Genomic DNA, 55,959 nt, shown 5'->3' with positions numbered 1-55,959 from the left:
CGCCGGGCAGGGCGATCCACTTCACCTCCAGCAGGTCCTCCAGCGAGAAGTGCAGGCCGACGCCGAACATCAGCAGCATCACGCCGATCTCGGACAGCTGGTTGGCGATTTCCTGGTCGGCGACGAAGCCGGGGGTGAACGGGCCGACGGCGACGCCGGCCAGCAGGTAGCCGACCAGCGGCGAGAGCCGCAGCTTGTTGGCGATGGCGCCCAGCACGAAGGCCAGGCCGAGGCCGACCGCGACGATGTCGATCAGGCTGGTGTCGTGGTGCATCGGGGAGAGGGGGGCCTGTGTGAGGACGGCGGTGCGCCGCCGTCCCGAGTTTCGCTGATGGGGGCGTGTCGCGTAAATAAACGTGGATCGTCGTCGGGCCATTGCAAGCGGGAAAACCCGCCACAGGGCGATCCGCGGAATGACCCGCGCAGGCTACGGCGACTGGCCGGTCCGCAGATTGTTGCAGGGCGAAGGCGGCCCGGCCGCCCCGGAACAGGCGGCGTAGTCCGCGCGGAGCGGCTCAGGTCTCCGCGCGCAGTTCGCGGGCGAGCAGGTCGACCAGCTCCGCCGCCGGCAATGGGCGCGCCAGCGGGGCGCCTTGCCCCGCCCAATGGGCCGCGAACTCCGGATGGCCCTGCCGGCTCGCGATCGCGGCGAGTTGCCGGGCCAGGTCATAGGCGACCGGATAGGCCGGCGGCGGCGGACTGCCCGGCGCCTCCCCGTGCGCGACGTAGCGGTTGGGGATGCCGCGCGCCGGGCGGCCCGACAGCACGGGGGTGAGGCGGGTGCGGCCGCCGCGTGCGTCCAGCAACGCTTCGCGGTGCGCCGGGCTGGCCGCCGATTCCGGGCAAGGCACGAAGGCCGTGCCCAGCTGGGCGGCGACCGCGCCCAGGTCGAGGGCGGCACGGATGCCGTGCCCGTCCATGATGCCGCCGGCGGCGATCACCGGCAGCCGCGTGTTCGCGCACAGGCGCCTGACCAGGACCGACATCGGCAGGCTTTCGTCGTGCCGCTGCGGGTCGAACAGGCCGCGGTGGCCGCCGGCCTCGATGCCCTGCGCGACGATCCCGTCGACGCCGGCCGCTTCGATCGCCAGGGCTTCGTCGACATGGGTCGCGGTCGCCAGGGTGGCGATGCCGGCATCGCGCAGCGCGGCGATCCATTCGCGCGGCGGCAGGCCGAAGTGGAAGCTCACGACTGCCGGCCGGGTCTCCAGCAGCAGCCGCAGCATCGCCTCGTCGGCGATGAAGCTGGGGTAGATCTCGCGCAGCTCCGCGGGCGGGCTCGCCCCGAACCCGGCGAACAGCGGCGCCATGTGCCGGATCCAGACGGCCTCGATCGCCGCATCGCGGCGCGCCGGCGCATGGCAGAAGACGTTGACCTGGAACGGCCGCGCGGTCAGCGCGCGGGTCGCCTCGATCGCCTCACGGGCCTGCGCCAGCGTGCCGGACCCGATCGCGATGGAGCCCAGGCCTCCGGCGTTGGAAACCGCAGCGGCCAGCGCCGGCGTCGAGACGCCGGCCATCGGGGCCTGGATGATCGGAAGCGGGATGTCGAGTCTGTCGAGCACGGACGGGGCCCGATGCGCGGAGGCAGGCGCAGTGTAGTCGGCCTCCGTATCCCGGGGCGTAACCGGCTCCGGAACCCTTCGAAGGGAACCCGCCGGTGCCCCATGCAACGCACCGGCGTCCGGCAACGCCTGCCCGGCATGCGCCGGGCAGGCGTTGGACGGCGCTTACCAGCTGTAGGCGACGCGACCGTACACGTAGCGGCCGTTGAAGCCGAACGGCGAGTACAGGCTGTACGGCATCAGGCCGGAGGTCGAGTTCACGAAGAGGGTCTCCTCCGGGTACTCGTCCAGCACATTGTCCGCGCCGACGGTGAAGGTCCAGCCTTCCAGCGGGCGGAAGCTCACCGCCGTGTCCAGGGTCCACTTGGCGGAGTAGGTCTGGTCCTGCGCCGGGTTGCTGGCGTGGCGGCTGGTGAACTCGCCGTAGCGGGTGGCGTTGGCCGACAGCTCCCAGCTGCCGATCCGCCACTGCCCGCCCAGGGCGAATTTGTCGCGCGGCGTGCCTTCCTCGATGCGGCCGCGCTCGTCGCGGCCGACGCGCTCCAGGTTGGCGCCCAGCGTGTCCAGCACCGCCGGGTTCGGCGCGATCCGGGTGACCTCGGTCTTGTTGTAGTTGTAGGAGGCGGTCAGGTCGAGGCTGGAGGCATCCAGCGGGATCGACCAGGTGCCGACCACGTCCACGCCGCGGGTGCGGGTGTCGATGGCGTTGTTGAAGTAGCGCGCCGCGGTCACCCCAGTGATGCCCAGGCTGGCCAGCAGGTCCTGCGCGGCCTGGTTGCCGGTCAGATTGAGGTTGGACGACAGCACGATGCGGTCGTCGATCTCGATCTGGTAGGCGTCGATGGTGACGTACAGGCGCTCGGCCGGCTGCAGCACCAGGCCGAGGCTGTAGGACAGCGAGGTCTCGGCCTTCAGCGGCTCGGCGCCCAGCGCCTGCGCGGCGGCGCCGGTGGCCGGGAAGGTGCCGGTCTCGGTGACCACGCTGTTGTTGATGTTGGTGGTCACCGCCTGGTAGTTCTGCTGGGCCAGCGCCGGGGCGCGGAAGCCGCTGGACACGGTGCCGCGCAGCGCCACCGCGTCGCTGAAGGCGTAGCGCGCCGACAGCTTGCCCGAGGTCTCGCTGCCGAAGTCGGAGTAGTCCTCGTAGCGGCCGGCGATGCCCGCGGAGAAACGCTCGGTCACGTCCGCTTCCAGGCCCGCGTAGACGGCGTAGCTGTGGCGGTCGTAACTGCCGGAGTTGCGTGGGGTGAAGCCGGCGAAGCCCTGCGCGCCGCTGCCGAAGTACGAGTTCGGCTCGCCGGCCGACTGCTGCCATTCCTCGTTGCGGTACTCGGCGCCGAAGGAGAACGTGGCCGGATAGGCGAAGCCGATCTCCAGCGCCCTGGAGAAGTCGGCGTTGACCACGTCCTGCCGGTAGCGGAGGTTGCCGGTGTAGAAGCGGTGCGGGCTGCCCACGCCCAGCGCGTAATTGATGGTGTTCTGGGTGTAGAAGTCCAGGTCGTTCTCGCCGGCGTTGTAGCTGACGTCCCAGTTCCAGCCCGAGGCGGTATTGCCCTTGGCGCCGAGGACCACGCTGCGGTCGTTGGAGACCTGGTTGATCTCCGGCACGTAGCCGTCCGGATAGACCTGGGCGAGCAGGGCGCCCTGGTTGCTGTGGTTGCGCGAGCGGTAGAAGGCGAAGGAGACGATGTCGCGCTTGCTGGCGATGGCGGTGGCGTACAGCTCGCTGTTCTCGCCGATGTTGAACGAGGCATTGGCCGAGACCGCGTACTGCTCGACCTCCGGGTCGCCCATCTTGAAGGCCCGCTCGCCGACGCCCGGGAAGTTGCCGGTGTGCGGCGCGGTGCCCTGGTAGGTGCCGGACCGGTTGGTCGGGTCCTGCTGGCCCACCTGCGCGGCCAGGTGCACGGTGCCGCCGTCGTGGGCCAGGCTCAGGCCGGCGTCGCCGGCCAGCTGCCACTGCGTGCCGTCGCCTTCGGAGTACTCGCCGCCGGTCAGGCTGAGGCTGCCGCCTGCGCCGGCGCCCTTGAGCACGATGTTGACCACGCCGGCGATGGCGTCGGAGCCGTACTGGGCCGAAGCGCCGTCGCGCAGCACTTCCACGCGCTCGATCGCCGCCACCGGGATGGCGTTGAGGTCCACCGCCGAGGAGCCGCGGCCGATGGTGCCGTTGACGTTGACGAGGGCCGAGACGTGGCGGCGCTTGCCGTTGACCAGGATCAGCACCTGGTCCGGCGACAGGCCGCGCAGCTGGGCCGGGCGCACGCCGCTGGTGCCGTCGGCCATGGCCGGCCGCGGGAAGTTCAGCGAGGGCAGGGCGCGGGCCAGCGCGGTGGCCAGCTCGGTCGTGCCGGTGGCCCGGAGGGCCTCGGGGGTGATGATGTCGATCGGCGATTGCGACTCGGCGACGGTACGGTCGGTCACGCGGGTGCCGGTGACGATCACGGTATCCAGGGTGCTCGCCTGCGCCGGTGCGTCCTGGCCCCAGGCCGGGGCGGACAGGGTGGCGGCAATGGCGAGGGCAAGTGGTGAGAGGGTGCGGAAGGACATGCTGACGTGCTCCGGTTTGCGGTTGCAGGAAAACGCCGGCGGGGAGGGAGCTCCGGCGATGACGATCGTATCGGCCAGGACGCTGGACCTATGGATCGATGGCCGCTTCCTGTCGGACCCAATTCTCAGCGACCCGCGGTCTGGTTATAAGAACCGTTGATTCTAAGGAAATGAACGTTTCCCGGGACCACGGCACTTCCCGGACCCATCTGGCGGGGCACGGCGCGATGGTCGTCCCGGCCATGGAAGGGCGGGTCGGGCGGGCCGCATCGCCGGTGCATGGCGGCGTGCCCCGGCCCGCCAGGCCTTGCGGGACGGGCCGCAAGGCCATGCATGGCCTCCGGGCGGGCCGGCCGCTTCCGGTAGAATCCGCGGATGATCTCCTTCCGTAATTTCGCCCTGCGCCGGGGCGAACGCCTCCTTTTGTCCGAAGTCGACCTGGCCCTGCATGCGGGCTACCGGGTGGGCGTGGTTGGCCGCAATGGCACCGGCAAGTCCAGCCTGTTCGCCGCCATCAAGGGCGAGCTGGAGGCCGACCGCGGCGACGTCGACCTGCCCGGCAAGGTGCGGATCGCCTCGGTCGCCCAGGAAACCCCCTCCCTGCCGGACCCGGCGCTGGACTTCGTGCTCGGCGGCGACGCGGTGATCGCCGCGGTGCTGCGCGAGGAGGCCGAGGCCAATGCCCGCGAGGACTGGGAAGCGGTCGCCGCCGCCCACCAGAAGCTTGCCGAGCTCAACGGCTACGACGCCGAGGCCCGCGCCGGGCGCCTGCTGCACGGCCTGGGCTTCCCCGCCGAGACCCACCGCCGGCCGGTGTCCTCGTTCTCCGGCGGCTGGCGCGTGCGCCTGAACCTGGCGCGGGCGCTGATGATGCCGTCGGACCTGCTGCTGCTGGACGAACCGACCAACCACCTGGACCTGGACGCGGTCTACTGGCTGGAGCAGTGGCTGCTGAAGTATCCCGGCACCCTGCTGCTGATCTCGCACGACCGCGAGTTCCTGGACAACGTCGCCACCCACACCCTGCACCTGCACGGCGGCGGCGCGAAGCTGTACGTGGGCGGCTACACCGACTTCGAGCGGCAGCGCGCCGAGCACCTGCGCCAGCAGCAGATCGCCTTCGAGAAGGAACAGGCCGAGCGCGCCCACCTGCAGAGCTTCATCGACCGCTTCAAGGCCAAGGCCTCCAAGGCCCGCCAGGCGCAGTCGCGGATGAAGCGCCTGGCCAAGCTCAGCGGCACCGAGGCGGTGCGCGCCGAGCGCGAGTTCCGGATCGAGTTCGCGCCGCCGGCGAAGCTGCCGCATTCGCTGATCCGCCTGAACCACGTCGAGGCCGGCTACGGCAGCGAAGCGGTGATTCTCCACGAGGTCGGCTTCGGCCTGGAGGCGGGCGACCGCATCGGCCTGCTCGGCCCCAACGGCGCCGGCAAGACCACCCTGGTGCGCACCCTGGTCGGCGACCTGCCGGTGGTGGCCGGCGAGCGCGCCGTGCACCCGGACCTGCGCATCGGCTACTTCGCCCAGCACACGGTCGAATCGCTGCACGAGGGCCAGTCGCCGATCGACCATTTCCGCGAGCTGTCGCCGGATTCGCCGACCCAGGCCTTCCGCGACTTCCTCGGCAAGTGGAACTTCCCCGGCGACCGCGCCTTCGAGACCGTCGACGGCTTCTCCGGCGGCGAGCGCGCGCGCCTGGCGCTGGCGCTGATCGCCTGGCAGCAGCCGAACGTGCTGCTGCTCGACGAACCGACCAACCACCTCGACCTGGAGATGCGCGAGGCGCTGGCCGAGGCGCTGGCCGACTTCGACGGCGCGATCGTGATGGTCTCGCACGACCGCCACCTGATCGGCCTGGTCTGCGACACCTTCTGGCGCGTGGCCGACGGCGTGGTCGAACCGTTCGCCGGCGACCTGGACGAATACGCGGCCTGGCTGCGCACGCGTCCGCAGGCGCAGGGCACCAAGGCGCGCATGGCCGAAACCGCGGCGCCGGCGCCGGTGAAGACGCAGCCGGTGGCGCAGGTCGTGCAGAAGAGGCCGCCGAACCCGCACAAGCTCGCCGCCGCCGAAGCGAAGGTGGGCGAACTGGAAGCGGCGCTGGCGGAACTGGACCGGCAGCTGGCCGATCCGGCCAACCACGCCGATGCGGCGCGCATGGCCACCCTGGGCCGCGACCGCGAAGCGCTGGCCGCGCGCCTCGAACAGGCGGAAGCCAGCTGGCTGGAGCTGATGGAAGGCTGAGCCTGGGCGCTGGCCAGCGTCTTCAAGCCCCTCTCCCACCGGCAGAGGGTTCCAAGAACGAAGCCGCGACCCGGACGTGCCGAAAGACGCGGTAGCGCGGGGGTATGGCGCAAGCAGGCCATGGCCGCGCTACCCGACGCTGCGCGCGCTCTCGGCCTCGCCCCGCGCCTGCAGCCAGCGGCGGAAGCGCCGCGCCGGCTCGCGTTCCGCGCGCGAGCGCAGCCGCGTCAGCCAGTAGCGTCCCAGCGACACGGTGACCGGGAACGGCTGCAGCAGCCGGCCTTCGGCCAGCTCCTGCTCGAACATCGGCAACGGCAGCAGCGCCACGCCGGCGCCGGCCGCCGCCGCGGCGGCGAGGGTCAGCGAGGAATCGCACACCGGCCCGCGCGCTTCCACGCCCGCCACCCCGGCGGCCTGCAGCCAGCGCGGCCACTCGTCCACGCGGTAGGAACGCAGCAGCGTCACCCGTGCGAGGTCGCGCGGTTCCTGCAGGCGCCGGGCCAGCGCCGGCGCGCACAGCGGCGCGAACGGCGCCTCGAGGACCGGCGTGCACGCCTGGCCCTGCCAGTCGCCGTCGCCGAAGCGGATCGCCAGGTCCAGGCCTTCGCCGGCCAGGTCGATGCGGTTGTTGTGGGTCTGCAGGCGCAGCTCGATGTCCGGGTGCGCGGCCTCGAAGTCCGGCAGCCGCGGCAAGAGCCAGCCGGCGGCGAAGGTGCCGACCACGCCCACGGTGAGGACCTCGCGCCCCTCGCCGCCGACGAAGCGCGCCATGCCCAGCGCGATCCGGTCGAAGGCCTCGTTGAGCACCGGATACAACGCCGCGCCTTCCTCGGTCAGCGCCACCCCGCGTGGCAGGCGATGGAACAGGCGCACGCCCAGCCGCTCCTCGAGGCTGCGGATCTGGTGGCTCAGCGCGGCCTGGCTGACGTACAGCTCCAGCGCCGCGCGGGTGAAGTTCTGGTGCCGCGCCGCGGCCTCGAAGGCGCGCAGTGCATTGAGTGGCAGCGGTGGGCGGGACATGGCCAGGCGTGAGCGGGACTGATGGCCGAATGCTAACCGCTGGCCTGGATCCCCGCCGCGGCGCCCCGAGCCACTCATCAAGCTCATGGCTCTTCCTGAAAACTTGCGCTGGTGGGCGGGCGCCGCCGCTCGAATACTCGGGGCTCCCATCCACGAGGACCGCCCATGCTCGCCCGTCGCCGCTTCCTGCAACTCGGTGCCACCTCGGCCGCTTCCGCGCTGGCCCTGCCGCTGCTGGCGCCCGCGACGCCGGCTGGCGCGGCCCCGGCCGCGGGCCGCGCCGACGGCATCGCCACCGCCGCCGATTTCGCCGCGCTGGAAGCCGCCAGTGGCGGGCGCCTCGGGGTAAGCCTGCTGGACACCGCGACCGGCCAGGCGCGCGGCCATCGCCAGGACGAGCGCTTCCCGATGTGCAGCACCTTCAAGGCGCTGCTGTCGGCGGCGGTGCTGGCCGGCGCCGACCGCGGCCAGTGGTCGCTGGACCGGCGCCTGCCGGTGGGCGAGGGCGACCTGGTCCCGCATTCGCCGGTGACCCGCCGCCACGTCGGCAAGGACCTCACCGTGCGCGACCTGTGCCGCGCCACCATGACCACCAGCGACAACGCCGCGGCGAACCTGCTGTCTGGCCTCATCGGCGGCCCCGCGGCGCTGACCGCCTTCCTGCGCGCGCACGGCGATGCGGTCACCCGCAACGACCGCCTGGAGCCGGTGATGAACGGCTTCGCCCCGGACGACCCGCGCGACACCACCAGCCCCGGGGCCATGGCCGCCAGCATGGCCCGCTTCGCCGTGGGCGATGTCCTCGCCCCGGCCTCGCGCCAGCAGCTGGCCGACTGGCTGATCGACAACGGCACCGGCGACGCCTGCCTGCGCGCCGGCCTGGGCCCGCGCTGGCGGGTCGGCGACAAGACCGGCAGCAACGGCGTGGATACCCGCAACGACGTGGCGGTGCTGTGGCCGCTGGATGGCGGCAGGCCGTGGGTGCTGGCCGCCTACCTGCAGGGCGCGACCGTGGACAGCGATGCCCGCGACGCGGTGCTGGCCCGGGCCGCGCGCCTGGCCGAGGCGATGATCGGCCGGGGGCCTTGAAATCGGCCGCGGCGCCCCCAGTACGGCGGGTACCGGCGTCCGCCGCCGGCCTCAAGATTTCCCGGATTCCTGTCCCGCCATGCCGATCTATGCCTTCCAGTGCGCCGAGTGCGGCCACAGTTTCGACCGTCTGCAGAAGCTCTCCGATGCCGATCCCGAGACCTGTCCGTCCTGCGAGACCAAGGGCAGCGTCCGCCGCCAGGTGACCGCGCCTTCGTTCCGCCTGGCCGGCGGCGGCTGGTACGAGACCGACTTCAAGGGCGCCGGCGACAAGAAGCGCAACCTGGCCGACGGCGGCAACAGCGGATCTTCGGGCACCGATTCGGGCAGCGCCAAGTCCGAGGCCAAGCCCGCCGCGGCGGCCGCTTCCAGCGACTGACCCGGTCGCGCCGGGTTTGCCCGGCCTGTCCCGCACCGGCTAGGGTGCGGGCATGAACCTCCCAGCGTTCTCCTTCTCCCTGCTGCTCGCCGCCTGCGCGGCGGGCAGCGTCGCGGCGTGCGCATCGGCCGTGGTGCCGCCTTCGCCTGCCGTGGCCGATGCGCCGGCGGCGCCGGCCGACCGCTTTCTCGCCGCGATCGCCGCGCACTGCGGCCAGGCCTTCGCGGGCCGGGTGGTGGCCAACCTGCCGGCGACATCCGCCCCCGACCCCTTCGAGAACCAGGCGCTGGTCATGCACGTGCGTGGTTGCGAGGCGCCGCAGCGCGAGCTGCGCATCCCGTTCCATGTCGGCGAGGACCGCTCGCGGACCTGGGTGCTGGCCCGCACCGCCAGCGGCCTGCGGCTGAAGCACGACCACCGCCATGCCGATGGCAGCCCCGACGCGGTGACGATGTACGGCGGCGATACCGTCGATGCCGGCACCGCTTCGCGGCAGGAATTCCCGGTGGATGCGGAATCGGTGGAGATGTTCGGGCGCGAGGGCCTGAAGGCCTCGCTGCGCAACACCTGGGCGATGGAAATCGACCCGGGACGGCGGTTCGTCTACGAACTGTCGCGGCCGGACGGGCGCCTGTTCCGGGTCGAGTTCGACCTCACCGTCCCGGTGGAGGCGCCGCCTCCGCCGTGGGGCGACGGGCCGGAAGCCTGAGGCCCGGGTGCGGCCCCCGCGAGGGGGGGGCGCAGCCGGTGCGGTTCCAGCGCGGGCTCAGCGCGCGCCGAAGCGGGCGCGGCAGCCGCGGTCGACCCAGATCGAGTTGCCGTCCCAGCCCCAGTTGGAGCCTTCCTGGCAGCGCGTGCTGGAGATGTTCTCGACCACCACCGGGCGGCCCTGGCGGCGGTCCCAGGCGCAGGTGCGGCGGCGGTTGCTCTCACTGCTGCAGGTGACCGTGTAGCCGGAGTTGGAACCGCCCCAGCCGCCGCCACCCTGGGCGAACTCGCCCCGGCAGCCGTCGCTGACCCAGATCGAGGACCCGCGCTGGCCCCAGTTGCGGCCCTCGACGCAGCGGGTGTCCGACAGCTGCCGCACCAGCACCGCGCGGCCGCGGAAGTTCGTGCCGCAGACGGTCTCGCGCTTGTTCCTGCTCTCACAGCGGAGGGTCTGGCCACTGCCGGCGTTGCCGCCGCCCCAGCCGCCGCGGCCTTCGGCGAAGCGCCCGCGGCAGCCCTGGTCGACCCACATGACCCCGCCGCCGCCGCCGAAGTTGACGCCCTCCACGCAGCGGGTGCCGGAGATGTTCTCGATCAGCACCGGGCGGCCGTTGAACGGGGTGCGGCATTCGCGGCGGCGACGGTCGTTGCTGGAGCAGGTCAGCGTCTGCCCGGTCCAGCTGGAGCCGTTCCAGCCGCCCCAGCCGGCGCCCGGGCGGCCGCCGTGGTTGCCGCGCAGGGAGGTGGCGATGTCTTGCTTGATCCGGCTGAAGCCCCAGCCGGCATTGATCTGGTCGAGGTAGAACTCGAGCTGGTCGTCGGGGATCTGGTGGCCGCGGGACTGGTCGGCATACTCGCGCTCGATCACCCGGACCCGGTCCACCACGGACAGCTGGCGCAGGTTCTCCGGCGCGTAGGCGCGGGCCGCGGCCTGGGCGGCGGCCGGGGCCGGCACGGTGGCGGCCGCTCCGGCCAGGCCCAGGGCCAGCAATGCGGCGGACAGGGAACGGAACATGACCTTCTCCTTGGACTGCGCCATCGACCGCGGCGGATGATGCGGGTGTAGTCCGGAACGGCTTAATGCTGGCCGAGCGTGGTGCCGGCCGCCGTGGACCCGGCCGGGGGGCGGGGCGCGGCCCCGGTTTGCCCAGGCCGCGCCCGGGCCCCAAAATATCGCGTTCTCCGGCGCCCCGGCGCCCGGCATCCCCTGCGGAGTTTCCATGCGTACCCATTACTGCGGCCTGGTCGACGAGACCCTGATCGGCCAGACCCTCACCCTCGCCGGCTGGACCGACGTGGCCCGTAACCTCGGCGGCGTCTGCTTCATCGACCTGCGCGACCACGAAGGCATCGTCCAGGTCACGGTCGAACCGTCCAACGCCGAAGTCTTCGCCGTGGCCGCCTCGCTCGGCTACGAGGACGTGATCCAGGTCGAGGGCGTGGTCCGCGCGCGCGAGGCGGTCAACTCGAAGATCCGCTCCGGCAAGGTGGAGGTGATCGCCACGAGGATCACCATCCTCAACAAGGCCGCGCCGCTGCCGTTCCACGCGCACGAGAACCCGTCCGAGGAAACCCGCCTGCGCTACCGCTACCTGGACCTGCGCCGTCCGGAGATGCAGCGCATGCAGCGCACCCGCATCAGGCTGGTGCAGGCCCTGCGCCGGTACCTGGACGAGGCCGGTTTCCAGGACATCGAGACCCCGATCCTGACCAAGGCCACCCCGGAAGGCGCGCGCGACTTCCTGGTCCCGGCGCGCATGCACCCGGGCGAGTTCTACGCGCTGCCGCAGAGCCCGCAGCTGTTCAAGCAGATCCTGATGATCGCCGGCTTCGACCGCTACTACCAGATCGCGCGCTGCTTCCGCGACGAGGCCCTGCGCGCCGACCGCCAGCTGGAGTTCACCCAGCTGGACATGGAGTTCGCCTTCGTCCGCGAGCGCGACGTGCAGGACTTCGTCGAGGGCATGATCCGCGCCGTGTTCAAGGAGGTGCGCGGCGTCGATCTGGCCGATCCGTTCCCGCGCATGACCTGGGCCGAGGCGATGCGCCGCTACGGCTCGGACAAGCCGGACCTGCGCATCGACCTCGAACTGGTGGACGTGGCCGAGCTGGTCAAGGACAGCCAGTTCGCGGTGTTCAGCAGCGCCGCCAACGACCCGGACGGCCGCGTCGCCGCGCTGCGCATCCCCGGCGGCGCCACGCTGTCGCGCAAGCAGATCGACGAGTACGCCGCCCACGCCGCCAGGTTCGGCGCCAAGGGCCTGGCCTACATCAAGATCGACGAGGCTGGCGCGATCTCCTCGCCGATCCAGAAGTTCTTCGCCGAGGACGCCTTCGCCGCGCTGCTCAAGCACGTCGGCGCCGGCAACGGCGACATCGTGTTCTTCGGCGCCGGTGGCTACAACAAGGTTTCCGACTTCATGGGCGCGCTGCGCCTGAAGGCCGGCAAGGACTTCGGCCTGGTCGCCGACGGCTGGCGTCCGCTGTGGGTCACCGACTTCCCGATGTTCGAGTGGGACGAGGAGGAGCAGCGCTACGTGGCCCTGCACCATCCCTTCACCGCGCCGGCGGTGGACGACATCGCCGAGCTGCGCGCGAACGCGAAGACCGCGGTGTCGCGCGGTTACGACATGGTCCTCAACGGCAACGAGATCGGCGGCGGTTCGATCCGCATCCACCGGCCGGAGATGCAGAGCGCGGTGTTCGAGCTGCTGGGCATCGGTGCCGAGGAGGCCGAGGCCAAGTTCGGCTTCCTGCTCGACGCGCTGAAGTACGGCGCCCCGCCGCACGGCGGCATCGCCTTCGGCATCGACCGCATCGCCGCGCTGATGGCCGGCACCGAGTCGATCCGCGACGTGATCCCGTTCCCGAAGACCACCACCGCGCAGTGCCTGATGACCGGCGCGCCCTCGCCGATCCCGGCCGAGCAGCTGGCGGAAGTGCATGTGAAGGTGCGGGAAGAGTCGCTGAAGTAAGCGGTCCGGGCGCTCGCCGCGGTGGCGGCGAGCACCCGCGCTGCCGCCCTCGCGGGTCGCCGGCCCGCCTGTCGCCTTCCCGCGAATTTGCGCGGCGGTCGCCGCGTCCCCTTGCCTCAAGGGGTGCTACCCCACGGAGAGTTGTTCGATGACCGAGTTCGCTTTTTCGCTTGAGTGGGAACGCCTGGGCAACGAGGGTGCCGATCCGGCACTGGTGACCGAGCGCGCCCGCGTGTTCGGCGGCTGGCTGGTCCGCGTCGGCACCTCGCCTGCGTCGATGGCCCTCACCTTCGTTCCCGACGACCAGGGCCGCTGGGACGGCGAGGATTTTGGCGAGGACGACTACGAGTACGACGAGGAAGACGAAGACGAGGACGAGGACGAGGACGAGGACGAGGACCTCGACGGGGAAGACGAAGAGGACGGGGACTGAGGATGCGCATCCGGCGGGCCACCGTCGATGACGCCGCGACGCTGTCGTCGCTGGCGGCGCGCACCTTCACCGAGACCTTCGGCCACCTCTATCCGCCGGAGGACCTCGACTTCTTCCTGCGCGATGCCTATGCGGTGGAAAAGCAGGCGACGATCCTCGCCCATCCGGACTATGCGGTGTGGCTGCTGGAGGACGACGGCGTCGCCGTCGGCCACGCCGCCGCCGGCCCCTGTGGCCTGCCGCACCCGGACGTCGCCCCGGGCGACGGCGAACTGAAACGGCTCTACGTGCTCGCTTCGCACCAGGGCGGCGGCTGGGGCGGCCACCTGTTCGACGAAGCCGAGCGCTGGCTGCTGCGCGACGGCGCGCGCACGCTATGGATCGGCGTGTGGTCGGAGAACTTCGGCGCGCAGCGTTTCTATGCACGACGCGGCTTCGAACGCGTCGGTACCTACGAATTCCCCGTCGGCCGCGTCCGCGACCTCGAGTTCATCCTGCGCCGCCCGGCGGGCTGAGGTGCCTGCGTAGACGCTGGCGCTTCCTGCGGTAGCGATGGCCACGCAGATCGGCGCGGTGAATCCAAGCCAAAGCCAAAGCCAAAGCCTTGAGCTTGCGGGCTCCGGACGGGGCCGCCGCCCCAAGGGGGTATGGCGCATCGCGCGGTTCCGCGTCCGCGCCGGGAATGAGCGTGGGCGCTGGCACTGTCTGGCGCGTCGCCCCGCGCCTGCTGCCTCACCGCTCGCACAGCGCACGCGAGCGCAGGCCATCCATGGCCTGCTTGCGCCATACCCCCCTTGGGACGACGTCCTTCGACACGTCCGGGCCGGAGCTTCTATCGACGCGCGCAAAGCTCACCCCGTCTCACGACGGAACGGGTTGGGAGAGGGCCTGCAGCCCCTGTAGAGTCGGGCTTGCCCGACTCCCACGCCGGATGTGCCTGCCCGCGTGAAAGAGCAGCGGGGCAAGCCCCGCTCTACAACAGCGTGCCGTTGCCCGGCCAGGGAGCGATGGCCGCTCTCCCACCGGGAGAGGGATGCAAAGAACGAAGCCACGGCCTCAAAGCGCCGAAAGACGCGGTAGCGCGGGGTAGCTAGAAGCGTGTTGCTGGGTGATGCGGTTGGAAAGCTGGCGCGTGGCGACGCGCCGGACATCACCAGCGCCCTGATGCATTCCCGGCGCGGACGCGGCACCGCGCGATGCGCCATACGCCTGCGTTGCCGCGGCTCCCGCCGAAGCCCACATTCTCGAACGCTCTTGCTCTTGCTCTTGCTCTTGCTCTTGCTCTTGCTCTTGCTGTTGCCGTCGCCGTCGCCGTCGCCGTCGCCGTCGCAGCCAAAGCCACAGCCACAGCCACAGCCACAGCCAAAGCCACAGCCAAAGCCAAAGCCAAAGCCAAAGCCAAAGCCAAAGCCAAAGCCAAAGCCGGCTCCGCTTGCCGCGCCATTCCAGCCTCCGCCAACTGACCGAGGCTCCCGGCAGGCGCGTTGCCTGACCGCACACACGGAAACGGCCGCGAAGCCGCGGCCGTTTCCGCTACCTGCACCCGCCACGTTCACTCGCGCAGGAAGTCCAGCAGGTCCTGGTTGAGACGGTCCTTGTGCGTGTCGGTGATGCCGTGCGGTGCGCCCGGGTACAGGATCACCCGTGCGTGCTTCGCATACTTCGGCACCGCCTTGGCGGAAATCTCCACCGGCACGATCTGGTCGTCGTCGCCGTGGATCACCAGCGTCGGCACGTCGAACTTCGCCAGGTCGGCGCGGAAGTCGCTGGCCGAGAACGCCGCGATCGAGTCGTAGGTGTTCTTGTGGCCGGCCTGCATGCCGGCGCTCCAGAACGACTGGACCAGGCCCTGGCTGGTCTTCGCGCCCGGGCGGTTGAAGCCGAAGAACGGGCCGGAGGCGATGTCCAGGTACTGCTGCGAGCGGTTGGCCTCGGCCGCCGCGCGGAAGCCGTCGAACACTTCCAGCGGAATGCCGTCCGGGTTGTCGGGCGTCTTCAGCATGAACGGCGTCACCGCGCTGACCAGCACCGCCTTCTTCACCCGCGAGGTGCCATGGCGGCCGATGTAGCGCGCCACCTCGCCGCCGCCGGTGGAGAAGCCCACCAGGGTGACGTCCTTCAGGTCCAGCGCGTCGATCACCGCGGCCAGGTCGTCGGCGTAGTGGTCCATGTCGTTGCCGTCCCACGGCTGGCTGGAGCGGCCGTGGCCGCGGCGGTCGTGGGCGATGACGCGGTAGCCGTGGTCGGCCAGGAACAGCATCTGCGCCTCCCAGCTGTCGGAGTTCAGCGGCCAGCCGTGGCTGAAGGTGACGACCGGGCCGTCCTTCGGGCCCCAGTCCTTGAAGTACAGGCGCACGCCGTCGGCGGTGACGACGTGGCTGCCCTCGACGGTGGCCCGGGGCGCGGGCACCGTGGCGGGGGTGGCGGCCTGCGCCGGGAGCGCGGCCTGGGCGGCGACGGCCAGCAGGCCGGCGGCGATCGGGCGGGTAATGGCATTCATGGTCGTTCTCCTCGTGGTGTTGGATGGTTGCCGTCGCGGCAGGCGTAATCTGCGGCCCTGGCTGCTAGGCTCCAGCACGGAAAGTCCGGAAAAGTTGACTGGGAGTACGAGATGGCCGATCGACTCGCCGTCCTGCTGGAGCGCTTCCCGGTCAGTGCGCAGGTCTTCCACGCCGGCGCGCTGTGCGGGATCAACTCCCTCGAAGCCTTCGACGGCATGGGCCAGCTGCACCTGGTCCGGCGTGGGCCGCTGGAAGTCGGCCACGCCGGCAGCACCGTGCAGGTCACCGAGCCCAGCCTGCTGCTGTACCCGCGGCCGATGGCGCACCGCTTCTCCAGCGACCCGCAGCGCGGCGCCGACATGGCGTGCGCCAACCTGCGCTTCGAAGGCGGCACCGGCAATCCGCTGGTCGCGGCGCTGCCGTCCTTCGTGTGCCTGCCGCTGCAGTCGCTGCACGGCGCCGGACCGGTGCTGGAGCTGCTGTTCGAGGAAGCCTTCGAACAGCGCTGCGGGCGCCAGGCGATGGTCGACCGCCTGTTCGAGGTGGTGATGATCCAGGTGCTGCGCCAGCTGATGGAGCGCGGCGAACTGGGCAGCGGCATGCTCGCCGGGCTGGGCCATCCGCGCCTGCGCCACGCGATCGTCGCCATGCACGGCGCGCCGGCGAAGGACTGGAGCCTGGAGGACCTGGCCGCGGCGGCCGGAATGTCGCGCAGCGTGTTCGCGACGACCTTCCGCAACGTGCTCGGCATCACCCCGGGCCAGTACCTGCAGGGCTGGCGGGTGGCGCTGGCGCAACAGGCGCTGCGCCGCGGCCGGCCGCTGAAGGTGGTGGCCAGCGAGGTCGGCTACGGCAGCGAGGCGGCGCTGTCGCGCGTGTTCAAGGCACACAGCGGGCTGTCGCCGCGCGACTGGAAGCGGCAGGCGGTGGCGGCGTGAGCGAGGGCGAGGCCGAGCCTGCCGGCTCATGGCGCAGGGAGGGGCAGGCCGGAGCCTGCGACCGCGTGCTGCTGGTGCACGGCCTGTGGAACTCGGCCTGGTGGCTGGCGCCGCTGGCCTGGCGCCTGCGCCGGCACGGCTTCCGCGTGCGGATCTTCGGGTATCCCAGCATCGTCGGCGGCCCGGAACCGGCCATCGAGGCGCTGGTCGCGCGGCTGCGGGGTGGCGCGCCGGTGCACCTGGTCGGGCACAGCCTGGGCGGGCTGCTGGTGCTGGAAGCGCTGCGCCGCGCGCCGGACCTGCCGGTGGCGCGCGCGGTATGCCTGGGCTCGCCGCTGCGCGGCAGCGGAACCGCGCGCTTCCTCGCCGGGCGCCCGCGCCTGGCCTGGGCGCTGGGGCGCAGCGGCACGCTGCTGTGCCAGGGCTGCGCGCCGTGGAACGGGCCGGTGTCCGTCGGGATGGTGGCCGGTGACGTGGCGCGCGGGATCGGCCGCTTCCTGTCGGCGGTGGACGAGGCCTCCGACGGCACCGTGGCGCTGGCCGAGACCCGCCTGCCCGGGCTGGCCGCGTACTGCCAGGTGCATGCCAGCCATACCGGACTGGTGTTCTCCGCCGCGGCGGCGCGCCAGGTCGCCAGCTTCCTGCGCACCGGCGCCTTCGTCGCGGACGCGGAAGGCTGACGCCGGCTTGGCCGGCGCGGGCGCCCGTTATAATCGCCGCTTCGCAAACGCTATACGGAAGCCCCCATGGGTCGTGGTCCCTCGATCGAAGCCCGCAAGAACGCCAGCGACGCCCGCCGCGGCAAGATCTTCACCAAGCTGATCCGCGAGATCAGCGTCGCTGCCCGCTCCGGCGGCGGCGATCCGGCCAACAACCCGCGCCTGCGCGCGGCGGTGGACAAGGCGCTGGACTCGAACATGTCCAAGGACGTGATCGAGCGCGCGATCAAGAAGGCCACCGGCGAGCTGGAAGGGGTCGAGTACGAGGAAGTGCGCTACGAGGGCTACGCCCCCGGCGGCGTGGCGGTGATCGTCGACTGCCTGACCGACAACCGCGTGCGCACCGTGGCCGACGTGCGCCACGCCTTCTCCAAGTGCGGCGGCAACATGGGCACCGAAGGCTCGGTGGCCTTCATGTTCAAGCGCCTGGGCGTGCTCAGCTACGAGGGCGCCGACGAGGAGAAGGTGACCGAGGCGGCGATCGAGGCCGGCGCCGACGACGTGGTCGTGTACCCGGAGGACGGCGCGATCGACGTGATCACCGCGCCGGAGAACTTCGAGGCGGTGAAGCAGGCGATGGAAGCCGCCGGTCTGGCCCCGGGCTACGCCGAGGTAACCTTCCGCGCCGACAACGACGTGGCCGTGTCCGGCGAGACCGCGCAGCAGGTGCAGAAGCTGCTGCACATGCTCGAGGACCTGGACGACGTGCAGAACGTCTACTCCAACGCCGATCTGGGCGACGCCGGCTGACGATGTGCCCGCACGGGGGCGAAGCGGTGGCGGCAGCGGCCCGGATCGCATCCCCGGAGGCAGTCCGGTGAACGCCATGCCCGTGGCCGCCGCGGCGCGCGTGCGCATCCTCGGCATCGACCCGGGGTCGCAGCGCACCGGCATCGGCATCATCGACGTGGAGCCGGGCGGGCGCGTGCGCCACGTCCACCACCAGCCGCTGCTGCTGCTGGGCGAGGGCGACTTCGCGGCGCGGCTGAAGCGGCTGCTGCATGGTCTGTCGGCGCTGATCGAGGAATACCGGCCGCAGGAAGTGGCGATCGAGCAGGTGTTCGTTGGCCGCAGCGCCGACTCGGCGCTCAAGCTCGGCCAGGCCCGCGGCGCGGCGATCAGCGCGGTGGTGCTGCGCGACCTGCCGGTCAGCGAGTATGCCGCGCGCGAGGTGAAGCTGGCGGTGGTCGGCACCGGCGCGGCGGACAAGGCGCAGATCCAGCACATGGTCGCGGCCATGCTGGGCCTGAGCGGGAAGATCCAGGCCGACGCCGCCGACGCCCTGGCCATCGCCCTGACCCACGCCCACGTGCGCGCCACCGCGCAGCTGCTGGGCGTGAGTACCAGGCTGGCGTGGAGGAAGTAGATCCGTGATCAGTGATTCGGGATTCCCCAGTCCCGCTCCGAAGGAGCCTCAAATGATTGGTCGCCTGCGCGGCATCCTCGCCCTCAAGCAGCCGCCCTGGCTGGTGATCGACGTCAATGGCGTCGGCTACGAGCTGGAGGCGCCGATGAGCACCTTCTACGACCTGCCCGAACTGGGGCGCGAGGTCTCGCTGTTCACCCACTACGCGCAGAAGGAGGACAGCGTGTCGCTGTACGGCTTCCTGCGCGAGTCGGAGCGGCGCCTGTTCCGCGACGTGCAGAAGGTCAGCGGCATCGGCGCGAAGATCGCCCTGGCGGTGCTGTCCGGGGTGAGCGTGGACGAGTTCGCGCGACTGGTGCAGGCCGGCGACGTCACCGCGCTGACCCGCATCCCCGGCATCGGCAAGAAGACCGCCGAGCGCATCGTGGTGGAGCTGCGCGACCGCGCCGCCGACCTCGCCGGCGCCGGCCCGGCCGGCCTGCCGGCCGCGGCCGGCGACCCGATGGCCGATGCGGTCACCGCGCTGGTGCAGCTGGGCTACAAGCCGGCCGAGGCCGCGCGCATGGCCCGCGACGCGGCCGCCGCGGGCGACGAGGCCTCCACCATCATCCGCAAGGCGCTGCAGTCGGCCCTGCGCTGACGCCGTGCGCCGATGCGATCGCAACCGAGCTAACCTAGGGCCGCCATGACCGCAGCGCACACCCCCACGCCTGGCCACGGACAGCACGGCGCCGCATCGCACGGCGTCGGCGCCAGCCACCTGGCACTGGTCGTCGGCGCCATCGGCGTCGTCTTCGGCGACATCGGCACCAGCCCGCTGTACACGCTCAAGGAAGCGTTCTCGCCGCACTACGGCCTGGACAGCGACCACGACACGGTGCTGGGCGTGCTGTCGCTCGCGTTCTGGGCGCTGATGGTGGTCGTCACGCTCAAGTACGTGACCATCATCATGCGCGCCGACAACGAGGGCGAGGGCGGCATCATGGCGCTGATGGCGCTGGCCCAGCGCACGCTGAGGAACGGCTCGCGCTCGGCGTATGTCGTGGGCATCCTCGGCATCTTCGGCGCCTCGCTGTTCTTCGGCGACGGCGTGATCACCCCGGCGATTTCGGTGCTGGGCGCGATCGAGGGCCTGGAGGTCGCCGCGCCCGGGCTGCACCACTTCATCGTGCCGTTGACGATCGCGGTGCTGGTGGTGCTGTTCTTCGCCCAGCGCTTCGGCACCGAGAAGGTCGGCAAGGTGTTCGGCCCGATCACCATGCTGTGGTTCGTGGCCATCGGCGCGGTCGGTGCCTGGAACATCATCGAGGCGCCGGAGGTGCTGAAGGCGTTCAACCCCTGGTGGGGTGCGCGGTTCTTCATGGAGCACGGCTGGCACGGGGTGTTCATCCTCGGCGCGGTGGTGCTGGCGGTCACCGGCGGCGAGGCGCTCTACGCGGACATGGGCCACTTCGGCGCCCGCCCGATCCGGCATGGCTGGTATTTCTTCGTCCTGCCCTGCCTGCTGCTCAACTACCTGGGGCAGGGCGCGCTGGTGCTGGAGCACCCGGAGCTGGTCAAGAACCCGTTCTACGAGTCGGTGCCGTCGTGGGCGCTGTACCCGATGATCGTGCTGGCCACGCTGGCGGCGGTGATCGCCTCGCAGGCGGTGATCACCGGCGCCTACTCGATCTCCCGGCAGGCCATGCAGCTGGGCTACATCCCACGGATGCGGATCAAGCACACCTCGCACGACGCCATCGGCCAGATCTACGTGCCGGGCATCAACTGGATGCTGATGGTGATGGTGATCGGCCTGGTGCTGGCGTTCCGCAGTTCCAGCAACCTGGCCGTGGCCTACGGCATCTCGGTCTCGGCGACGATGCTGATCGACACCCTGCTGCTGGCACTGGTGGCGCGCGCGCTGTGGCCGCGCTGGCGCAACTGGGTGCTGCCGTTGTGCGTGGTGTTCTTCGTGATCGACGTGGGCTTCGTCGTCGCCAACGGCGCCAAGATCCTGCAGGGCGCGTGGTTCCCGGTGGTGCTGGGCATCGTCCTGTTCACCCTGATGCGCACCTGGCGGCGCGGCCGCGAGCTGCTGCACGAGGAGATCCGCAAGGACGGCATCCGCGTCGACACCTTCCTGCCCGGGCTGATGCTGGCGCCGCCGGTGCGGGTGCCGGGTACGGCGGTGTTCCTGACCGCCGACGGCAGCGTGGTACCGCACGCGCTGCTGCACAATCTCAAGCACAACAAGGTGCTGCACGAGCGCAACGTGTTCCTCACGGTGGAGACGCTGCCGGTGCCGCACGCGCCGCCGGAGCGGCAGCTGAAGGTGGAGCAGATCGGCGACGACTTCTACCGGATGGTGGTGCGCTTCGGCTTCATGGAAACGCCGGACGTGCCGCTGGCGCTGATGCGCGCCAGCGACGCCACCGGCATGGGCTTCGACCCGATGGACACGACCTTCTTCGCCAGCCGCGAGACCATCGTCGCCAGCGCCCGCCGCGGCATGCCGATCTGGCGCGACAAGCTGTTCGCCTTCATGCACCGCAACGCGGCGCCGGCGACCGGGTTCTTCCGCATCCCGGGCAACCGCCTGGTCGAACTGGGCTCGCAGGTCGAGATCTGACCGGCCCGGCCGGGTCCGTGGTCGCCGGGGCGGGCGCAACGCCGCCGCAGCGTCCATAATCGCGGCATGAGCGAAGACCGCATCATCACCGCCGGCGCCACCCGCGAGGACGAGGCCATCGAGGCCTCGATCCGGCCCAGGCGCCTGGACGAATACCTCGGCCAGCAGCCGGTCCGCGAGCAGCTGGACATCTACATCCAGGCCGCCCGCGCCCGCGGCGAGGCGCTGGACCACGTGCTGATCTTCGGCCCGCCGGGCCTGGGCAAGACCACGCTGAGCCACGTGATCGCCAACGAGCTGGGGGTGAACCTGCGGGTCACTTCCGGCCCGGTGATCGAGAAGGCCGGCGACCTGGCCGCGTTGCTGACCAACCTGCAGCCGCACGACGTGCTGTTCATCGACGAGATCCACCGCATGTCGCCGGTGGTCGAGGAGGTGCTCTATCCGGCGATGGAGGACTTCCAGATCGACATCATGATCGGCGAGGGCCCGGCGGCACGTTCGATCAAGCTGGACCTGCCGCCGTTCACCCTGATCGGTGCCACCACCCGCGCCGGCCTGCTGACCGCGCCGCTGCGCGACCGCTTCGGCATCGTCCAGCGCCTGGAGTTCTACACGCCGGAGGAGCTGACGAGGATCGTGCGGCGTTCGGCGAAGATCCTGGGGATCGAGTGCGAGGCCGAGGGGGCGGGCGAGATCGCGCGGCGTTCGCGCGGCACACCGCGCATCGCCAACCGCCTGCTGCGACGGGTGCGCGACTACGCCCAGGTGAAGGCGGGCGGGCGCATCGACGCGGCGGTGGCGCAGGCGGCAATGGGCATGCTGAAGGTCGATCCGGAGGGGTTCGACGACCTCGACCGCCGCCTGCTGCGCACCATCGTCGAGCACTTCGATGGGGGGCCGGTGGGGGTGGAGTCGTTGGCGGCGTCGCTGTCGGAGGAGCGCGGCACGCTGGAAGACGTGATCGAGCCGTTCCTGATCCAGCAGGGCTTCCTGGTCCGCACGGCGCGGGGGCGCATGGCCACCTCGAAGGCCTACCGCCACCTCGGCCTGAAGCCGCCGGCCGCGCCGCGGGAGACGGGCGAGCTGTTCTGAGCCGGCGGCCGGCTGGGCGTTGACGCAGGGCCGAGCGGGGGGGGCATGCCAGCGACGGCCACCGCAGCCGCAGCCGCACGGCACCGCAACGGCAACGGCAACGGCGTCGGAGTGGGGCGGCTTCGGACGGAGCCGCGGCAGCACGGGGTATGCCGCATCGCGCGGTTCCGCGTCCGCGCAGGGACTGAACGTGGGCGCTGGCGCCGTCTGGCGCGTCGCCACGCGCCAGCTTTCCATCCGCATCACTCGGCAAGACGCTTCTGGCTACCCCGCGCTACCGCGTCTTCGGGCGCTTCGAGGCCGTGGCTTCGTTCTTTGCTCCCGGCTCCCGGCGGGACAGGTTCATCGGTCCCCGGCCGGGCGACGGCACGCTGTTGTAGAGCGGGGCTTGCCCCGCTGCTTTCAATGGGCGCCTCGGACATCAGGCGTGGGAGTCGGGCAAGCCCGACTCTACAAGGGGCTCCGCGGCACCACCGATCCAACCAATGCGACAACCCGCCGCGTAGCCCGGATAAGCGAAGCGCATCCGGGGAACAGGATGCGACGTGCCTTCGGGCATGGGCAGGGACGTCTCCCCGGATGCGGCCTGCGGCCTTATCCGGGCTACGAATACTGGAGCCCTCTCCTTCGGGAGAGGGCATGCGTCAGCTGTGCTGGAGGCGCTGGATGGCCATGCGGGCGCAGGTGGCGACGGCCGCTTCGAGGCTGGACGGGTCGGCCAGGCCGCGGCCGGCGAGGTCCAGGGCGGTGCCGTGGTCGACGGCCACGCGGGGATAGGGCAGGCCGAGGGTCAGGTTCACCGCGCGCTCGAAGCCGCTGTACTTGAGCACCGGCAGGCCCTGGTCGTGGTACATCGCCAGCACCGCGTCGAACCCCGCCAGCTTCTGCGGCAGGAACGCGGTGTCCGCCGGCAGCGGGCCGGGCAGGCGCATGCCTTCGGCGCGCAGCTGCTCCAGCACCGGGATGATGAGGTCGATCTCCTCGCGGCCGAGGTGGCCCTGTTCGCCCGCGTGCGGGTTGAGGCCGAGCACGGCGATCACCGGTTCGGCGATGCCGAAGTCCCGGCGCAGGGCTTCGTGGGTGATGCGCAGCACCCGCCGCAGCAGGACCGCGTCGATCGCGTCGGGCACTTCGCGCAGCGGCAGGTGGGTGGTCGCCAGCGCGACCCGGACCAGGTCGTTGGCCAGCATCATCACCACGTCGCGGCCGGCGTGGCCGGCCAGCAGTTCGGTGGTGCCGGTGTAGGCGATGCCGCCTTCGTTGATGGTCGACTTCTGCACCGGGCCGGTGACCATGCCGGCGAAGCGGCCACGCACGCAGCCTTCGGCCGCATCGAGCAGGGCGCCGACCACCGCGCCGGCGTTGCGCGGGTCGGGATGGCCGAACCCGACCGCGTTGGTGTTGGGGAACATGCGCAACGGCATGTCGCCCGGCTCGCGGGCGACGTCGTCCTCGTGCAGCAGGTTCAGCGGCAGGCCCAGCGCTTCGGCGGCGGCCCGCATCGTCGCCGGGTCGGCGAGGGTGACCAGCGTGCAGTCGCTGCGTGGCCGCTGGGCCAGGCGCACGCAGAGCTCTGGGCCGACCCCGGCCGGTTCGCCTGGAACCAGCGCGAGCCGGGGCAGGGCCATCTCAGCCGCCGGACGGGGGCGCGGCCGGCTCGGAAGCCGCCGGGGCCGCGCCTTCGACGGCGCGGTCGCCGGTGCGGAACACCACGTAGGCTTCGCCGCGCAGTTCCTGCAGGTAGCGGTTGTATTCCTCTTCCAGCTTGCGCCGGCCGATGGTGTCGCGGACCTGGGCGCGGCGGTTCTCGTTGGTCACGTCGGTCTGGCGCTGGGCCACGCGCTGGATCACGTGCCAGCCGGCGTCGGTGCGGAACGGCTGCGACACCTCGCCGTCCCCGATCGCGGTGACCTGGCGACCGAAGTCCGGACCGTAGGCGTCGGCCGGGAACCAGCCCAGGTCGCCGCCCTGGCCGCGGGTGTTGTTGTCCTCGGAGGATTCGCGCGCCACTTCCTGGAAGTCGGCGCCGCCGGCGATGCGCGCGCGGAGGGTGTCGATCTTGGCGCGCGCGGCCGCGTCGTCTTGGCGGTCGTTGACCCGCACCAGGATGTGGCGGACGTGGTACTCGGTGACCGTCTGGGCCGGGCCGGCGTCGGCCGCGTCGCGCACGTCGACCAGCTGCAGCAGCTGGAAGCCGCTGGGGCCGCGGATCGGGCCGAGGATCTGGCCGGGGGTCATCTGGGTGATGGCGCGGGAGAACACGCTCGGGATCTCGTCCAGCGTGCGCCAGCCCAGGTCGCCGCCTTCCAGCGCGTTGGGGCTGTCGGAGTAGCGCACGGCCGCGGCCGGGAAGGTCAGTTCGCCGCGGTCGATGACGCTGCGGATGCCCTCGATCTTGCGCTGGCCGGTGGCGATCTGGTCGGCGGTGGCGCCTTCCGGCAGCGCGACCAGGATGTGGGCCAGGCGGTACTGGGTGCCGCCGGCGGCCTGCTGCGCCAGGGCCGAGTCGACTTCGGCCTCGCTGACGTTGATACGGCTCTGGGCGAAGCTCTGGCGCAGGCGCTGGACCATGATCTCGTCGGCCAGCGAGCGGCGGAAATCCTCGAACGACATCCCGTCCTCGGCCAGGCGCAGGCGCAGCGCATCGACGGTCATGCCGTTCTGCTGGGCGATGGCGGCCACGGCCTGGTTGATCTCCTGGTCGCCCAGGCGGATGCCCTGGCTGCGGGCGCGGTCGACCTGCAGGCGGGTCAGGACCAGGCGCTCCAGCACCTGGCGCTCGAGCACCGCGCGCGGCGGCAGCTGGTCCTCGCGGCCGGCATACTGGGCGGTGATGTTGCGGAGCGCCAGGTCCAGCTCGCTCTGCAGGATGACGCCCTCGTCGACCACCGCGGCGATCCGCTCGATCGGCTGCAGCTGCTGCGCCGGGACGGCGGAAGTGAAGGAGCACAGGGCGGCGGCGGCCAGGGAGAGCGCGAGAAGGCGAGGGCTCATGGACTCACGGAATGAGGTTCGGATCGTAGTCGTCCGGATCGGGCGTGGTGTTGCTGGGCGGGACCAGGTACAGGTCGTCGCGGTGGTAGCCGAGAATAGCACGGCGCAGGGTACGCTCCGTGTCCTGGCCGGCCGAACCTAGGCCCTTCAGGACGAATTCCACCTGAATGGAATTGTCCAGTTCGCCCTCGCGGTTGCGCACGTAGCGCCGGGCCAGGGCCCGCACCGCGAAGCAGCAGCTGTCCCACTGCACGCCGGCGATGGCCTCCAGCAGCTTGTCGTCCTGCAGCGAATGGTAGTAGCGGCCGACCACGCTCCAGGTGGAGTTGATCGGGTACAGGAAGGAGAAATCGGCCTGCTCGAGCAGGTCGCGGCGGTAGCGGTAGCCGATGTTGACCACGCCGTCGTCCGGCCACAGGTAGCGGGCGCGGATGCTGGCCAGGTCCTCGCGGCGGAACTTCGGGTCCCACTGGTAGGAGGCGCCCAGGTTCCAGCGGTCGTTGATCATGTAGTTGGCGTCGGCCACCCAGGCCGACTTGCCCTTCTCCACCGGTGTCTCGCCCGGGGCGAGCACGCGCGAGTCCTCGAAGTAGCGGATCTGGCCGATGCTGGCCGACAGTTTCTCGCGGCCGTCGGCCTGGCGGATCAGGCGCGTGCTCAGGGCGACGGTCAGCTGGTTGGCGTCGGTCTGGCGGTCGGCGCCGGAATAGCGGTTGTCGCGGAACAGCTGGCCCCAGCTGAAGGTGAACGGGCGGGTGTCGAACAGCGGCAGCCCGCTCTGCTCGCGGTACGGCGTGTTGAGGTAGAAGATCCGCGGTTCCAGCGTGTGCAGGTAGTTCTCGCCGCCGATGCGGGTGTCGCGGTCGAAGTACACGCCCGCGTCCAGCGAGGCGATCGGCAGGCTGCGGGTCGGCGAGGTGTCGCCGCCGTGCTGGTCGGCCAGCTCGCGTTCCAGCTGGTAGCCGGTGAAGCGCCAGGCCAGGGTCGGGGTCACGTACCAGGCCGGGCCGGCCAGCCGCGCCGAGACATAGGGCTTGAGGTCGAGGCGGCTGCCGCCGGCGCGCTCGCTGTGGTGGAAGTTGACCGCCTCGGCCCACACGCCGGCGTCCAGCCACTGGCCTAGCGGCCGCTCCCAGTTGGCGTACACGCGCGGAAGGCGGCTGTACGGCAGGTTGTTGTCGCTGAGGGTGTAGTCGGTGAGCTGGAAGTGCTCGACCATCGCCCCGGCGGTCCAGTGCTGGCCCACGCCGAACACGCCGGCGGTGCTCTGCAGGTAGGACGCGGAGATGCCGGCCAGACGGTTGGAGAAGTCCTCCACGTAGCGTTCGTCGCTGACCCAGCCGATGTTGGCGCGGGCCTGCCAGTGCCGGTTGAGGTTGTGGTAGCCCTTGAACGTGAAGCGGCCGCGGTCGCGGTCGCGCAGGTCGTCGTCGGGCATGTACGCGGCGGTGATCGTGCCGCGGCCACCGCCGTAGAGGTAGCGGAACTCGCTGTCCAGCAGCAGGCCGCGCTTGCTCATCCAGCGCGGCAGCAGGGTCATGTCGTAGTTCGGCGCCAGGTTGAGGTAGATCGGCTGGCGGTAGTCGAAGCCGTTGCGCCCGGACATGCTCACCGACGGGTAGAGCAGGCCGGTCTGGCGGCGGTCGTCCACCGGGAACTTGAACCACGGCACGTACAGCACCGGGAACTTGCCCATGCGCAGCACCGCGTTGCGGGCCACGCCGAAGCCGTCGTCGCTGTCCACGTCGATCTGCTGCGCGCGCAGCTCCCACATCCGCTGGTCGGGATCGCAGGTGCTGTAGGTGGAGTGGTGCATCTTTCCGAGCGGGCCGGTCAGCTCGATCGAGTCGGCGCCGCCATTGCCGCGGCGGTCCACCAGCTGGTAGCGGATGTTGGTGATGGTGTGGGTGTCGGTGTTCTGGTTGCCCTCGGCGCGGTCGGCGACGATGCGGATGCCGGTGTCCTGGTAGCGGACGTTACCCTCGGCCACGTAGGTGCCCGCCTCGGTGTCCATCTCGATGCGGTCGGTGCCGAGGAACTGGTCGCCGCGGACCAGCGCCACGTTGCCCTGGATCAGCGGGGTCACGCGGGTGCCGCTCTGCTCGTCGCCCTCGATGATCGTCGGCTGCTGTTCCCGCGCCGGGTCGCCGGGCTGCGCCGGCGGCGGCGCGCCCTCGAACGGGGGAATGATGTCGCCGGCCGGGCACAGGGCCCAGCTCAGGGGTTTGTCGTCCGCGGCGAAGGCAACGCCCGGCAGGCAGGCGGCGATGCTCAACGACAGCGGCAGCAGGCGCAGGGGGGATCGCAAGGCGGGGACATCCGGCCGAAAACCGCCGTAGCTTGCCGGATGCGGGTGCATGCGGGCAATGAAAGGCGTCGCGGCACGCAGGCGGGGTTCATCCCCGGTAGGGCCTGGACGGGGGCCTCAGGCGAGCAGGGCGCCGACGTGGGCGGTGGCGCATTCGGCCAGTGCTTCGATGTTGTAGCCGCCTTCCAGGGTCGACACCAGGCGGCCGTCGCAGTGGCGCCGTGCGATGCCCAGAAGCTCGGCCGTGAGCCAGGCGAAGTCGTCGGCGTCGAGCATCAGGTCGGCCAGCGGATCGGCCAGGTGGGCGTCGAACCCGGCCGAGACCAGCACCAGCTGCGGGCGGAACGCGTCCAGCCCCGGCAGCAGGGTGTCGGCCCAGGTGTTGCGGAAGCGGAAGCCGTCGCTGCCCGGCGGCAGCAGCACGTTGTGCATGTTGCCCACCCCGCGTTCGTAGACGCTGCCGGTGTGCGGGTACAGGCCCGCCTGGTGGGTGCTGAAGTAGGCCACCGCCGGGTCGCGCTGGAAGATGGCCTGGGTGCCGTTGCCGTGGTGCACGTCGAAATCGACGATGGCCACCCGCTCCAGGCCGTGGCGGTCGCGGGCATGGGCCGCGGCCACCGCCACGTTGTTGAACAGGCAGAAGCCCATCGCCGCGTCGGCGGTGGCGTGGTGGCCGGGCGGGCGCACGGCGCAGAAGGCGGTGCGCTCGCGGCCGTCCATGACCGCGTCGACCGCGGCGATCCCGGCGCCGGCGGCGTACAGCGCGGCGCGCCCGGAGCCGGGGCCGACCACGGTGTCCGGGTCCAGCCGGTGCAGGCCTTCGGCCAGCGGCGCCAGCACCTGGTCCACCAGCGCCTCGCTATGCACGCGCAGCAGGTCGCCACGCAGGGCCATCGGCGCCTCGCGCCACTGCAGGGCGGGCCAGGCACGGCCGAGGGCGTCGAGCACCGCGCGCAGGCGGGCCGGCCGTTCGGGATGGTCCGGACCGGTGTCGTGTTCGAGGCAGGCCGGGTGGGTGTAGACGAGCATTGGCCCACCGTAACCCGGCGGCGAGGCAGGGCGCCATCCGCTTTTGGTGGGAGGAAAAACCGCGGGAATCGGGGCTTCCCCGGGACACGGGCCGCGGCCCGGAGGCTCAGGTGTGGCGGCGCGCGTGCTGCCAGAGCACCTCGCCCTGGCCATCGGCACGGGCCAGCACCCGGGCCAGCACGAACAGCAGGTCCGACAGGCGGTTGAGGTAGCGCACCGCCTCGGCGCGCACGGTTTCCACGCGCGACAGGGCCACGGTGGCGCGTTCGGCGCGGCGGACGATGGTGCGGGCCAGGTGGCAGCGCGCCGCAGCCTCGCCGCCGGCCGGGAGGATGAAGTCCTTCAACGGCGGCAGGTCGGCGTTCCAGCGGTCGAGGTGGCGCTCCAGCGCGTCCACGTCCTCACCGTGGATGGCGGCGTGGCCGGGGATGCACAGCTCGCCGCCGAGGTCGAACAGCTGGTGCTGGACCGCGGTCAGCAGCTCGCGGACGGCGTCGGGCACGCCCGGCGCCGCCAGCACCACGCCGATGGCCGAGTTGGCCTCGTCGACGGCGCCGTAGGCCTCGACCCGCAGCGAATCCTTGCCGGTGCGGCTGCCATCGCCCAGCCCGGTGCTGCCGTCGTCACCGGTGCGGGTGTAGATCTTCGAGAGGCGGTTGCCCATGCGGACGCAACCGGCCGCGGATCAGCGCTGCGCGGCGCGGACGCCGCGCACCAGCGGGGCGATGCGCTCGGCGGCGACCTGCAGCACGGCGGCTATGGCGGTGTAGGCGGCGGCGGTGCCCATGTAGCCCGGCAGCCAGTCGTTGAAGTTTTTCCACCAGCCGGCCACCGTCGGTTCGGCGACCACGCCGCTGTACCAGTAGAAGGTGCCCTGGGCCACGAACTGGCAGGCGACCACGGCGACCACGAAGGCGACGAGCAGGCGGCCGGCCTGGGCCAGGCTGGCGCCGGTGTAGCGGCTGCGCAGCCAGCTGCCGCCGGCCCACAGCAGGCCGTAGGCGGGGATCAGGCCCCAGTAGGCGGCCGAGACGCAGTAGTGGTCCCAGAACGAGGCGGCATGGCGCGAGATCACCATCCAGTCGATGCCCATCGCCAGCGCCATCATCAGTGGGAACACCCAGCGGCCCCAGCCGCGCAGCAGGAAGCCGCCGACGAAGAACGCCGCCCAGGACGCGTCCGGCGGCGAGAAGTGGTCGAACACGTGCGCGCGCGAGGCGGCCATCAGCAGGGCCAGGACGAACAGGATGAAGAGGCGGGACGTATTGGCGGTCATGGCGCGCGGTTCGTGAAGGCTCGGCCGGCATTCTAGCCGAGCCGGCCGGCCACGGCGCGAAGCGGGCGTGGATGCGCCGCCGCGTATCATGTGCGGATGATCCGAACCCATGACGTGCTCATCGTCGGCGGCGGCCTGGTCGGCGCCAGCCTGGCGATCGCCCTCGACGGCCTGCCGCTGGACGTGGCGATGGTCGAGGCCACCCCGCCGGGCGACCTGCCGGCGGTGTTCGACCAGCGCAACCTGAGCCTGGCCGCCGCCTCGGTGAACGCGCTCGGTGCGCTGGGCGTGATGGCCGAACTGCGCGCGCCGGCCGGCCCGATCCGTCGCATACACGTCAGCCGCGCCGGCGATTTCGGCAGCGCGCGCCTGGAGGCCTCCGACTACGGGCGCGAGGCCTTCGGCCAGGTGGTGGTGGCGCGGGATTTCGGCGAAGCGCTGGAGGCGCGCCTGGCGCAGCTGCCGCGCCTGACCCGCTACCGTCCGGCGCGTTTCGTCGCGCTGGACGGCGACGACGGCCAGGCGCGCGGCGTCCGCCTGGCCACCGGCGACGGCGAGCTGCAGCTGCGCGCGCGCCTGGTGGTGGCCGCCGACGGCACCCGCAGCGGCCTGCGCGAGGCGCTGGGCATCGGCACCCGCACCCACGATTACGGCCAGACCCTGTTCGTCGCCCGCGTGCGCGGCGAGCGCGCGCCCGACGGCACCGCGTTCGAGCGCTTCACCGACAGCGGCCCGACCGCGCTGCTGCCGCGCGGCGACCGCGCCTGGGGCGTGGTCCACGGCGTGCCCAGCGCGCAGGTCGCGGAAGTGGCGGCGCTGGACGAGGCCGGCTGGCTGGCACGCATCCAGCAGGTGTTCGGCTGGCGCGCCGGCCGCTTCGTCGCTTCCGGCGAACGCAGCGCCTATCCGATCGCCTCGGTGATCGCCGGCGACCTGGTCGCGCCGCGCGCGGTGCTGCTGGGCAATGCCGCCCAGACCATCCATCCGATCGGCGCGCAGGGCTTCAACCTCGGTCTGCGCGACGCGCTGACCCTGGCCGAGCTGCTGCGCGCCCATGCCGGCGATCCTGGCGATGCAGCGTTGCTGCAGCGCCACGCCGAGCGCCGCAGCGAGGACCGCGAACGCACCTTGGCGTTCTCCCACGGGCTGGCACGGATCACCGGCAACGCGTCGCCGTTGCTGCGTCCGCTGCGCAGCCTCGGCCTGCTGGCCGCCGACCGCGCCGGCTGGCTGCAGGCCTGGCTGGTGGGCGGGGCGATGGGCTTCCGCGGTGACGTGCCGGAGCTGTGCCGATGAGCCGCGCGCGCCTGGATGTCGTGGTCGCCGGCGGTGGCGTGGTCGGCGCGGCCTGCGCGCTGGCCCTGGCCCGCGCCGGCCTGGAAGTGGCCCTGGTCGAACCGCGCCCGGCGGCACGCTGGTCGGCGGCGCAGCCGGACCTGCGCGTGTACGCGCTGGCGCCGGACAACGCCGCGCTGCTGGAACGGCTGGGGGTGTGGCCGCAGGTGCTGGCCGCGCGCGCGCAGCCGTACCGGCGCATGCGCGTGTGGGACGCGGCCGGCGGCGGCGAGCTGGCCTTCGACGCCTCGGCGATGGCCCGCGACGAGCTGGGCTGGATCGTCGAGAACGACCTGCTGGTCGACCGCCTGTGGGCGGCGCTGGCCTCCGCCGGCGTGCAGCTGCACTGCCCGGCGCGGGTCGAGGCGATGGAGCAGGACGGCGCCGGCGTGCGCCTCACCCTGGACGACGGCCGCCGCCTGGAAGCGCGGATCGCCGTGGCCGCCGACGGCGGCGCCTCGAAGCTGCGCGCGCTGGCCGGGCTGGACGTCGATGCGCACGACTACGGCCAGCGCGGCGTGGTCTGCTTCATCGAGACCGGGCGCCCGCACGAGGACACCGCCTGGCAGCGTTTCCTGCCGACCGGGCCGCTGGCGCTGCTGCCGTTCACCGGCGGCCGCAGTTCCATCGTCTGGACCCTGCCCGATGCCGAAGCGGCGCGGGTGCTGGCGCTGGACGAGGACGCCTTCGCGATCGAGCTCACCGACGCTTCGGCTGCGCGGCTGGGCAAGGCACGCGCCGTGTCGGCGCGCGCCGCGTTCCCGCTTCGCCGCCAGCTGGTACGGCAACAGCTCGCCGGGCGCGTGCTGGTGCTGGGCGACGCCGCGCATGTGGTGCATCCGCTGGCGGGGCAGGGCGTGAACCTGGGACTGCGCGATGTGGCCGCGCTGGCCGCGGAGATCGCCGACGCGCAGGCACGCCGCGCCGACTGGACTGCCGGACACCGCTTGCAACGCTGGGCGCGCCGCCGGCGCAGCGACAACACCGTCTCGGCCTACGCCTTCGAAGGTATCAACCACCTGTTCTCCAACGCCGATCCGCTGGCGACGCTGGCGCGCGGCCCGCTGCTGGGCCTGGCCGGGCGCCTGCCGCCGCTGCAGCGCGCCCTGTGGCGGCACGCCGCAGGCGTCTGACGCCGCCCCGCACCCTGTCCCGCAGGCGGCGTGCCCCGTAGAGCGTGGCTTGCCCCGCTGCTTTTCTCGGGGCCTGGGCCATCGGGCGTGGGAGTCGGGCAAGCCCGACTCTACGGGGGCGGGGAATCCAGCGCTCCATCCGCGCGCTGGCTGCGGCGCGCTCTTGTAGAGCGGAGCTCGCCCCGCTGCTTTTCACAAGGTCTAGGACATCGGGCGTGGGAGTCGGGCAAGCNCGACTCTACGGGTGCGGGGAATCCAGCGCTCCATCCGCGCGCTGGCTGCGGCGCGCTCTTGTNGAGCGGAGCTCGCCCCGCTGCTTTTCACAAGGTCTAGGACATCGGGCGTGGGAGTCGGGCAAGCCCGACTCTACGGGCGCGGGGAATCCAGCGCTCCATCCGCGCGCTGGCTGCGGCACGCTCTTGTGGAGCGGGGCCTGCCCCGCTGCTTTTCACAGGGCGTGGGACATCGGGCGTGGGAGTCGGGCAAGCCCGACTCTACGGGGGTGCCGCTTCCTTCGCTGACTACAGGATCCAGCCGGCCAGTTCGTCGCGGTCCAGGCGTCCGTCGCGGTTCGCGTCGAGCTGGTCGAACGACCGCAGCAGGTAGCGGTCGACCGCGCCGGCCTCGCCGCGTTCGACGAAGCCGTCGCCATCGGCGTCGAGCTGCCCGAATTCGTAGCGGTCGCCGCCGACCAGGCTGTCCGGTTCCAGCGAGCGCACGATGATCTTCTGGCCGCCCTCGCGCTCGAGCACCACCATGCCGGTCTGGCGCTGCAGCGGCTGGTCCGACGGCGTCGCCGGCGGAGGCGGCATTGGCAGCGGCGTGGCCGGGGCGGCGGCTTGCGCGGTGCAGGCCACCGCCAGCAGGGGGGCGGCGAGGGCGGAGCGGAACGGATTGGCGCGGCGCGTGTCCATGGCGCAGACGCTAGGCAGCGGCGGGTGAAGCAGGCTTGAACCGCCGCGCGGCTACAGCACGATGCGGCGGCCGCCATCGCGGGCCGAGGCGTAGACCGCATCGACCACGCGCATGTCGCGCACGCCTTCCTCGCCGGGCACCAGCGGCGCGGTGCCGCGCAGGATCGCCAGCGCGTCGTCGTCCATCTGCCTGGCCTGCTGGTGCGGCACCGCGTCGGCGAAGGCTTGGCCGTCGCTGGTGCGGCCCTCGAGCCCGTCGTAGGTCTGGAACGGCGAAAGCTCGTACCAGCCGCGTTCGCAGTCGGCGCGCAGGGTGTTCATGTTGCGGCCGAAGCTGGTCGCGCATTCGGCGACCAGCCCGCCGGGGAATTCGAGGGTGAAGAACATCGTCTCGTCCACACCCTCGAACAGCTGCGGGCGGTGGATCTCCTGGCGCGCGGCCACCGCCACCGGCTCCTGGCCGGTGGTGTAGCGGGCGGCGTTGAGCGAATACACGCCCATGTCGTACATCGCCCCACCGCCGTGCTGCGGCAGCAGGCGCCACGGCTTGTTGGCCGGATCGACATCGTCGTAGGCGTGGAAGCCCGCCTCGGCGCGGACCTTGAGGATGCGCCCGTACGGTTGTTCGCGCGCCATCGCCATCAGCCGGCGCGTGTTCGGTTCGTGCTGCAGGCGGTAGCCGATGGTCAGCTTCACGCCCGCCTTGCGGCAGGCGTCGACCATGTCCTGCGCCTCGGCCGCGTTCATCGCCATCGGCTTCTCGCACCACACGTGCTTGCCCGCGGCCGCCGCGCGCAGGGTCAGCGGCTTGTGCAGGTCGTTGGGCGTGGCGATGTAGACCGCCTGGATATCCGGGTTGTCGGCGATGCGGTCGAAGTCGTCGTAGCTGTAGACGTTCGCGTCGGCGATGCCATGCCTGCGCTGCCACTCGGGGATCTTGTCCGGCGAGCCGGTGACGATGCCGGCGAGGTGGCAATGCTTCGTCTGCTGCAGGCCCGGGGCGAGCAGGTGCGTGGCGTAATAGCCCAGGCCCACCAGGGCCACGCCGATGGAGGCCCCAGCCCGTTTCGCGGTCGTACCCGCCTCCTTCCGCGGGCCTGCCGCGAAGGCCGGCAGGGAAGTGCCGATGCCTGCGGCGGCCATGGTGGCCAGCAGCTGGCGACGGGTCATCACGGGTGCCTGCATGGTGTCCCTCCTGCGTCGTGGGCCGGGGCGGCGGCTCGCCCAACCATAGGACGCATGGCCGTGCGCCGCCACTGCCGGCTGCGCATGCCATGCATGCCGGCTGCGAATAGCGTGATGTGGCCACGGGCTTCCCGCCGGCAACCGCCACCACACGCCACCGTATGACGACGCCATAACCGCGGCCGCTTACCATCCGGCCTCCAGTCCCGGCCCGTGCGACGGCGCCGGCGGATACTGCGGCACCGGAGGAGGCAAGGCCCCATGCAGCAACTGGAACTCAAGGACCCGGCGGGCTTCGCCGCGGAATTCATGCGGCAGACGCAGCTGCAGGGCTTCGGCTCGCTCAGCAAGCGCGACCTGGAACTGCTGGTGTACGTGCTGCTCGAGCGCGACGGCGCGATCGACCGCAACGCCAGCAACCACGCTGCCGCCCAGCAGCTGCGGGTGACCCCGGCGAAGCTGCGCGCGCTGCGCCGCGATGGCTACGCGCGCTGGCGCCAGCTGGTCACCGAACCGGTCGACGCGGCCCTGCGGCGCGTGCTCTCGCATGTACTGGACGAGGCCAACCTGCGTTCCGGCAGCCGCCACGTCAGCGAGCGCAGCCGCAAGGCCGGCTTCCTGGCGGTACGGGTCGAACACCCCGACGACCGCCAGCTGTTCGAGCAGGCGATCCTCGACGGCGGCGGCCTGCCGGTCTACGAGCGCAACCGCGAGGTGCTGGCGGTGCGCTTCGACACCCTGGTAGCGCTGGCCGAGAAGGCCGGCTTCCTGCAGCAGGACGCCGACGCGATGGTGAAGGAACTGCGCAAGCTCGCCCCCGGCTCCGAGGAACTGGCTGACCTGCTGCGCAAGGATGTCACCAGGCTGCGCTGGGAGGATGCGCGCAACGCCCTCAACAGCCTGGGCGCCAAGGCGGTCTCCAGCAGCGCCGAAAGCGCGGTGAAGGGACTGCTGAAGCTGGTGTTTCCGTTCCTCTGACGCGACCGGACGGTGGATGTCGCCTGTCAAGCGATGCCTCTGCGGCACATCGGTAGTCGGTCGGAGCAGTTTCGGACGGAGCGCGGCAGCACGGGGCGCCGGGAATGAACGAGGGCGCTGGCGACGTTCGACGCGTCGCCACGCGCCAGCTGTCTCACCGCTCGTACTGCGTTCGCGACCGCGGCACATCCATGTGCCGCTTGCGGCATACGCCCGCGCTACCGCGTCTTCGGGCGCGTTCCGGTCGTGGCTTCGTTCGTTCCTCCTCCACACTCCCGGCGTGAGAGGGGCTGTGCGGTTGCTTCTTGTAGAGCGGGGCTTGCCCCGCTGCTCTTTCACGTGGGCAGGGACATCGGGCGTGGGAGTCGGGCAAGCCCGACTCTACGGGGCTGCAGGCGCTCTCCCAACCCGTCCCGTCGGGACACGGGGGTGAGCTTTACGCGACGTCGATAGAAGCCATGGTCTCAAGGCGCCGAAGGACGTCGTCCCAAGGGGGTATGGCGCAAGCAGGCCATGGATGGCCTGCGTTCGCGCGTTGGAGCCATGGAAAGCGGAACCGCGCGATGCGCCATACCCCCTTGGGGCGGCGGCCCCGTCCGCAGCCCGCGCACGCCAACGCTGTTGCGGTTGCCGTTGCCGTTGCTGTTGCCGTTGCCCTTGCTGTTGCTTTTGCTTCTGGCCGTAACCGTCAGTTACGACCCAGGCGTCGCGAACACCGTGATCTCCTCACGGTCGTGGTAGAGCTGCCGCGCGCGCACCGTCAGCGGGTTGCCGGCCTGCGCCTGGAACAGGTCCAGGCACAGCCGCGTTTCCTGCCAGCGCTTCTTCATCGGCAGCTTCAGGTTGAACACCGCGTGCCGGCACCAGCCCTCGCGGAACCACTGCGCCATGCGCGCGGCGACCTTGCTGGGCTGCTCGACCATGTCGCAGACCATCCAGTCCAGCGATCGCGACGGATGCCAGTGGAAGCCGTCCGCGCGCAGGTGCTCGACCAGGCCGGTGTCGAGCACGTGGCGGCGCAGCGGCCCGTTGTCGATCGAGGTTACCCGCAGGTGGTGGCGGGTCAGCACCCAGGTCCAGCCGCCGGGGGCGGCACCGAGGTCGGCGGCGGTCATGCCCGCGCGCAGCAGGCGCTCGCGCTCGCCCGCGTCGAGCAGGACCAGGAACGCCTCCTCCAGCTTCAGCGCCGAACGCGAGGGCGCGTCCGGATGCAGCTTCAGGCGCGGGATGCCCAGCGGCCACGGCGAACTGTCGCGCGGGTCGGCCAGGGCCAGCAAGGCGTGGTTGCCGGCGAGGAAACACACGTGCAGGCGCGGCAGGCGGGGATCTTCCTTCGCCGGAAGCAGGCCGGCCTTGCGCAGCGCCGGACGCAGCGCGTTGCCGAAACTGCGCGCCAGCCCGGACAGCGGCTTGCCCGCGTCCGAATCCGGATGCTCGACCCACACATCGCCCAGCCGCAGGCCAGCCGGCAGCGCGGCCAGCAGCGGTCCCAGGCGGTCCTTCGGATCGAGGTCGCGCAGCTCGGCCAGCAGGCGCAGCTTCTGCCGGGCGAAGACCAGGTCGCGGAACGGCAGGGCCCGCGCCAGCGCCTGCGCGTCGCCGTCCTCGCCGGTGACGAACAGCACGTAGCCGTCGTCGCGGGTGGCGCGCGCGTAACCGGGGATGCCGGCCGCGGCGGCGCGTTCGCCCAGTTCGGCGGCCAGTTCCGGTTCGAATCCCTGCCGGCAGTAGCCCAGCAATCCGTGCACGTGCATCGCGCCTGGCCTCAGTAGCGTTCGCCGCCGCCTTCGCCGTAGGCGCGCAGCACGGCGCGGGCGTCGGTGCGCAGGATGTCGCGGACCACGGCGATGCCACGGCGCTCGAGTTCGCCGGTCCAGTCGGCCGGCAGCGGGCCTTCGTCGAACTCGGTCAGTTCCATCACGTCCTCGGCGCGGGCGCCGATCAGCAGGCGGTCGATGCCCGCCCAGATGGTGGCGCCGTAGCACTGGCAGCACGGCTGCGAGGAGGTGGCCAGGGTCACCGGCGAGACGACGTCGTTCAGGCGCGGGGTCTGCAGGCGCTGCTGCGCCAGCATGTAGGCCATGTTCTCCGCGTGCGCCAGCGAGGTGCTGTGAGGCACCACGCGGTTGACGCCGGCGGCGATCACCCGGTCGTCCGGCCCGAACACCACCGCGCCGAACGGCCCGCCGCTGCGCGCCTCGACGTTGCGCCGCGACAGTTCGATCGCCAGCGCGACCTTGTCCTCGTCGGAGGCGTAGGTCGCGGCCGGATCGAAGGCGTCGTGGATCCAGGCGGGAAGGGTGAGGTGGACCTGGGCGTAAAGCATGCGTAACCGGGGGGAGCGGGGGGAAGATGTGCAGTGTACGTGCTGCGCGATGGGCCGGCCGTGGCCGGTCGTGCCGGTGCACCGGCGGGCATGCCGGATCCGGTCAGCCGGCGTGTTCCGGCGGTACGTGGCGGGCGTGCAGCGAAGCGCACCACAGCACGCCGCCAATGAGGCAGGCGATCGCCAGCAGCTCCAGCAGGCTGGGCAGGCGCAGCTCCCAGAGGAAGCCGTAGAGCAGGGCGAACACCGTCTCGAACACGATCATCTGCCCGGCCAGGCTCAGCGGCAGCAGGCGACTGGCCCGGTTCCAGAAGGCGTTGCCGATCACCGAGGCGAACAGCGCCAGCGCCGCCGACACGCCCCAGAAGCGCAGCCAGTCGCCCGCGTCGTGCCCGCCGCCCACCGCGAACGCGGGGACGACCAGCAGCAGGGCCAGGCCGCCGGTGGCCACGCCGGTCAGCAGCGACCAGTCGCGGCCGGAAATGTCCGGGCGTTGCGCCAGCCAGCGCGCATTGACCACCGAATAGGCCGACCACGACAGCAGCGCGCCGGCGGCGCAGAGCAGGCCGAGCGCGCGCCCCGCCTGGCCGCTGGCCATGCCGCGGCCGGCGTGCATGGCGTCGATCGCCACCAGCACCATGCCCAGCACCGACAGCACGCAGGGTCCGGCCAGCGCGCGCAGCGAAGGCCCGCGGCGGTTGCGCGCGAACCCGCTGGCCACGGTCACCACCACCGGCACCAGGCCGACGATCAGCGCCGTGGCCGCGCCGCCGGCGGAGTGGATCGCGCGCGCCAGCAGGACGAAGTAGACGAGGTTGCCGAGCAGGCTCAGGCGGACCAGCGCCCACCATTCGGTCGCGCCCACGTGGGACGTGGCCGCGCGCCAGCGCGGCAGCAGCACGGCCAGGGCGAGCAGGCCGTAGGCGAGGTAGCGGGACACGGCCTGCTGCAGCGGGGTGAACGCGGCCAGCAGCTGCGGGGCCAGGAAGACCAGGCCCCACAGCGCGCCGGCGGCCACGCCGCTCCACACGCCGCGGGCCAGGTGCGCTTCGCGGCGGGGGGTGTCCGCGGGCGTCGATGAAGGCATGCGGTGGTGCTGGCCGGCGCGAGGCCGGCCAGGCTCCTCGGGCTCAGCCGGCCCAGGTGTCGCGCAGGGTCACGCTGCGGTTGAACACAGGCGCTTCGGCGGTGTGGTCGTAACGGTCGGCGACGAAGTAGCCGGTGCGCTCGAACTGGAACGACTGCTCCGGCGCGGCCTGCGCCGCGGCCGGCTCGACCCAGCCGCGCACGATCTTCTTCGACTCCGGGTTGAGATGGTCGCGGTAGGTCTTGCCCTCGGACTCGTCGTCGGGCTTCTCCACCGAGAACAGGCGGTCGTACAGGCGGATCTCCGCGGCCACCGCGTGCTTCGCGCTGACCCAGTGGATGGTGCCCTTGACCTTGCGGTTGGCGCCATCCATGCCCGGGCGCGATTCCGGGTCGAGCCAGCCGCGCAGTTCGACCACGTTGCCCGCGCCGTCCTTCACCACCTCGTCGATGCGCACGATGCCGGCGCCGCGCAGGCGGGCCTCGCCGCCCGGGACCAGGCGCTTCCAGCCCTTCGGCGGCACTTCGGCGAAGTCCTCGCGCTCGATCCACAGTTCGCGCGAGAACGGCACCTGGCGCTCGCCCTGGCTCTCGTCCTTCGGGTGGTTGGGGAAGGTCAGCGATTCCTCGTGGCCTTCCGGCAGGTTGGCCAGCACCAGCTTCAGCGGGTCGATCACCGCCATGCGCCGCGGCGCGCTGGCATCCAGGTCCTCGCGCAGGCAGCCTTCCAGCACCGAGAAGTCGATCACCGAGTTCTGCTTGGAGATGCCGACGCGGTCCACCAGCAGGCGCAGCGAGGCCGGGGTGTAGCCACGGCGGCGCAGGCCCTGCAGGGTGTACATGCGCGGGTCGTCCCAGCCGTCGACCAGGCCCTCGCTGACCAGCTGGGTCAGCTTGCGCTTGCTCATCACCGTGTAGTTGATGTTCAGGCGCGAGAACTCGATCTGGCGCGGCTTGCCGGCTTCCTTCGGCAGGCCCTTGGCGAGCAGCGGCTCGAGCAGTTCGGGGTTGCCGGCCAGGTCGACGTTGTCCACGCACCAGTCGTACAGTGGGCGGTGGTCCTCGAACTCCAGTGTGCACAGCGAATGGGTGATGCCCTCGATGGCGTCGCCCAGGGCGTGGGCGAAGTCGTACATCGGGTAGATGCACCAGCCGTCGCCGGCGATAGGGTGCGGGATGTGCTTGATCCGGTACAGGGCCGGGTCGCGCAGGTTGATGTTGCCGCTGGCCATGTCGATCTTCGCGCGCAGGGTGCGCGCGCCGTCCGGGAACTCGCCGGCGCGCATGCGCCGGAACAGGTCCAGGTTCTCCTCGACGCTGCGCTCGCGGTACGGCGAGTTGCGGCCCGGCTCGGTGAGGGTGCCGCGATAGGCGCGCACTTCCTCGGCCGACAGGTCGCAGACGAAGGCCTTGCCGTCGCGGATCAGCTTCTCGGCCGCCAGGTAATAGACCTCGAAGTAGTCCGAGGCGTGGCGCAGGCTGGCCCATTCGAAGCCCAGCCAGCGCACGTCGTCCTGGATCGCGCGCACGAACTCGGGGTCTTCCTTGGCCGGGTTGGTGTCATCGAAGCGCAGGTTGCAGCGCCCGCCGAACTCGGCCGCGACGCCGAAGTCCAGGCAGATCGCCTTGGCGTGGCCGATGTGCAGGTAGCCGTTGGGCTCGGGCGGGAAGCGGGTGCGGATCGCGGTGTGCTTGCCGCTGGCCAGGTCCTCGCGGACGATCTGGCGGATGAAGTCGCGCTTCTCGGGGGCGGCGTCGGCGGGCGTGGGCGTGTCGGCAGGCAGGGACATGGGGCGCGGGGGCTGCGAAGGCAAACCGCAAGTTTAGCCGAGCGCCGCCCCCGCCGGGCCGCAGCGCCTGCGCCGTTCAGGGCGCCAATCCCGGCCGGGCGTATGCTCGGGACAGGCCCATTCCCCCTCGAGCCCGCATGCAGGTCGCCTACCGCGCCAACAACCTGATCGACGCCCACCTGGCCAGGCACGTGCTGGAGGACGCCGGGATACCCGCGTTCGTATTCGGCGAGAACCTGCTCGGCGGGGCCGGCGAGCTGCCGCTGTTCGGGGTGCTGCGGGTCTGCGTGTCCGACTCCTCGTTGCCCGAGGCCGACGCTGCGTTGCGTGCGGCGGGCTTGCGCGACGATCCGGCGGACCCCATCCCGGAGGCCGAACCCGGCCTGCTGCCGGCCTGAAGGAGCCCCCATGAACCTGGAATCCCTGCTGGGCATCGGCGCGCACAAGCAGCGCATGCCGCGCGCCGAAGACCTGCTGCCGGGCCGCGACACGCCGCTGCCGCTGCACAACGCGCACCACGTCCATGGCCGGCCCCTGCGCGGGGAGTTCCCGGGGATGGAGGTTGTCGAACTCGGCCTGGGCTGTTTCTGGGGCGCCGAGCGCAAGTTCTGGCAGGTGCCCGGAGTGTTCACCACGGCGGTCGGCTATGCCGGCGGCGGGACGCCCAACCCGACCTACGAGGAGGTCTGTTCCGGGCGCACCGGGCACGCGGAGGTGGTGCGGGTGGTCTACGACCCGGCGCAGGTGGACTTCGCCACCCTGCTGAAGGTGTTCTGGGAAAGCCACGATCCCACCCAGGGCATGCGCCAGGGCAACGACGTCGGCACCCAGTACCGCTCGGCCATCTACAGCCACACGGCCGCCCAGCACGCGGCGGCGCAGGCCAGCCTCGAGGCCTACCAGGCCGACCTGCGCGCGGCCGGCTACCCGCCGATCACCACCGAACTGGTGTATCCGGCACCGCCGTTCTACTACGCCGAGGACCTGCACCAGCAGTACCTGTCGAAGAACCCGCAGGGCTACTGCGGGCTCGGCGGGACCGGGGTGTCCTGCGCGATCTGAGGGTCGCGGAACGGACACCGTGCGGCACGACCGGCGGGTTCGCCGCGCCCCGGTAGAGTCGGGCTTGCCCGACTCCCCCGCCTGGCGCCCCGTGTGCGCGAAAGGCAGCGGGGCAAGCCCCGCTCTACAGGATTGCCCGCAGTCCGCGGCCGGGACTCCCGCACCGTACGGCTGGCCTGATCAGCCGCCCAGGCGCTGGGCGATGTCGGCGCGCAGGGCGTCCAGGTCCTTGGCGAACGCGGCGATGCCTTCGGCGAGCTTTTCGCTGGCCATGGCGTCGGCCGCCAGGTCGGCGGCGAAGCGCGTGTCGGTGACCGGGGCGATGGTGCGCTCTTCGCGCGGAACCGGCGAGAGCCTGCGCTCGACGTGGCCGGTCGAGTTGTCCAGCTGCTCGAGCAGGTCCGGGGAGATCGTCAGGCGGTCGCAGCCGGCCAGCGCCAGCACCTGGTCGACCGAGCGGAACGAGGCGCCCATCACCACGGTGGCGGCGCCGCGCTTCTTGAACTCGGTGTACACGCCGCGCACGAACTGCACGCCCGGGTCCTCGTCGATGGTCGCCGGCACCTGGCCGTGGGCCTTGTACCAGTCGAGGATGCGGCCGACGAACGGCGAGATCAGGAACGCGCCGGCCTCGGCGCAGGCGATGGCCTGGGTCGGGTTGAAAATCAGGGTCAGGTTGCAGTCGATGCCTTCGGCCTGCAGCTGGCGGGCGGCTTCCACGCCTTCCCAGGTGGCGGCGACCTTGATCAGGATCTTCTCGCGCGGCACGCCGCGTTCGGCGTACATGGCGATGAACTTGCGTGCCTTGGCGACGGTGGCGGCGGTGTCGTGGGCGAGGTCGGCATCGACCTCGGTGGAGACGCGGCCGGGGACCAGCGCGCTGAGCATGGTGCCGACGCCGACGGTCAGGCGGTCGGCCACTTCGTCGACCAGCGCCTTGCGGTCGCCGTCCTGGCCGCGGGCCCAGGCCAGTTCGCGCTCGATCAGTTCCGCATAGACCGGCAGGGCCAGCGCCTTCTTCACCAGGGTCGGGTTGGTGGTGCAGTCGACCGGGCGCAGGCGCACGATCGCGTCGTAGTCGCCGGTGTCGGCCACGACGACGGACAGTTCGCGCAGCTGCTGCAGGCGGGAGGGGGCGGAAGCTTGGACGGTGGCGGTCATCGGAATCGCAATGGCTCGGGGGACAGGGAAGACTGTCCATCCTAGCCTGCCTGCCGCCCGGCGTCGCCCACCCCGGCCGACGTGCAGACCGTTGTTGCTGCAACCTTTTTCCGTCCGCTGGCGTATGTCGAAGCGGGTCCGCGATGGCCTCGGGACACCGGGATGACAGCGCTGCCTTGGGTCCCGGCGATGTGGTAGCTTCGCCTGTCTTTTCCGACCCCCGATGACGTCCCGGACATGACCGATCGCCTGCGCCGCACCAAGATCCTCGCCACCCTCGGACCGGCCACCGACGCGCCGGGCGTGCTGGAGGCGCTGTTCCGCGCCGGCGTCAACGTCGTGCGCCTGAACTTCTCCCACGGCGATCCGTCCGGCCAGGCCAGGCGCGCCGCCGAAGTGCGCATCGCCGCGCAGAAGGTCGGCGTGGAGATCGGCATCCTCGCCGACCTGCCGGGCCCGAAGATCCGCATCGAGCGCTTCGCCGAGGGCAAGGTGATGCTCAAGGCCGGCGACCGCTTCGACCTGGTCGCCTCCAACGACGCGCCTCCGGGCGACGCCAGCCAGGTCGGCGTCAGCTACCTGGGCCTGCCGGGCGACGTGAAGCCGGGCGACGTGCTGCTGCTGGACGACGGCCTGATGCAGCTGCAGGTGGCCGAGGTGCAGGGCGAGCGCATCGTCACCACGGTGCTCAACGACGGCGTGCTGTCCGACCGCAAGGGCCTGAACAAGCAGGGCGGCGGCCTGTCGCTGGGCGCGCTGACCGACCGCGACCGCGAGCTGATCGGCATCGCCGCGCGGATCGGCGTGGACTTCATCGCCGTGTCCTTCTGCCGCAATGCAGAGGACATGAACGAGGCGCGCCGCATCGCCCGCGAGCACGGCAGCGACGCGGCGCTGGTGTCGAAGATCGAGCGCGCCGAGGCGATCGAGAACCTGGTCGAGATCGTCGAGGCTTCCGACGTGGTGATGGTCGCCCGCGGCGACCTGGGCGTGGAGATCGGCGACGCCGAGCTGCCGGGCCTGCAGAAGAAGATCATCAAGGAGGCCCTGGCGCAGAACAAGGTGGTGATCACCGCCACGCAGATGCTGCAGTCGATGGTGGAAAGCCCGTTGCCGACCCGTGCCGAGGTGCTGGACGTGGCCAACGCGGTCATCGACGGCACCGACGCGGTGATGCTCTCGGCCGAGACCGCCGCCGGCGCCTATCCGGTGCGCGCGGTCGAGGCGATGGCGCGCATCTGCCTGGGCGCCGAGCGCCAGTTCCAGACCGAGACCGACTACGGCAAGGCGCAGCGCAACCTCGAGCGCGCCGACCAGGCCATCGCCATGGCCACGATGTTCCTGTCCGAGCACATCGGCGTGCGCGCGATCGTGGCGATGACCGAGTCCGGCGGCACGCCGCGCTTCCTGTCGCGCTTCCGCGCCTCGGCGCCGATCTACGCGATCAGCCGCCACGACGGCGCGCGCCGGCAGATGGCGCTGATGCGCGACGTGTTCGCGATCAATTTCGACAGCCGCGGCCTGACCCCGCGCGAGGCCGCGCGCGGCAGCATCCGCGTGCTGGTCGACGCCGGCCTGCTGGCGCCGGGCGACCGCGTGGTGTTCACCAGCGGCGAGCACATGGAAACCCACGGCGCGACCAATACGCTGCGCCTGCTCGAGGTCGGCCCTGACGGCCGCGCAAGCGGCCTGGGCGAGCTGTAGCAGCCGCCATGCACGCGGGCGGGAGCTGTACCCGCCCGGCGCCGGTGCCCGCGGCACGGCGATGACGGCGGAACGCAGGTGGCGCGGGGTGGCGGCCACCTGCGGCGAGGCCATGGTTGTCAACAGGCCTGCACGGGGGCGCCGCTTATAATTTGCGGCTGCATTCTTCCCCCCCACAGGCTTTCCCCCATGAGCATCGAGCAGCTTGCCGAAACCGCCCAGGCGATGGTCGCCCCGGGCAAGGGCATCATCGCCATCGACGAGTCGACGACCACCATCGGCAAGCGCTTCGCCGCGGTCGGCGTCGAGAACACCGAAGAGAACCGTCGCGCCTACCGCGAGCTGCTGCTCACGACGCCGAAGCTGTCCGAGCACATCTCCGGCGCGATCCTGTACGACGAGACGCTGCGCCAGTCGACGCAGGACGGGGTCCCGTTCGCCAGGTACCTGGAGGAGCACGGCATCCTCCCGGGCATCAAGGTCGACAAGGGCACGACGCCGCTGGCCGGTTACCCGGGCGAGCTGGTCACCGAGGGCCTGGACGGGCTGCGCGCGCGGCTGGAGGAGTACTACAGGCTGGGTGCGCGCTTCGCCAAGTGGCGGGCGGTGATCAACATCGGCGAGGACATCCCCACCGGCACCTGCATCGACGTCAATGCGCACGCGCTGGCGCGCTATGCGGCGCTGTGCCAGGAGCAGGGCCTGGTGCCGATGGTCGAGCCGGAGGTGCTGATGGACGGCAACCACGACATCGAGACCTGCTACGAGGTCACCGAGGCGGTGTTGCGTTCGGTGTTCGGTTCGCTGTACGACCAGAACGTGCTGCTGGAGGGCACGATCCTCAAGGCGTCGATGGTGCTGCCGGGCAAGGACTGCGAGGAGCAGGCCGATGTGCAGGAGGTGGCCGAGTCGACGCTGATGTGCCTGAAGAGCACGGTGCCGGCGATCCTGCCGGGCATCGTGTTCCTGTCCGGCGGGCAGGGCGACGAGGACGCGACGGCGCACCTGGACGCGATGAACCGGTTGGGTCCGAATCCGTGGCCGCTGAGCTTCTCCTATGGCCGGGCGATGCAGCAGGCGGCGCTGGCGCTGTGGGCGAAGGACATGGCCGGCAACTACCGCAAGGCGCAGGAAACCGTCTACGCCCGCGCCCGCGACAACGGCCTGGCCGCGCTGGGGCAGTGGAAGGGCGCTTGAGCCCCTCTGTCCCATTCTCCGTCCGGGAGAGGGGTAGGGGAGAGGGCGGCTGCCGACCGGGGTCCCGGTTACGAGGGCCATGGCCTCCTGGCCCGGACAGGGCCGAAGGCCGCATCCGCGTCGCGCCTGCTACGCCTTGAGCCCGGATGGGCTCGCTTATCCGGGCTACGCAAGCTGCTGGAGCAGCGACGGCCGCATCGGTAACAGTAACCGCAACAGCAACAGCAACAGCAACGGTGTGGGGTGTGTCTGCTCCGGAGGGAGCCGCGGCAGCGCGGGGGTATGCCGCATCGCGCGGTTCCGCGTCCTGCTCCAACGCGCGACCGCGGCACATCCATGTGCCGCTTGCGCCATACCGCCGCGCTACCGCGTCTTTCGGTGCTTTGAGGCGGTGGCTTCGCTCTTTGCACCCCTCTCCCGGTGGGAGTGGGGTTGGCGCGCGGCGCTTCTTGTAGAGCGGGGCTTGCCCCGCTGCTCTTTCACGTGGAGGGACATCCGGCGTGGGAGTCGGGCAAGCCCGACTCTACGGGTCTTCGCCGCGCTGGCGCCCATCGCGCCGCCGCCGATGGGAACTCCGGGGCGAGCCACCGGGGACGTCGCCCCGAGGACGGCTGGCGCGGCCAATCCCGCCGCCCGGACAGGCCGCAGGCCGCATCCGGGTGCGCTGCGTATCCGTTCGTCCCGGATGCGCTTGGCTTGTCCGGGCTATGCGTGCCGGGCGGTTCCGGCGTGGGAGCCGGCAAGCCCGACCCGGCCGGTGGGGCTGCCATCGCCGCCGCTCACTCCGTCCGCAGCGCTCCGCCCGGCACGAACACCCAGGTGCGGGTCACGTGCAGGATGTCCACGCCGTCCTTCGCGTCCGGCAGGGGCGGGAAGGGTTCGGCCAGGCGGACCATGTGCAGCACGGCGTCGTCCAGCAGCGGGGTGCCGCTGGAGCGCAGGACGCGGGTGCTTTCGACGGTGCCGTCGCGGCGCACGCCGACGCTGACCACGACCTGGCCGCCGAGGCGCTTGCGCCGCGCCTCGTCCGGGTAGTTGAGGTTGCCGACCAGCTCGGCGCGGTCCACCCAGGCGCGCAGGTAGTTGGCGTAGGCGTATTCGCGGGTGCTGGCGGAGACGAACTTGCGGGTCGGGCGCTTGGCGTACAGCTCCGAGCGCAGGTAGACCTCGGCGGCCAGGCGCGCCATCTCGGCGTCGCGCGCGGACTTGGCCGGGCTCACCGGCGGCAGCTCGGCGGGGAGCTCGGGGGCGTCGGGCTGGGCGGTGGGGACCGGGTGCTCGCCACGGCGGCTTGCGACGACGCGGGCCTGTTCCGGCGGCGCCTGCACCGGCGGGCGGGCGCGTTCGGGCAGCGCCGCGTCGCCGGGTTCGGCGCGCGGCACGGCGCCGGCCTGCAGGTCGCGCGGGCGCTGCGCCTGGTCGTGCTCGCCGCCGCCGCGGTTGTTGGCCTGGGCGAGGAAGTCGGCCTGCTCGGGCGTCAGCGGGGTTTCCGTGCGGCTGAAGATCACGTCCAGGGTCGGCACCAGCGGCGCTTCGCCCTTGAGCACGAAGCCCAGGCCCAGGATCAGGATCCCGTGCACCAGCACCGAGAGGACGACGGTGGCGTTGAGCCGCTGCTGCGGCCCGATCGGCGGGCGCGGGGCGACGGCCGCCGCGTTCATGCCTGGCGGGCGCCCGGTGGGCCGGCCTCGATCGCGTCGAACAGCAGGCCGGCGATGTTCAGCCCGAACTGCGCGTCCAGCTCGCGCACGCAGGTGGGGCTGGTGACGTTGACCTCGGTCAGGTAATCCCCGATGACGTCCAGGCCGACGAAGCGCATGCCGCGGCGGCGCATTTCCGGGCCGACCTGGGCGGCGATCCAGCGGTCGCGCTCGCCCAGCGGGCGGCCTTCGCCCCGGCCACCGGCGGCGAGGTTGCCGCGGAACTCGTCCCCCTGCGGGATCCGCGCCAGGCAGTAGTCCACCGGTTCGCCGTCGATCAGCAGGATGCGCTTGTCGCCAGCGGTGATCTCGGGGATGTAGCGCTGGGCCAGGGCCAGCTTGCGGCCGCCCTCGGTCAGCGTCTCCAGGATCACGTTGAGGTTGGGGTCGCCGGCGTGGCTGAGGAAGATCGAGCGCCCGCCCATGCCGTCCAGCGGCTTGAGCACCACCTTGCCGTGCTCGTTGGCGAAGGCCTTCAGCTCGGCCGCGTCGCGGCTGATCCGGGTCGGCGGGCAGCACTGCGGGAACAGCATCGCCGCCAGCTTCTCGTTGAAGTCGCGCAGGCCCTGCGGGTCGTTCACCACCTCGGCGCCGGCGGCCCTGGCGATGTCCAGGATGTGGGTGTCGTACAGGTACTCGCCGTCGAACGGCGGGTCCTTGCGCATCAGCACCACCTGCCCGGGGCCGAACGGCAGCTCGCCGAACCCGCCCAGCTCGTACCAGCCGGCCTTGTCGTCGCGGACCTTCAGCGGGGCGGCCCAGGCCAGGGCCCGGCCGTCGCGCAGCGACAGCCCGCCGGGGCGCACGTAGTGCAGGCGGTGGCCGCGCCGCTGGGCCTCCAGCAGCATGGCGAAGGTGGTGTCCTTGGCGATCTTGATCGACCCGATCGGGTCCATCACCACGATCACGTCCAGGGGGGCTGCCATGCGGTCGGCGGGAAACGCTGGGGTGGGCCGGGCATGTTAGCCGATCCGGCCCCGGGGCCCGGCGGGGCGGAAATGTGAACTGCGCCACAGAATCGCGGGAGGCCCCTCCCGCGCCGGGGGCGGCGATCCCAGTGCGGAGAAGCCGGGCTTGACAGCCCTTTGCCGGACTGGGATATAGACACCTTCGCAGTGGCGCCACCAGAAGCGCCGCGCGCATGGGGAAGTAGGTAATGACTGACAACACGGCCCCTGGCGGGGCATTGGGCGGCTTGCGGGTCATGGTGATCGATGACTCCAAGACCATCCGGCGGACGGCTGAGACGCTGCTCAAGCGCGAAGGCTGCGAGGTGGTCACCGCCAGCGACGGTTTCGAGGCCCTGGCAAAGATCGCCGACCAGCAGCCGCAGATCATCTTCGTCGACATCATGATGCCGCGGCTCGACGGGTATCAGACCTGCGCGCTGATCAAGGGCAACCAGAAGTTCAAGTCGACGCCAGTGATCATGCTGTCCTCCAAGGACGGCCTTTTCGACAAGGCGCGCGGCCGGATCGTCGGCTCCGAGCAGTACCTCACCAAGCCATTCACACGTGAAGAGCTGCTGGGCGCGATCCGAACGTACGTCAACGCCTGACCGGGGGGCAGGCACAACATGGCTCGAATTCTGCTGATCGAGGACTCGCCGACCGACAGGGCGGTCTTCACCCAGTGGCTGCAGCGCGGTGGGCACCAGGTGCTCCTCGCCACCAACGCCGAGGACGGGCTGGAACTGGCGCGCAAGCAGCTGCCGGACCTGATCCTGATGGACGTGGTCCTGCCTGGCATGAACGGGTTCCAGGCCACGCGCGCGCTGACCCGGGACGACGCGACCAGCAAGATCCCGGTGCTGATCGTCAGCACCAAGAGCATGGAAACCGACCGGGCCTGGGGCATGCGCCAGGGCGCGGTCGACTACGTGGTCAAGCCGCCGCGCGAGGAAGACCTCCTCGAGCGCATCAAACAGCTGGTAGCCGCCTGACATGCGTACCCCGTTCGACATCCTCGCCGACTACGAATCGCGCAGCCTGGCCCATGCGGTGCAGCTGCCCTCGCGCGAGCTCGGGCCGGAGACGTGGCGCGGCGTGGGCTACCGCATCGGCGACCACCGCCTGGTCTCGCAGTTCGGCGAGGTGGTCGAAATCCTGTCGATGCCGCCGGTGACCCCCGTCCCCGGCGCGCAGCCGTGGCTGCTGGGCATCGGCAACCTGCGCGGCAACCTGTTCCCGGTGGTCGACCTGAAGCTGTTCCTGGAGGGCGAGCGCACCGTGCTGCACGAGGGCCAGCGCGTGCTGGTCATGCGCCAGCAGGGTGGCGACGTGGCGCTGACCATCGACGAGCTCTACGGCCAGCGCAGCTTCGGCGAGGAGCAGGCGATCGACCCGGCGCCGCTGGCGCAGGGCCGCTACGCGCACTTCATCGAACGTGCCTTCCACAGCGACGACGCCGACTGGGGCGTGTTCTCGCTGTCACGCCTGGCACGCACCCCCGAATTCCGCCACGCCGCCGCGTAAGCGCAGCGGCCGGCTTTACCGCATCGAGGTCGAGCAAGCATGAGCACCACTCCGGACTCCTCCAAGGCCAGCCGCACGGGTGGCAGCACCGGCTTCTGGCTGGTGCTGCTCATCCTCTCGGTCATCGTCCTCGGCCTGAACACCGGCGTGAGCCTCTGGCAGGGCAACCGCCTGGCCGGCGCCAGCACCGGCGCCGCCGACCTGCAGGTGCTGTCGCAGCAGCTGGCCAACCAGGGTCGCGACGCGGTGGGCGGCAACGCCGAGGCGTTCAAGGATTTCCGCCAGACCAAGACCCGCGTCGAGACCACGGTGCAGGAGTTGCAGTCGCGCTTCGGCGCCGAGCCGGGCGTGTCCGGGCAGCTGGCCGACCTGGTCAAGGTGTGGCGCCCGCTGGGCGAGAACGCCGACCAGATCGTCGCCTCCGAACCGGCGGTGCTGGCGCTGGCCGGCAACGCCGACCGCTTCACCGGCCGCGTCCCGCAGCTGCAGGCGCAGCTGAACGAAGTGGTCCGCGCGATGACCGCCGGCGGCGCGCCCGCCTCGCAGGTGTTCAGCGCGCTGCAGCAGGTCGTGGTCGCGGGCACCATGGCCCGCCGCGTGACCGAAATCCGCGCCGGTGGTCCCGGCGCCTCCTCCGCGGGCGACGCGCTGGCGCGCGACGCGGTGGTATTCGGCCAGGTGCTCGAAGGCCTGACCAAGGGCAACGAGGAACTGGGCGTGGCCCCGGTCCGCAACGCCGCCGCGCTGGCCGCGCTGGAGCAGTCGCAGAAGCTGTGGGCCGAGATGCGCACCGACCTGGACGCGATCCTGGCGAGCTCACGCAACCTGTTCGCCGCGCAGGCCGCGGCCTCCAGCCTGGTGGCCGGTTCGGGCGGGATGCTGGATTCGAGCAAGAAGCTGTTCGACGCGTTCGCGGCGTTCGGTTCGGTGCGCGACACCCGCATCTTCCCGAACTTCTGGATCGGCGCCGGCTCCGGCTTCATCGCCCTGCTGTCGCTGACCCTCTACATCGTCGCCACCGTGCGCAGCCGCCAGCGCGAACAGGAACAGCGCTACCAGGCGCAGGTGGAATTCAACAGCCGCAACCAGCAGGCGATCATGCGGCTGCTGGACGAAATCAGCTCGCTGGGTGAAGGCGACCTGACGGTGAAGGCGTCGGTGACCGAGGACATGACCGGCGCGATCGCGGACGCCATCAACTACGCCGTGGACGAGCTGCGCCACCTGGTGACCACGATCACCGAGACCTCGGTGCAGGTCGCGGCCTCGTCGCAGGAGACCCAGGCCACCGCGCTGCAGCTGGCCGAGGCGTCCAACCACCAGGCCGAGCAGATCAACGCCGCCTCCGAGCGGATCAACGAAATCGCGGCGAGCATCGAACAGGTGTCGCGCAACTCCACCGAATCGGCGGAAGTGGCGCAGCGCTCGGTGGTCATCGCGGCCGAGGGTGCCGGCGTGGTGCGCGAGACCATCCAGGGCATGGACCAGATCCGCGACCAGATCCAGGAGACCTCCAAGCGCATCAAGCGCCTGGGCGAATCGTCCCAGGAGATCGGCTCGATCGTGGAACTGATCAACGACATTTCCGAACAGACCAACATCCTGGCGCTCAACGCGGCCGTGCAGGCCGCGGCGGCGGGCGAGACGGGCCGCGGCTTCGCGGTGGTGGCGGACGAAGTGCAGCGACTGGCGGAACGCACCTCCAACGCGACCAAGCGAATCGAAGGCCTGGTCCAGGCGATCCAGGCCGACACCAACGAGGCGGTCAGCTCGATGGAGCAGACCACCGCCGAGGTGGTGTCCGGTGCCCGCCTGGCCGAGGACGCCGGTACCGCGCTGACCGAGATCGAGCGCGTGTCGAACGACCTCAACGAACTCATCAAGAACATCTCCGTCGCGGCGCAGCAGCAGGCAGGCGCCGCCGCCGACATCACCAAGACGATGGAAGTGGTGCGGCAGATCTCCGGCCAGACCTCGCGGGGCGCGGGTCAGACGGCGGATTCGATCGGACACCTGGCTCAGCTGGCGGCGGACCTGCGTCGCTCGGTGGCCGACTTCAAGCTGCCGGCCTGATTGGCGCGCGACGGGGGAAAGAGCCAATGACGGGTCGTAACATGCGCACGCAGGGATGCCGCCCGGAGGAACGCCGATGAGCGCCCTTCGCGATGCGATGAGCCATGCCGTGCTGGGCTGGGTGAAGCCCGAGCTCGACGAGACGCTGCGCCAGGCGCGCAACGAGATCGAGGCGTTCGTCGAGGATCCGGCCGATACCAGCCGGATGCGTTTCTGTGCCGGTTACCTGCACCAGGTGCAGGGCACGCTGCGCATGGTCGAGCTGTACGCCCCGGCGATGGTGGCCGAGGAACTGGAGCTGCTGGCCCAGGCGGTGCAGCAGGGCGCGGCCAACGACCGCGACGAGGCCTGCGCCACGCTGATGCGCGGCACCGTGCTGCTGCCCGACTACCTGGAGCGCCTGCAGAACGGCCACCGCGACATCCCGATCGTGCTGCTGCCGCTGCTCAACGACATCCGCGCCGCGCGCGGGGCCGCCGGCCTCAACGAGAGCGTGCTGTTCGCGCCCGACCTGACCCGGCCGCTGCCGGAGCAGGTGCCGCAGGCTTCGCAGCTGCCGTGGATCCAGCGCCAGGACAAGGTCGCCGCCGCGCAGGCCCGCTTCGAGCAGGCGCTCGCGGCCTGGCCGGAGCAGGGCGGTCCCGCCGATCCGGCGGCGCTGGCCCAGGCCGCCGGCGAGCTGCTGGAGAACGCCCGCCACGACACCACCCGGCGCATGCTGTGGGTGGTGTCCTCGACCGCCGACGCGCTGCGCGACGGCGCGCTGCCGTCGTCCGACGCGCTGCGCTCGGCCTTCGCCGGCGTCGCCCGCGCGCTGCGCCAGGCCTACGAGGACGAATCCGCGCTGACCGCGTCGCAGGGCGCGGCCAGCCAGGAACCGACCCGCCAGCTGCTGTACGTGGTCGCGCAGGCGCGCGCCACGCACCCGGCGCTGGACGCGCTGCGCCAGGCCTTCGACCTGGACGCGCTGGCCCCGACCGAAGCCGAACTCGATCACGCCCGCGGCAGCCTCTCCGGCCGCAACCGCGAGCTGCTGAACACCGTCGGCACCGTGGTCAAGGAAGAGCTGCTGCGGGTGAAGGACGCGCTCGACCTGCACTTGCGCACCGGCGGCGATCCGGGCGCGCTGCAGCCGCAGGTCGGCGACCTGGCCAACGTTGCCGACACCCTCGGCATGCTCGGCCTGGGCGTGGCCCGCGACGTCGTGCTGCAGCAGCGCGACACGCTCGATGCCATCGTCCGCGGCGAACAGCCGGCGAGCGAAAGCGCGCTGCTGGACATCGCCGGCGCACTGCTCTACGTCGACGCTTCGCTGGACGACCAGGTCTCGCGCCTGGGCGCGCCGGGCGAGGACTCGCGCGAGGATGCCTCGGCCGCCGCCGAGACGTTGCGCACCCTCGAGGTGCTGGCGCAGGAGGCGATCGCCAACTTCGCCGCCGCCCGCGAACACTTCGTCGCCTTCATCGAGACCAACTGGGAGCACGAGCGCCTGGCCGACGTGCCGCGCCTGCTGTCCGAAGTCTCCGGTGCGCTGCGCATCCTCGACCTGCCGCAGCCGGCCGACTACCTGGAAGGCGTGCGCCGCTACATCGGCACCGAGCTGCTGCTGCGCCACCGTGTGCCCAGCGGCCGCCAGCTCGACACCCTGGCCGATGCCATGGCCAGCCTCGAGTACTACCTCGAAGCGCTGCGCGACCGTCGCCCGAACCGCGACGAGATCCTCGAGATCGCGCGCAGCAGCCTGGAAAGCCTGCATTACTGGCCGCTGCCGGACGAGCCCGGGCCGGTCGCGCCGGTGGTCGAACCGGCCGCCGTGGTCGCGGTGCCCGCCGCAACGGCACCCGAGCCGGTCGCGCCGGCCGCTGCGTCTCCGTGGGATCCGGTCGCCGCCGAGGCGGCCAGCCTCGCTCCGCAGCCGGAAGCGCTGGAGCTGCCGCCGCTGCAGGTGGACCTGCCGGCGGTGGAGCCGGCTGCCGTGCAGGCGCCGGATGCCGGCGCGGTCGCGGCGCAATGGACCAGTTTCGATCCTGTTGCCGCCGAGGCCGGCGACGCGCCGGCCTCCGCCGATGCGGCGCCGCAGGCGCCGGCCGCGGAGGAGAAGCCCTCCTGGCTCAACGTGAGCATGAAGGTCGAGCCGGAAGTGCACCTGGGCCAGGTGTTCGAGGCCAGCAACAGCCGCCTCGAAGTGGATGGCGATTCGACCACGCTGATCGCCGAGATCACCACGGCCGCGGCCCACCTGGACGCGCCGCTGCCGGCGGGCCCGGCCACCGCGGAACCGGCGGTCGCGGAAGTCGCGCCGGCTGCGGCCGCCGGAATCCCGGCCGCGCCGGTCGCGCCCACGGGCGCGACGCTCGGCGGCTTCGACGAAGCCGAGGACATCGACGCCGACATCCGCGAGGTGTTCCTCGAGGAGTTCGAGGAAGAGCGCGGCAACCTGGCGCGGATGGTCCCGGAGTGGCTGCAGGCGACCGACGACCTGGAACGCCTGCGTCCGATCCGCCGCGTGTTCCACACCCTCAAGGGCAGCGGCCGCCTGGTCGGCGCGCGCGCCCTGGGCGAGTTCAGCTGGAAGATCGAGGGCATGCTCAACCGCGTGCTCGACGGCACCCGTCCGCCGAGCCCGGCGGTGCAGGCGATGGTGCAGCTGGCCTGCGGCACGCTGCCGCAGTTCGACGCCGCGCTGCGCGGCGTGGCCAGCGTCCAGGCCGACATCCACGCCATCGAGGCGGTGGCCGAGCGCATCGCCGCCGGCGAGGAAGCCTTCTACTCGGCGCCGGCCGCGGCCGCGCCGGTGGCCGCCGAGGCGGCCGCCGAAGCCGCGCCGGCCGCTGTGGCCAGCGAACAGGTGCACGAGGGCACGCCGGCGTCGGTCGACAGCGTCCTGCGCGAGATCCTCGAGGCCGAGGTCGCCCAGCACCTGGAAACCGTCGACGCGTGGCTGGCGGAAGCTCGCCCGGCCCCGGTCGCGGCCACCGACGCGCTGCTGCGCGCGATCCACACCATGAACGGCGCGTTCGCGATGACCGACGTGCCGGAGATCACCACGGTCACCGACCCGGCCGAAACCTTCGTCAAGCGTTCGCTGGCCGCCACAGCCGTGCCGTCGGCCGACGCGGTCGACGCGCTGGCCTCGATGGCCGCCGCGATCCGCACCTGCGTCGCCGCGCTGCAGGCCGAGTCGCCGCGCATCCCCAGCTTCGCCGTGCTGTCGGCGCGCCTGCGCACCCTGGCCGACTCGCTGCCCGAGGCGCGCTGGCCGCAGGTGGCCGACGTCGAGGCGCCGATGGAAGAGCCGGTGGCGGTGGCCGACGACCTCACCGCGGTCGACGACCTGAGCACCTACTTCGATCCGGCCCAGCTGGACGAGGTTGCCGCCGTGCTGCCGGGCGCGCCGCTGGCGACTGCCGATGCCGATACCACCATGCCGGTCGAAGAGGCCAGCGCGATGGCTTTCGACCTGGCCTCCGTGGCGGAAGATGCCGACACCGCAACGCCGGTCGAGGCATTCGAGCCGGCGCTGGCGGATATCGACCTGGCCGGCATCGAGACCGCCTTGGCGTCCAGCGATGAAACCGGGGCGGTCGAAGCCGCCGGCGTCGACACCGTCGAGGTCGCGCAGGACGCCGCGGCCGAAGCGACCGGCGTGGAGGCGGCCGAGGCCGGCTCCATCGAGTTCGAATCCATCACCTGGGAAGCCGGGCCGGTCGCCGCCGTGGCGGACGAAACCCCGGCGCCGGAGTACGTCGCCGCGGAAACGCTGGCGGAGCCGGAAGAGGTCCAGGCCGAAGCCGTTGCCGACGCAGGCCTGGTGGCCGTCGACGCGACGCAGGACATGGCGGAGGAGCTTGCCGCCGGCTTCGAGGACGAAGCCGAGGCCGCCGCCGTCGAGCCCGAAGCCGTCGAAGCCGCTGCGGCCGCCGAAGCGGTCGAGGTTGCCGGCCTGGAAACCGGCTTCGTCGAGCTCGAAGCCGCCGAGGTGGTGGCGACCGGCGCGGTCGAAGCCGCCGAGGCTGTCGAAGGCACCGGAGCCGCCGACGCCAT

General features: G+C 71.6%; 47 protein-coding genes (2 of these 47 running past the window's edge). 26 read left to right on the top strand and 21 right to left on the bottom strand.

The window, feature by feature from the left end:
- From ybaL to PSEJ35_RS0102540, 3 genes are all read right to left on the bottom strand, one after another.
- Nucleotides 1–274: the 5' end (the start) of a YbaL family putative K(+) efflux transporter gene (gene ybaL / locus PSEJ35_RS0102550; RefSeq protein ID WP_028916421.1), read on the bottom strand. The gene continues 1,430 nt to the left of window position 1, outside the view; only the first 274 of its 1,704 coding nucleotides appear in the window; the start codon lies at nt 272–274; its stop codon lies beyond the left edge, outside the window.
- 241 nt (nt 275–515) lie between these two features.
- A complete protein-coding gene (locus PSEJ35_RS0102545; protein ID WP_028916420.1) occupies nt 516–1,565 on the bottom strand; it encodes a nitronate monooxygenase in 1,050 nt (349 codons plus the stop codon).
- Nucleotides 1,566–1,730: 165 nt separating this feature from the next.
- Complete coding sequence (locus tag PSEJ35_RS0102540) at nt 1,731–4,115, bottom strand: TonB-dependent receptor (RefSeq protein WP_028916419.1); 2,385 nt, start codon at nt 4,113–4,115, stop codon at nt 1,731–1,733.
- Nucleotides 4,116–4,490: 375 nt separating this feature from the next.
- Here PSEJ35_RS0102540 and PSEJ35_RS0102535 point away from each other — a divergent pair, with 375 nt between their 5' ends.
- Nucleotides 4,491–6,356 (top strand): ABC-F family ATP-binding cassette domain-containing protein, encoded by a 1,866-nt coding sequence (locus PSEJ35_RS0102535; protein ID WP_028916418.1) that lies wholly within the window; start codon nt 4,491–4,493, stop codon nt 6,354–6,356.
- Between the two features lie 129 nt (nt 6,357–6,485).
- On the opposite strand, the gene PSEJ35_RS0102530 is transcribed toward PSEJ35_RS0102535, so the two are convergent.
- Nucleotides 6,486–7,376 (bottom strand): LysR substrate-binding domain-containing protein, encoded by an 891-nt coding sequence (locus tag PSEJ35_RS0102530; protein ID WP_028916417.1) that lies wholly within the window; start codon nt 7,374–7,376, stop codon nt 6,486–6,488.
- Nucleotides 7,377–7,541: 165 nt separating this feature from the next.
- Here PSEJ35_RS0102530 and bla point away from each other — a divergent pair, with 165 nt between their 5' ends.
- From bla to PSEJ35_RS0102515, 3 genes are all read left to right on the top strand, one after another.
- Entirely contained in the window at nt 7,542–8,465 is a 924-nt protein-coding gene (gene bla, locus PSEJ35_RS0102525; RefSeq protein ID WP_028916416.1) for a class A beta-lactamase, read from the top strand.
- 79 nt (nt 8,466–8,544) lie between these two features.
- On the top strand, nt 8,545–8,844 hold the full coding sequence (locus tag PSEJ35_RS0102520) for a zinc ribbon domain-containing protein (protein ID WP_028916415.1): 300 nt from the start codon (nt 8,545–8,547) through the stop codon (nt 8,842–8,844).
- 52 nt (nt 8,845–8,896) lie between these two features.
- Nucleotides 8,897–9,553 (top strand): hypothetical protein, encoded by a 657-nt coding sequence (locus tag PSEJ35_RS0102515; protein ID WP_028916414.1) that lies wholly within the window; start codon nt 8,897–8,899, stop codon nt 9,551–9,553.
- A gap of 57 nt (nt 9,554–9,610) precedes the next feature.
- Here PSEJ35_RS0102515 and PSEJ35_RS15180 read toward each other — a convergent pair whose 3' ends face one another.
- Nucleotides 9,611–10,567, bottom strand: a complete 957-nt coding sequence (locus PSEJ35_RS15180; protein ID WP_028916413.1) for a DUF3011 domain-containing protein — start codon at nt 10,565–10,567, stop codon at nt 9,611–9,613.
- Nucleotides 10,568–10,772: 205 nt separating this feature from the next.
- On the opposite strand from PSEJ35_RS15180, the gene aspS reads away from it, so the two are divergent.
- From aspS to PSEJ35_RS0102495, 3 genes are all read left to right on the top strand, one after another.
- Entirely contained in the window at nt 10,773–12,527 is a 1,755-nt protein-coding gene (gene aspS, locus PSEJ35_RS0102505) for an aspartate--tRNA ligase (protein ID WP_028916412.1), read from the top strand.
- 148 nt (nt 12,528–12,675) lie between these two features.
- The gene (locus tag PSEJ35_RS0102500) at nt 12,676–12,960 is read left to right on the top strand and encodes a hypothetical protein (protein ID WP_028916411.1); all 285 of its coding nucleotides are present in this window, start codon (nt 12,676–12,678) and stop codon (nt 12,958–12,960) included.
- Between the two features lie 2 nt (nt 12,961–12,962).
- A complete protein-coding gene (locus tag PSEJ35_RS0102495; protein ID WP_156924707.1) occupies nt 12,963–13,475 on the top strand; it encodes a GNAT family N-acetyltransferase in 513 nt (170 codons plus the stop codon).
- 1,037 nt (nt 13,476–14,512) lie between these two features.
- Here PSEJ35_RS0102495 and PSEJ35_RS0102490 read toward each other — a convergent pair.
- A complete protein-coding gene (locus tag PSEJ35_RS0102490) occupies nt 14,513–15,460 on the bottom strand; it encodes an alpha/beta hydrolase (RefSeq protein WP_028916410.1) in 948 nt (315 codons plus the stop codon).
- A 111-nt stretch (nt 15,461–15,571) separates the two neighbouring features.
- Between PSEJ35_RS0102490 and PSEJ35_RS0102485 the strand changes: the two genes are divergently transcribed.
- The 7 genes from PSEJ35_RS0102485 (at nt 15,572) to ruvB (ending at nt 22,190) form a co-directional block, all read left to right on the top strand.
- Complete coding sequence (locus PSEJ35_RS0102485) at nt 15,572–16,399, top strand: AraC family transcriptional regulator (protein ID WP_028916409.1); 828 nt, start codon at nt 15,572–15,574, stop codon at nt 16,397–16,399.
- Between the two features lie 68 nt (nt 16,400–16,467).
- Nucleotides 16,468–17,079, top strand: a complete 612-nt coding sequence (locus PSEJ35_RS0102480; RefSeq protein ID WP_037082208.1) for an alpha/beta fold hydrolase — start codon at nt 16,468–16,470, stop codon at nt 17,077–17,079.
- Nucleotides 17,080–17,145: 66 nt separating this feature from the next.
- On the top strand, nt 17,146–17,868 hold the full coding sequence (locus PSEJ35_RS0102475) for a YebC/PmpR family DNA-binding transcriptional regulator (RefSeq protein WP_028916407.1): 723 nt from the start codon (nt 17,146–17,148) through the stop codon (nt 17,866–17,868).
- Between the two features lie 76 nt (nt 17,869–17,944).
- Entirely contained in the window at nt 17,945–18,484 is a 540-nt protein-coding gene (gene ruvC, locus PSEJ35_RS0102470; RefSeq protein WP_037082137.1) for a crossover junction endodeoxyribonuclease RuvC, read from the top strand.
- A 52-nt stretch (nt 18,485–18,536) separates the two neighbouring features.
- A complete protein-coding gene (gene ruvA, locus PSEJ35_RS0102465) occupies nt 18,537–19,124 on the top strand; it encodes a Holliday junction branch migration protein RuvA (RefSeq protein ID WP_028916405.1) in 588 nt (195 codons plus the stop codon).
- 45 nt (nt 19,125–19,169) lie between these two features.
- Nucleotides 19,170–21,095, top strand: a complete 1,926-nt coding sequence (locus PSEJ35_RS0102460) for a potassium transporter Kup (protein ID WP_028916404.1) — start codon at nt 19,170–19,172, stop codon at nt 21,093–21,095.
- A gap of 66 nt (nt 21,096–21,161) precedes the next feature.
- Nucleotides 21,162–22,190: a Holliday junction branch migration DNA helicase RuvB gene (gene ruvB / locus PSEJ35_RS0102455; RefSeq protein WP_028916403.1), complete on the top strand. Its 1,029-nt coding sequence runs from the start codon at nt 21,162–21,164 to the stop codon at nt 22,188–22,190.
- A 644-nt stretch (nt 22,191–22,834) separates the two neighbouring features.
- Here ruvB and pdxA read toward each other — a convergent pair.
- From pdxA to PSEJ35_RS0102425, 6 genes are all read right to left on the bottom strand, one after another.
- A complete protein-coding gene (pdxA, locus tag PSEJ35_RS0102450) occupies nt 22,835–23,818 on the bottom strand; it encodes a 4-hydroxythreonine-4-phosphate dehydrogenase PdxA (protein ID WP_028916402.1) in 984 nt (327 codons plus the stop codon).
- A 1-nt stretch (nt 23,819) separates the two neighbouring features.
- Nucleotides 23,820–25,184: a peptidylprolyl isomerase gene (locus tag PSEJ35_RS0102445; RefSeq protein ID WP_028916401.1), complete on the bottom strand. Its 1,365-nt coding sequence runs from the start codon at nt 25,182–25,184 to the stop codon at nt 23,820–23,822.
- A 4-nt stretch (nt 25,185–25,188) separates the two neighbouring features.
- Nucleotides 25,189–27,543 carry an LPS assembly protein LptD gene (gene lptD / locus PSEJ35_RS0102440; RefSeq protein WP_084635397.1) on the bottom strand — a complete coding sequence of 785 codons (2,355 nt, stop codon included), beginning with the start codon at nt 27,541–27,543 and terminating at the stop codon, nt 25,189–25,191.
- 66 nt (nt 27,544–27,609) lie between these two features.
- Nucleotides 27,610–28,521, bottom strand: a complete 912-nt coding sequence (locus tag PSEJ35_RS0102435) for a histone deacetylase family protein (RefSeq protein ID WP_028916399.1) — start codon at nt 28,519–28,521, stop codon at nt 27,610–27,612.
- Between the two features lie 106 nt (nt 28,522–28,627).
- Nucleotides 28,628–29,185 carry a cob(I)yrinic acid a,c-diamide adenosyltransferase gene (locus tag PSEJ35_RS0102430; protein WP_028916398.1) on the bottom strand — a complete coding sequence of 186 codons (558 nt, stop codon included), beginning with the start codon at nt 29,183–29,185 and terminating at the stop codon, nt 28,628–28,630.
- A gap of 21 nt (nt 29,186–29,206) precedes the next feature.
- Nucleotides 29,207–29,797 (bottom strand): membrane protein, encoded by a 591-nt coding sequence (locus PSEJ35_RS0102425; RefSeq protein ID WP_028916397.1) that lies wholly within the window; start codon nt 29,795–29,797, stop codon nt 29,207–29,209.
- A 96-nt stretch (nt 29,798–29,893) separates the two neighbouring features.
- On the opposite strand from PSEJ35_RS0102425, the gene ubiH reads away from it, so the two are divergent.
- A complete protein-coding gene (ubiH, locus tag PSEJ35_RS0102420) occupies nt 29,894–31,093 on the top strand; it encodes a 2-octaprenyl-6-methoxyphenyl hydroxylase (protein ID WP_028916396.1) in 1,200 nt (399 codons plus the stop codon).
- A complete protein-coding gene (locus PSEJ35_RS0102415; protein WP_028916395.1) occupies nt 31,090–32,265 on the top strand; it encodes a UbiH/UbiF family hydroxylase in 1,176 nt (391 codons plus the stop codon). The genes ubiH and PSEJ35_RS0102415 overlap by 4 nt, the downstream gene beginning before the upstream one ends.
- A 521-nt stretch (nt 32,266–32,786) precedes the next feature.
- Here PSEJ35_RS0102415 and PSEJ35_RS0102410 read toward each other — a convergent pair.
- Both PSEJ35_RS0102410 and PSEJ35_RS0102405 read right to left on the bottom strand, forming a co-directional pair.
- Nucleotides 32,787–33,179 carry a hypothetical protein gene (locus tag PSEJ35_RS0102410; RefSeq protein WP_051412438.1) on the bottom strand — a complete coding sequence of 131 codons (393 nt, stop codon included), beginning with the start codon at nt 33,177–33,179 and terminating at the stop codon, nt 32,787–32,789.
- A 51-nt stretch (nt 33,180–33,230) separates the two neighbouring features.
- Complete coding sequence (locus PSEJ35_RS0102405) at nt 33,231–34,364, bottom strand: Gfo/Idh/MocA family oxidoreductase (protein WP_028916393.1); 1,134 nt, start codon at nt 34,362–34,364, stop codon at nt 33,231–33,233.
- A 261-nt stretch (nt 34,365–34,625) separates the two neighbouring features.
- Between PSEJ35_RS0102405 and PSEJ35_RS0102400 the strand changes: the two genes are divergently transcribed.
- Nucleotides 34,626–35,342 carry a hypothetical protein gene (locus tag PSEJ35_RS0102400; protein WP_028916392.1) on the top strand — a complete coding sequence of 239 codons (717 nt, stop codon included), beginning with the start codon at nt 34,626–34,628 and terminating at the stop codon, nt 35,340–35,342.
- A 692-nt stretch (nt 35,343–36,034) separates the two neighbouring features.
- Here the strand turns inward: PSEJ35_RS0102400 and rlmM are convergent.
- The 4 genes from rlmM to PSEJ35_RS0102380 all read right to left on the bottom strand — a co-directional run bounded on the left by rlmM (nt 36,035) and on the right by PSEJ35_RS0102380 (nt 40,544).
- Nucleotides 36,035–37,090, bottom strand: coding sequence for a 23S rRNA (cytidine(2498)-2'-O)-methyltransferase RlmM (rlmM, locus tag PSEJ35_RS0102395; RefSeq protein ID WP_028916391.1), 1,056 nt, complete (start codon nt 37,088–37,090; stop codon nt 36,035–36,037).
- Nucleotides 37,091–37,107: 17 nt separating this feature from the next.
- Nucleotides 37,108–37,668, bottom strand: a complete 561-nt coding sequence (locus PSEJ35_RS0102390; protein WP_028916390.1) for a nucleoside deaminase — start codon at nt 37,666–37,668, stop codon at nt 37,108–37,110.
- 103 nt (nt 37,669–37,771) lie between these two features.
- Entirely contained in the window at nt 37,772–38,755 is a 984-nt protein-coding gene (locus tag PSEJ35_RS0102385) for a DMT family transporter (protein WP_051412437.1), read from the bottom strand.
- Nucleotides 38,756–38,798: 43 nt separating this feature from the next.
- Complete coding sequence (locus tag PSEJ35_RS0102380; RefSeq protein ID WP_028916388.1) at nt 38,799–40,544, bottom strand: glutamine--tRNA ligase/YqeY domain fusion protein; 1,746 nt, start codon at nt 40,542–40,544, stop codon at nt 38,799–38,801.
- Nucleotides 40,545–40,681: 137 nt separating this feature from the next.
- Here PSEJ35_RS0102380 and PSEJ35_RS0102375 point away from each other — a divergent pair, with 137 nt between their 5' ends.
- Complete coding sequence (locus PSEJ35_RS0102375; RefSeq protein ID WP_028916387.1) at nt 40,682–40,942, top strand: DUF2007 domain-containing protein; 261 nt, start codon at nt 40,682–40,684, stop codon at nt 40,940–40,942.
- Between the two features lie 25 nt (nt 40,943–40,967).
- On the top strand, nt 40,968–41,606 hold the full coding sequence (gene msrA, locus PSEJ35_RS0102370; RefSeq protein WP_028916386.1) for a peptide-methionine (S)-S-oxide reductase MsrA: 639 nt from the start codon (nt 40,968–40,970) through the stop codon (nt 41,604–41,606).
- A 180-nt stretch (nt 41,607–41,786) separates the two neighbouring features.
- Here the strand turns inward: msrA and PSEJ35_RS0102365 are convergent, their stop codons facing one another.
- On the bottom strand, nt 41,787–42,767 hold the full coding sequence (locus tag PSEJ35_RS0102365) for a transaldolase (RefSeq protein WP_028916385.1): 981 nt from the start codon (nt 42,765–42,767) through the stop codon (nt 41,787–41,789).
- Between the two features lie 237 nt (nt 42,768–43,004).
- Here PSEJ35_RS0102365 and pyk point away from each other — a divergent pair, with 237 nt between their 5' ends.
- A complete protein-coding gene (gene pyk / locus PSEJ35_RS0102360; RefSeq protein ID WP_028916384.1) occupies nt 43,005–44,471 on the top strand; it encodes a pyruvate kinase in 1,467 nt (488 codons plus the stop codon).
- Between the two features lie 189 nt (nt 44,472–44,660).
- Nucleotides 44,661–45,668: a class I fructose-bisphosphate aldolase gene (locus tag PSEJ35_RS0102355; RefSeq protein ID WP_028916383.1), complete on the top strand. Its 1,008-nt coding sequence runs from the start codon at nt 44,661–44,663 to the stop codon at nt 45,666–45,668.
- Between the two features lie 779 nt (nt 45,669–46,447).
- Here the strand turns inward: PSEJ35_RS0102355 and PSEJ35_RS0102350 are convergent.
- Together PSEJ35_RS0102350 and gshB are read right to left on the bottom strand one after the other, a co-directional pair.
- Nucleotides 46,448–47,329 (bottom strand): TonB family protein, encoded by an 882-nt coding sequence (locus tag PSEJ35_RS0102350; protein ID WP_028916382.1) that lies wholly within the window; start codon nt 47,327–47,329, stop codon nt 46,448–46,450.
- Complete coding sequence (gene gshB / locus PSEJ35_RS0102345; RefSeq protein WP_028916381.1) at nt 47,326–48,294, bottom strand: glutathione synthase; 969 nt, start codon at nt 48,292–48,294, stop codon at nt 47,326–47,328. The genes PSEJ35_RS0102350 and gshB overlap by 4 nt, the downstream gene beginning before the upstream one ends.
- A gap of 230 nt (nt 48,295–48,524) precedes the next feature.
- On the opposite strand from gshB, the gene pilG reads away from it, so the two are divergent.
- The 5 genes from pilG to PSEJ35_RS0102320 form a co-directional block, all read left to right on the top strand.
- The gene (gene pilG, locus PSEJ35_RS0102340) at nt 48,525–48,926 is read left to right on the top strand and encodes a twitching motility response regulator PilG (RefSeq protein ID WP_028916380.1); all 402 of its coding nucleotides are present in this window, start codon (nt 48,525–48,527) and stop codon (nt 48,924–48,926) included.
- Nucleotides 48,927–48,944: 18 nt separating this feature from the next.
- Nucleotides 48,945–49,310, top strand: coding sequence for a response regulator (locus PSEJ35_RS0102335; protein ID WP_028916379.1), 366 nt, complete (start codon nt 48,945–48,947; stop codon nt 49,308–49,310).
- A gap of 1 nt (nt 49,311) precedes the next feature.
- Nucleotides 49,312–49,842 carry a chemotaxis protein CheW gene (locus PSEJ35_RS0102330; protein WP_024869057.1) on the top strand — a complete coding sequence of 177 codons (531 nt, stop codon included), beginning with the start codon at nt 49,312–49,314 and terminating at the stop codon, nt 49,840–49,842.
- A gap of 39 nt (nt 49,843–49,881) precedes the next feature.
- Entirely contained in the window at nt 49,882–51,915 is a 2,034-nt protein-coding gene (locus tag PSEJ35_RS0102325; protein WP_028916378.1) for a methyl-accepting chemotaxis protein, read from the top strand.
- 76 nt (nt 51,916–51,991) lie between these two features.
- Nucleotides 51,992–55,959, top strand: partial view of an Hpt domain-containing protein gene (locus PSEJ35_RS0102320; protein WP_028916377.1) — the 5' portion only. 2,704 nt of this gene lie beyond the right edge of the window; 3,968 of the gene's 6,672 nt are visible here — the first part of the coding sequence; the start codon lies at nt 51,992–51,994; the stop codon falls past the right edge of the window.

It is taken from the genome of Pseudoxanthomonas sp. J35 (assembly GCF_000513995.1).
In the GTDB taxonomy this organism is placed as follows: Bacteria; Pseudomonadota; Gammaproteobacteria; order Xanthomonadales; family Xanthomonadaceae; genus Pseudoxanthomonas.
The sequence above is the reverse complement of the archived record's forward strand: the minus strand, read 5'-3'. Positions and strand labels throughout refer to the sequence as shown.

Excerpts from the sequence above, each read along its gene's own strand:
- PSEJ35_RS0102540 (WP_028916419.1), bottom strand. The coding sequence starts at position 4,115 with ATGTCCTTCCGCACCCTCTCACCACTTGCCCTCGCCATTGCCGCCACC.
- PSEJ35_RS0102535 (WP_028916418.1), top strand. The coding sequence starts at position 4,491 with ATGATCTCCTTCCGTAATTTCGCCCTGCGCCGGGGCGAACGCCTCCTT.
- PSEJ35_RS0102530 (WP_028916417.1), bottom strand. The coding sequence starts at position 7,376 with ATGTCCCGCCCACCGCTGCCACTCAATGCACTGCGCGCCTTCGAGGCC.
- bla (WP_028916416.1), top strand. The coding sequence starts at position 7,542 with ATGCTCGCCCGTCGCCGCTTCCTGCAACTCGGTGCCACCTCGGCCGCT.
- PSEJ35_RS0102520 (WP_028916415.1), top strand. The coding sequence starts at position 8,545 with ATGCCGATCTATGCCTTCCAGTGCGCCGAGTGCGGCCACAGTTTCGAC.
- PSEJ35_RS0102515 (WP_028916414.1), top strand. The coding sequence starts at position 8,897 with ATGAACCTCCCAGCGTTCTCCTTCTCCCTGCTGCTCGCCGCCTGCGCG.
- PSEJ35_RS15180 (WP_028916413.1), bottom strand. The coding sequence starts at position 10,567 with ATGTTCCGTTCCCTGTCCGCCGCATTGCTGGCCCTGGGCCTGGCCGGA.
- aspS (WP_028916412.1), top strand. The coding sequence starts at position 10,773 with ATGCGTACCCATTACTGCGGCCTGGTCGACGAGACCCTGATCGGCCAG.
- PSEJ35_RS0102500 (WP_028916411.1), top strand. The coding sequence starts at position 12,676 with ATGACCGAGTTCGCTTTTTCGCTTGAGTGGGAACGCCTGGGCAACGAG.
- PSEJ35_RS0102495 (WP_156924707.1), top strand. The coding sequence starts at position 12,963 with ATGCGCATCCGGCGGGCCACCGTCGATGACGCCGCGACGCTGTCGTCG.
- PSEJ35_RS0102490 (WP_028916410.1), bottom strand. The coding sequence starts at position 15,460 with ATGAATGCCATTACCCGCCCGATCGCCGCCGGCCTGCTGGCCGTCGCC.
- PSEJ35_RS0102485 (WP_028916409.1), top strand. The coding sequence starts at position 15,572 with ATGGCCGATCGACTCGCCGTCCTGCTGGAGCGCTTCCCGGTCAGTGCG.
- PSEJ35_RS0102475 (WP_028916407.1), top strand. The coding sequence starts at position 17,146 with ATGGGTCGTGGTCCCTCGATCGAAGCCCGCAAGAACGCCAGCGACGCC.
- ruvC (WP_037082137.1), top strand. The coding sequence starts at position 17,945 with ATGCCCGTGGCCGCCGCGGCGCGCGTGCGCATCCTCGGCATCGACCCG.
- ruvA (WP_028916405.1), top strand. The coding sequence starts at position 18,537 with ATGATTGGTCGCCTGCGCGGCATCCTCGCCCTCAAGCAGCCGCCCTGG.
- PSEJ35_RS0102460 (WP_028916404.1), top strand. The coding sequence starts at position 19,170 with ATGACCGCAGCGCACACCCCCACGCCTGGCCACGGACAGCACGGCGCC.
- ruvB (WP_028916403.1), top strand. The coding sequence starts at position 21,162 with ATGAGCGAAGACCGCATCATCACCGCCGGCGCCACCCGCGAGGACGAG.
- pdxA (WP_028916402.1), bottom strand. The coding sequence starts at position 23,818 with ATGGCCCTGCCCCGGCTCGCGCTGGTTCCAGGCGAACCGGCCGGGGTC.
- PSEJ35_RS0102445 (WP_028916401.1), bottom strand. The coding sequence starts at position 25,184 with ATGAGCCCTCGCCTTCTCGCGCTCTCCCTGGCCGCCGCCGCCCTGTGC.
- lptD (WP_084635397.1), bottom strand. The coding sequence starts at position 27,543 with ATGCACCCGCATCCGGCAAGCTACGGCGGTTTTCGGCCGGATGTCCCC.
- PSEJ35_RS0102435 (WP_028916399.1), bottom strand. The coding sequence starts at position 28,521 with ATGCTCGTCTACACCCACCCGGCCTGCCTCGAACACGACACCGGTCCG.
- PSEJ35_RS0102430 (WP_028916398.1), bottom strand. The coding sequence starts at position 29,185 with ATGGGCAACCGCCTCTCGAAGATCTACACCCGCACCGGTGACGACGGC.
- PSEJ35_RS0102425 (WP_028916397.1), bottom strand. The coding sequence starts at position 29,797 with ATGACCGCCAATACGTCCCGCCTCTTCATCCTGTTCGTCCTGGCCCTG.
- ubiH (WP_028916396.1), top strand. The coding sequence starts at position 29,894 with ATGATCCGAACCCATGACGTGCTCATCGTCGGCGGCGGCCTGGTCGGC.
- PSEJ35_RS0102415 (WP_028916395.1), top strand. The coding sequence starts at position 31,090 with ATGAGCCGCGCGCGCCTGGATGTCGTGGTCGCCGGCGGTGGCGTGGTC.
- PSEJ35_RS0102410 (WP_051412438.1), bottom strand. The coding sequence starts at position 33,179 with ATGGACACGCGCCGCGCCAATCCGTTCCGCTCCGCCCTCGCCGCCCCC.
- PSEJ35_RS0102405 (WP_028916393.1), bottom strand. The coding sequence starts at position 34,364 with ATGCAGGCACCCGTGATGACCCGTCGCCAGCTGCTGGCCACCATGGCC.
- PSEJ35_RS0102400 (WP_028916392.1), top strand. The coding sequence starts at position 34,626 with ATGCAGCAACTGGAACTCAAGGACCCGGCGGGCTTCGCCGCGGAATTC.
- PSEJ35_RS0102390 (WP_028916390.1), bottom strand. The coding sequence starts at position 37,668 with ATGCTTTACGCCCAGGTCCACCTCACCCTTCCCGCCTGGATCCACGAC.
- PSEJ35_RS0102385 (WP_051412437.1), bottom strand. The coding sequence starts at position 38,755 with ATGCCTTCATCGACGCCCGCGGACACCCCCCGCCGCGAAGCGCACCTG.
- PSEJ35_RS0102380 (WP_028916388.1), bottom strand. The coding sequence starts at position 40,544 with ATGTCCCTGCCTGCCGACACGCCCACGCCCGCCGACGCCGCCCCCGAG.
- PSEJ35_RS0102375 (WP_028916387.1), top strand. The coding sequence starts at position 40,682 with ATGCAGGTCGCCTACCGCGCCAACAACCTGATCGACGCCCACCTGGCC.
- PSEJ35_RS0102365 (WP_028916385.1), bottom strand. The coding sequence starts at position 42,767 with ATGACCGCCACCGTCCAAGCTTCCGCCCCCTCCCGCCTGCAGCAGCTG.
- pyk (WP_028916384.1), top strand. The coding sequence starts at position 43,005 with ATGACCGATCGCCTGCGCCGCACCAAGATCCTCGCCACCCTCGGACCG.
- PSEJ35_RS0102355 (WP_028916383.1), top strand. The coding sequence starts at position 44,661 with ATGAGCATCGAGCAGCTTGCCGAAACCGCCCAGGCGATGGTCGCCCCG.
- PSEJ35_RS0102350 (WP_028916382.1), bottom strand. The coding sequence starts at position 47,329 with ATGAACGCGGCGGCCGTCGCCCCGCGCCCGCCGATCGGGCCGCAGCAG.
- gshB (WP_028916381.1), bottom strand. The coding sequence starts at position 48,294 with ATGGCAGCCCCCCTGGACGTGATCGTGGTGATGGACCCGATCGGGTCG.
- pilG (WP_028916380.1), top strand. The coding sequence starts at position 48,525 with ATGACTGACAACACGGCCCCTGGCGGGGCATTGGGCGGCTTGCGGGTC.
- PSEJ35_RS0102335 (WP_028916379.1), top strand. The coding sequence starts at position 48,945 with ATGGCTCGAATTCTGCTGATCGAGGACTCGCCGACCGACAGGGCGGTC.
- PSEJ35_RS0102330 (WP_024869057.1), top strand. The coding sequence starts at position 49,312 with ATGCGTACCCCGTTCGACATCCTCGCCGACTACGAATCGCGCAGCCTG.
- PSEJ35_RS0102325 (WP_028916378.1), top strand. The coding sequence starts at position 49,882 with ATGAGCACCACTCCGGACTCCTCCAAGGCCAGCCGCACGGGTGGCAGC.